Genomic DNA, 57,671 nt, shown 5'->3' on the forward strand with positions numbered 1-57,671 from the left:
CCACGTTGAAGGATGCCGCGGGCAAGAAGCTGACCGCGCATTGGACGAAGCTGCCGACGACGTTCGATGTGGACGGCGACGTGACCATCCCGGACGGTTGGACCGGCGAGGACGGCAAGCTGCCCGTACCGACCAAGCCGGGTTATAAGTTCGATGGCTGGTATGACGAGGACGGCAACCCCGTCACGAACGCGGAGGATGCGGCGGGCAAGACCCTGCACCCCAAGTGGACCCCGGTCGACCAGGCCTTCGACACCAACGGCGGCACGCTGCCCGATGGTTGGACCGGCGAGGATGGCAAGCTGCCCATTCCGTACAAGCCGGATTACAAGTTCGACGGCTGGTATGACGAGGACGGCAACCAGGTCACCAACACGGAAGAGGCCATTGGCAAGGACCTGGTCGCGAAGTGGACCGCTCTGCCTGACGGGTTCGACGCGCAGGGCGGCACCCTGCCTTCCGGTTGGACCGGTCAGGACGGCAAGCTGCCCATCCCCACCAAGCCGAACTACAAGTTCGACGGCTGGTTTGACGAGGACGGCAACCAGGTCACCAGCGTGGAGGACGCGATCGGCAAGAAGCTGACCGCCAAGTGGACCAGTATGAGCGACGGGTTCGACGCGGACGGCGGCAACCTGCCCGATGGTTGGACCGGTGAGGACGGCAAGCTCCCGTTGCCGTACAAGCCCGGCTACAAGTTCGACGGCTGGTACGACGAACAGGGCAACCTCATCACCAGCGTCGAGGATGCGATCGGCAAGAAGCTGCACGCTAAATGGACCAGCATGTCCGACGCGTTCGACGCCAACGGCGGCACCCTCCCGTCCGGCTGGACGGGCGAGGACGGCAAGCTGCCGGTTCCGACGCGTGACGGCTACCAGTTCGATGGCTGGTACGACGACGAGGGCAACCTCATCACCAGCGTGGAGGATGCGATCGGCAAGAAGCTGCACGCCCGCTGGACCAAGGTGAACGCCCTGGCCTCCACCGGCGCCACCGGCCTGACCGCCGCCCTGACGGCCCTCGCCCTGGCCGCAGCCGGCCTGGCCGCCGGTGCCCTGCGCCGTCGCCGCTCCCACTGACCGTGACTTGGCCGGCCGGGCTCAACCCCCCGGCCCGCCGGCTAGGCCGGGCTTGACCGCCCGGTCGCCGGATTGGGTCTGACCCCCGGCTGGCCAGTTGACGGCCCCGAAAGGCGGGGGACCGCGAGGTTCACGCCCCGCGGTTCCCCGCCTTTCCTTGTCATTTCGACCGGAGGCCGCCAGGCCGGAGCGGAGAAATCTTCTGGCCAACGCCATATCCCGGCAAGGCAAGATTTCTCGACTCGGCTACGCCTCGCTCGAAATGACAATAACCAAATAAGGCCGCGGCCAAAACGACACGCGGCCCTTAACCCCCGTGTTTGGGTTCGCGCGCTCGCGACGCTATCGCTGCTCGCTGTTTGCGAACAGTCCACCGGACTGTTCGCCCCGGCAACCGGGGGCCTACGGGCTCTTCGCCAGCGAGCGGCGACAGCATCGCGAGCCTCGCACAAGACAGCGGGGCCCTTCAAAAAGTTTTTCAGTTCCTTACACATCGAGAAAGGCGGCGGATGATGGGTGAGCCGCAGGTGTTTACGTCGGGTCAGCGGGCGTATTTGTCGTCGTTGGCTGCGGTGGACAGTATTGACGCGTCCTCGCGCATCCGCTACGCGGACTGGTTCCGCGTGGAGTGCATGCGCCGCTACAAGGAGGGCGAAAAGCCCGCGGCCCTGTTCCGCGAGGCCGGCCTGGATCCCAAGATCGTGGGCTACAAGCGCATCGAACGCGCCTTCGCCCGGTGGAAGCAGTCTCCCGACCTATCCGCGCCGCAGGGCAAGGCCGTCGACCCGCGCGACCAGCTCATCGCCGCCCAGGCCCTGCGCATCCAGCAACTCGAAGAGGAAGTCCGCACCCTCAAACAGGAATAACCGCGCTACCCTCAAACAGACATAATCGCGTTACCCTCAAACAGATACAGACAGATTTTGGGTCGGTTGTTACCGTGTGAGACGTAAGACTTGGCCTACCGGCCCGGAGGGTGTCGAACACGGTAACAACCGACCCCAGACACGTGCCCTGCTTAATTTAACGTGCTTTCCTGTTGAGCTAGCGCCAGGTTTTGGTTGCCGGTATGCGTCTTGAGAACGGGATAGATGGCCACTGTGACTCGGGAGTGTGCTGGGGACGATGTTGTTGCCTTGGCGCAATGGCACAGAGGCCACGGGAATGGCCTGTTTTCGTTATATGGCGTTGCCCTTTGATGTCGGTACGAACAGTCCACTGGACTGTTCGTCTGGAGGGTGTCGAGCACGGCGACATCCGCTCCCAAGACACGTACATTGCTTAATCTAACGTGCTTTCCCGTTGTCTTGGTTGCCGGTATACATCCCAAGAACGAATTAGTGCAGACCCGCTGATTCGGAACAGGACAAAAAACGGCCATCCCTCGCTTGGGAACGCAAGGGATGGCCGCGTCTCGCTTACAACGGTGGCGAGAAAATCACTCCAGTCCGATGGAGTTGAGGTGGTGGAGCTTGAGATCCTTGACCGTGAGCGTGCCGGATTCGGCGACGAGTTTGATGGCCCGCTGCCCTTCCGAGGCGTATGAATAGGAGCTCATGGCTTGCCGGCCGTCGTTTACATAGACCTCCACGCAGCCGCGATCCACATACACGCGCAGCTTGAGCTCGCTTGAAGCCAGCTCGTCGTCGGAAAGCGGCGCCGCACGATAGCCTCGGTCGCCTTGCGCATTGGCCTGGCGGTCAATGACGACACGGCCGATTTGCGCGTCGAACGCCACGTAGGTGTAGGCACCATCATCGGTGGCGTGCACCTTCAAACCGGCGCGCTCGGCGGTGGACGCAGCTAGGTCGATGGTCATCTCGATTTCAACGGCTTCAGCATCATCGCAAAGCACCTGTTCCGCGCTGACGGGCAACGTGATCTCACCGAAGTCGACGGTGTCGGCACGCAACCCCTCCATTTCGGCCACCGGCGCGGTGTGCAGGTCGCCGTCCGCACCCAGCGTGATCGCGCGCGGCAGCGTCATGTTGCCACACCAGCCATCGTCCTGCATCGGAATCGGCTCGACGAACGGGCTCATCCAGCCATAGACAATCTGACGCTTGCCGTCATTGAACGACTGCGGCGCGTAATAATTGTGTCCCCAATCCCACAAACGGAACTCGGTTTCGGGCTTGAACTCCTCGCCCGGCTCCCAAGTGCCGATCATGTAGCCGGCGTTATTGAGATTGCGGTTCATGAAGCCGGAAGGCTTCGAGCCCTGCGCCGAGAAGCCGATCACCCACTTCTCGGCACCCGAGGCGTCGCGAATCGGGAAGAAATCGGGGCATTCGAGCATATAGACATTCGGGTCGGGGTGCTCGAACAGCACGCGCTCATATTCCCAACGCACCATGTCGCGCGAGGAGAACAGCCACATCTGCCCGCGCTTCTCGGCGGAGGAGACACCGAAGGTCATGTACCATGTGTCGCCGGTTTTCCATACCTTCGGGTCGCGATAATGGTGATCCACCTGTTCGGTGGGGCAGTCGATGATCATGCCGCGCTTGGTGGCACAGGTCAGCTCGTCGTTGCCTGGCTCGGCGAGCATCTGCACCTGCCAATCGCCGCCCGTGTTGTCGTGGCCGTTGGCCCAGCGGTGGCCGGTGTAATAGAACTTCAGCTTGCCGTCGTCGCCGATCACCGCGGATCCGGAGAACACGCCGTCCTTCTCCTGCTCGAGCGAGGGCGCGAATATGATCGGCTCGCGGCGCCAGTGCAGCATGTCGGTGGAGGAGACGTGTCCCCAGTGCATCGGCCCCCACTGGGTGCCGTAGGGGTGCAGCTGGTAGAACACGTGCCAGCGCCCCTTATAGAAGCACAAGCCGTTCGGGTCGTTGATCCAGCCGCCGTTGGAAGCAATGTGGAACTTCGGGTACCAGCGGTTGTTGCGCTTGGCCGCCATGTCTGCGACGCCAGCCTCGGCTTTGGCGAGTTCGGCGGCGTGGTCTTTGACGGGGGTGAGGACAGGTTCGTTCGGGGTGAAACCGCTCATCATTATCGCCTTTCAATTGGGTGTTGCTTATTGCTGGCGTCAGGCTTCAGCGGCCTTCATCGCCTTGAGCTGCTTGTCTGTGTAGAACGGGTCGCCACCGACTTCCTGATCGTCCTTCTTGATGACGAAGAATCCATAAATCAACGCGGCCAGCACGATGCCCGAGATGGTGAAGAAGGTCGGGCGGTTGCCGAGCTTGTCATGCAGGGCGCCCAACGGGGTCGAGAAGATCACCTGACCGACCTGCGAGGCGATCTGGAATCCCACCATATAGAGGGTGGCGGAAAGCTTCGTGTCGAAGTGCAGGGTGAAATAGCGGAACGCCGGCAGACAGAACAGCGGCACCTCGATGGAGTGGAACATCTTGACGATGGACACGCTCACCGGGTCGTGGAACACGCCGCACAGGCCGATGCGGGCGAACATCACGAACGCGCCGAGCAGCAGCGCATTGCGCACGCCGATCTTCTTCATGATGATCGGTACGACGCCCATCATGGCGGATTCGACGAACACCTGAATGGAGTTGAGCGTGCCGTAGGTGGCATTGCCGATTTCGGTGGTGGGGAAGAGGGAGGCGTAGTAGTTCGGGAACATCTGCTGATCGAACACGGTATAGAACGTGTTGGTCAGCAGCATGAACACGATGAGCACCCACAGGGTCGGCATCTTGAGAACGGCGACCATTTCCTTGAAGGAGGGGTTGGTGGGGGCGGCGTTCGGGTCCGCTTCCTTCTTGAGTTCCTCTTTCTGCTCGGCGGGAACCCAGAACGCATAGACGCACAGCATGCCGAGGCCGCAGATGGAGCCGACCCAGAAGTTGAGCATCGGGTTGATGTTGAACAGGAACCCGGCGCACAGTGCCACGATGGCATAGCCGAAGGAGCCCCAGGCACGCGACTGGCCGTATTCAAAGCCGAACTTGCGCGAGTAACGTTCAGTAACGGCCTCAAACAGCGAACAACCCGCCATGAAGCCCGCGGACAGCACGATGGAACCGATGAGCACGCCGATGTAACGGGTGGTGCCGCCGGCGGTCAGCATCGGGGCGTAAACGAATTGCACGAACGGACCGACGCACGCCGCGATGGCCGAGATGACGATGACGAGCTTGCGCTTGATGCCGAGCTGATCCTGGATCGTACCATAAACGAACATGAGCACCAGCGTGGCCAGGGAGTTGATGGAGTAGATCTGCCCTTGTTCGGCGGCGCTCATGCCGAGGCCGTGGGTCGGGTCGGTGATCCATCTGGAGAAGAAGGACCACCAGATGCCCCAGGAGCAGAAGAACATGAAGATGCCGAAAGAGCTCTGCAGGTAGGAGGGATTCCTCCACATTGATTTGCTTGCCATTGTCTTTTCCGTTTCCCTTGTTTTGTGCGCCGCAACTGCGCGGTCGCTTGTGGGGGATTCTCCCTCGTGCCTCTGCGCAGTTAGGATGAATCTTGATTGTTCAGTATAAGGTGTCAATCGTTTTACGTCAAACGATTGATGTAAAGAGATTCCAACTACTGCGCGTTGGTTGCGTCAAACGATTGATTTACTGCTGTTTATCACCACGCGAGACGGTTGATTGGTGATGGGATTCGGCGTGTCGCTTCAGTGGCGCGCGACGGAATTTTTTTCGATGAGGGTGCAGTGAATCTTCGCCGGAATCGGTGCGTCGAGCTGCGGCAGGGGAGCGGTGGTTTCAGGCCATTCAAAGTCGTCGAGCGGGCGCTGCTCGATCAGCGACACCAGTTTGACCGCCGCCCAATATCCCATCTCAAAATGCGGCAATTCCACCGTGGTCAGCTGAGGCTCAAGCGTTTCCGCGAGCACGCGGTGATTGTCGACGCCCACCACGGAAATATCCTTGCCGATAGCGAGCCCGCGCCGCGCCGCGCATTCATACACATACCAGGCGCGCGCGTCGTTGAAACAGAAGAAACCGTCCGGCTGTTCGCGCTCGAAGAGTTCCCCCACTGCCTTGAGGGCCGGCCCGTTGTTGAGCACATTCGCCACGAGACGCTCGTCGTAGGTGCGCCCGGCGTCCTGCAAAGCCGCGCGATAGCCGGCAAGACGCCCATTCTGGGCGACGATGGGCTTGTTTGTTGTGTCGTCCGTCACATCGCATCCTACGTAGGCGATGCGCTGGCACCCCGCGTTGATGAGATATGTCGTTGCGTCGTGGGCGATGGCGAATTCGTCCGGTTCGACGCTTGGCGTGCCTCCGTCCCGGTCGGTGGCGTCGGCCAACACCACAGGGCAATCCCGCAGCTGCTCGGGAACCGTCGTGGCCCGGTTCGACATCTTCGCATACAGGAAGCCGTCGGCGCCATACCGTTTGAGGGCCGCGATTTCCTCGGCTTCATCCATGCCGCCATCGATGCTGACGGTGATGAGCATGTATCCAAGCCGGTTGGCGGCGCTTTGCGCCCCCAGAATCATGCCGCCCGCGTATGGCGTGGTCGCCACTTCCTCGCTGATGAAGCCGATGATGCGCGTGCTGTTGGTTCTTAAGGATTGCGCCATCGGGTTGACTTTGTAACCAAGCTGACTGGCCGCTTGCCTGACACGCTCGGCGATTTCGGGCTTGATCCTGCCCGCGTCGCGATGATTCATCACCAGCGATACCGTCGAAACGGACACACCCGTGCGCTGGGCAATCTCCTTCATCGTCGTCATACGTCAAACGATACACCCGTTGTTGTGCCGACGATAATCAACTTTGCGCCGCCGCCTGCACGAAAGCGGAGAAAATGGCGCGCTGATTGGCATCCGATTGATAAGAGAACTCGGGATGCCACTGCACGGCCCACACGAAGCGCGCCGAAGGCATATAAACAGCCTCGACCAGCCCGTCAGGTGATAGGGCCATGGGGCTGAGCGGCGGTGCAAGCTGCTTGATCGCCTGATGATGGCGGCTGTTCACGCCCAGTACGCGGCAAGCGGGGTGAAAGGCGTCGTCGGCGCGGGACGTGGTGTCCCCATTGGGCCATAGCGCATGGTCGAGCGGCGAATGAGGCATGATCTGCACCTGATGCACCACACGGTCATGAGGCGGGTGGCTGACGTGATGGTCGATATTGCTTGGGTGCTCGGTCGGCAAATCCTGCCACAGTGTGCCGCCGAGAAGTGCGTTGATTACCTGGATGCCGCGGCAGATGCCCAGCACAGCCTTGTTGCGTTTCAGAACGGCCGGCAACAGCAAGGATTCCATGCGATCTCGCGCAGGGCAGGTCTTGGTGAGGGATGTCGGCTGCTGGCCGTACAAGTTCGGGTTGATGTCGTGACCGCCGGCGAACAGGAAACCGTCGCAAGTGTCCGACAGCTGTTCGATATGCTCGGCATCGTCGCTGAGCGGCATCATCACTGGTGTGCCGCCGGCTGCGATGATGCCGTCGAAATAGCCGGACAACATCCACATGCTGTTGAGATGGTCGTCCCACAACGGCGTGACGCCGATAAGTGGCTTGCTCATAATTAACCCGCTCTCACTCGTTTCCGGCTGTTTGTCTCACCATAAGCATTGTCGTGTTACCAACGAGCCGCCGGTATGTTACCTGCGGTATGAACTGGATGTGGTGTTGCGGAAACCAGTGAAAGCGGGTGGGGTGTGGGGTGCTCAGGCCAGACCGGAGAGCTTGTCGATCAGCTCGGGATCTCGCGTGGCACCCTTGTCGGCGGAACGGGCGAAGGCGGCATAGGCCTTGAGAGCCTGGCTCACCTTGCGGTCGCGGTGTGCCACATAACCGTCGTCCGCTTCCAGCTCGGCGCGGCGCTGTGCCAGTTCCTCGTCGCTCAGTTCCACATTCACGCTGCGGTTTGGGATATCGATGGTGATGATGTCACCGTTTTGGATAAGCGCAATCGGGCCCTTGTTCGCCGCTTCGGGGGCGATATGGCCGATGGCCAAGCCGGAGGAGCCGCCGGAATAACGGCCATCCGTCAGCATGGCGACTTGCTTGCCGATGCCCTTGCCCTTGACGAACGAGGTGGGATAGAGCATCTCCTGCATGCCCGGGCCACCCTTCGGCCCCTCGTAGCGAATCACCAGCGCCATGCCCGGCTTCAACGTGTCGTCCAGAATCACTTCGATGGCCTGCTCCTGCGACTCGACCACCAAAGCCGGCCCGCGGAACGTCCAAATCTCCTTCGGCACGCCGGCGGTTTTGACCACACAGCCATCGGGCGCGAGGTTGCCGCGCAACACGGCCAATCCGCCCTCGGTGACGGCCGGATGGTCGACATCGTGGATGGCGCCGTTTTCGCGGTCGCGGTCGAGCGAATCGAACAGCGTGGTGTGCGTGAACGGATCGGGCGAGACGATGTGGCCCGGCGCGGCCAAATGCATCTGCTTGGCTTCCTCGGTGCACGTCTCACGCATGATGTCCCAGTCGGCGAGCTTGGCCTCAAGCGTCTTGTAATCGATGGAATGCACGTCGCGATGCAGCTTGCCGGCGCGGTCGAGTTCGCCCAGAATACCGGTGATGCCGCCGGCGCGATGCACGTCGGAAATCTCCCACTCGCCCGAGGGGGAGGCCTTGCAGATGCACGGCACGGTGTGCGAGATGCGTTCGATGTCGTCCAAGGTGAAATCCACGTCGGCGGACTGCGCCATTGCCAGAATGTGCAGCACGGTGTTGGTCGAGCCGCCCATGGCCACGTCCATCGTCATGGCGTTCTCGAAAGCCTCCTTGGTGGCGATGGAGCGCGGCAGCACGGAATCGTCGTCATTGTCGTAATACTGCTTGGCGATCTTGACCACCTGCTCTGCGGCGCGCTTGAACAAATCCTTGCGATAGGCATGGGAGGCGAGGATGGTGCCGTTGCCGGGCAGCGCCAAGCCAATGGCCTCGGTCAGGCAGTTCATCGAATTGGCGGTGAACATGCCGGCGCACGAGCCGCAGGTGGGGCACACTGTTTTCTCGTAGGCGAGCAGATCCGCCTCGTCCAAGCTGTCGTCGGCGGAGGCGTACATCACATCAATCAAGTCGGTGTTCTTCTTCACGGTGCCGTCAGGCATCACCGTGGTGCCGGCCTCCATCGGGCCGCCGGAGACGAACACGGTGGGGATATTCAGACGCAGCGCGGCCATGAGCATGCCGGGCACCACTTTGTCGCAGTTCGGAATGCAGATCAGCGCGTCGGCGCAGTGCGCGTTCACCTGATATTCCACGGTATCGGCGATGATGTCGCGGCTGGGCAGCGAATAGAGCATGCCGGTGTGGCCCATGGCGATGCCGTCGTCCACGGCCATTGTGTTGAACTCGCGCGGAATGCCGCCCGCCTCCTGAATCGCCTCGGAGACCAAACGTCCCACCTTGTTCAGGTGCACATGACCGGGCAGGAACTCGTCGAAGGAGTTGGCAATGGCGATAATCGGCTTGCCGAAATCCTCGCCTTTCACGCCAGCGGCACGATAGAGGGCACGAGCGCCCGCGAACACACGTCCATTCATCAATTTTGCAGATCGCATTTCCATGAATCCCATTGTGCTGGCTCAGTGGGACAACCTCGGCCGCTCTTTATAACCTAGGCAATGGCAGAAGTGTCGATGCGCGTGAAGTACTCGTTGCTTGACTCATGGTCGACGCGGGCGCCGAGATGACGTTGGACGGCCAGCGAGGCGGGGTTGTCCTTATGCACGGACAGATATACTTCGCTAATGCCAAATTCATCACGCGCCTTGATGAGCAGCAGTCTCAATCCCTCGGTGGCTAACCCGCGTCCGCGCCACTCGGGAGCAATGCCATATCCAATATGCCCTGCACCTCTTTGAAGTGCATCGTTGAGTTCATGACGCAGATTGAAGATGCCAACGTAATCACCCTGATCATTCGCAAGGACGTATTTGGTGGCGGGCACCCAACCGGGTTTGAGGCCAACGCCGGCAGCCTCGTTCCTGAGATTGCGCACATATTCCGCGAAAGCAGCCCTATCCATGCCGGCCGCAGGATTCTCGAACCCATTCTCATCCGCCGGAAACTCGCCAAACAGCGCATACGTCCGTTCCGGCTCTCCCAACCACACTTCAATCAATTGCATGGGAGGAATATAGCATCTGGCGGGCATCAGCCATGTTTTCCGCAACCTACCTCATTATTCCTCTGTTGTGACGTGTAGACGGGGTATGGGATAATTCGCAAGGTGCTTTTGCTTGGACTGGGCATCGAGATGGCGAAGAAATCGACAGGAAACGACATGCAAAGCTGGCCTTTTCGGGCCTAAAAATGGTTGCATCATTTCAGATTGCGTCATTTCGGCTCCCGAGTCCCGCAAAACGTTGAAATTGCAACGAGTAAGACAGGATTGTAGTGTTATATGGCTGAGTTTGTGTATCAGATGATCAAAGCGCGCAAGGCGTTTGGCGACCGCGTGATTCTTGACGATGTGACCTTGAGCTTCCTGCCGGGCGCGAAGATCGGCGTGGTGGGCCCGAACGGCATGGGCAAGTCCACGCTGCTCAAGATCATGGCGGGCTTGGAAACCGTGTCCAACGGCGAGGCCACGCTCACCCCGGGTTTCACCGTCGGCATCCTTCAGCAGGAGCCGCCGTTGGACGACACGAAAACCGTGGGCGAGAACATCAAGATGGCATTCGGCCCGATTGCCGAAAAGGTCGCTCGCTTCAACCAGATCGGCGAGGAGATGGCCAACCCGGACGCCGATTTCGATGCCCTGATGGAAGAGATGGGCAAGCTGCAGACCGAGATCGACGCCGCCAACGGCTGGGATCTCGACTCCCAGCTCGAACAGGCGATGGACGCCCTGCAGTGCCCCGACCCGGACACCCCGGTGAACGTGTGCTCCGGTGGTGAGCGTCGCCGCGTGGCCCTGTGCAAGCTGTTGCTCGAAGCGCCCGACCTGCTGCTGCTCGACGAGCCCACCAATCACCTCGACGCCGAATCGATTCTGTGGCTCGAACAGTTCCTGCACCAATATCAGGGTGCCGTCATTGCCGTCACCCACGACCGCTACTTCATGGACAACGTGGCCGAATGGATTTGCGAGGTCGACCGCGGTCACCTCTATCCGTACAAGGGCAACTACTCCACCTATCTGGAGACCAAGGCCAAGCGTATGGAGATTCAGGGCGCCAAGGACGCCAAGCTCGCCAAGCGCTTGAAGGACGAACTCGACTGGGTGCGTTCCTCGCCGAAGGCTCGTCAGGCCAAGAACAAGGCTCGTCTGGAGCGTTACGACCAGATGGAGCAGGAGGCTCGCAGCAACAAGAAGCTCGACTTCTCCGAGATTCAGATTCCCGCAGGTCCCCGCCTTGGCTCGCAGGTGCTGGAGGCCAGCCACATCCACAAGGCCTTCGGCGACCGCGTGCTCATCGACGACCTGAGCTTCACCCTGCCGCGCAACGGCATCGTCGGCGTGATCGGCCCCAACGGCGTGGGCAAGTCCACGCTGTTCAAGACCATCGTGGGGTTGGAGCCGCTGACGTCCGGCGAGCTCAAGGTGGGCGACACCGTCAAGATCAGTTATGTGGATCAGAACCGCGCCGGTCTCGACCCGAACAAGAACCTGTGGGAGGCCGTTTCGGACGGACTGGACTTCATCGAAGTCGCCGGCGTCGAGGTGCCCACCCGCGCCTACGTGGCCAGCTTCGGTTTCAAAGGCTCCGACCAGCAGAAGCTCACCGGTGTGCTCTCCGGCGGCGAGCGCAACCGCCTGAACCTGGCCCTCACCTTGAAGCAGGGCGGCAACCTCCTCCTGCTTGACGAGCCCACCAATGACCTCGACGTGGAAACCTTGGAATCGCTGGAGAACGCGCTGTTGCAATTCCCCGGCTGCGCCGTGGTGATCTCCCACGACCGCTGGTTCCTCGACCGCGTTGCCACGCACATCCTCGCGTGGGAGGGCGACGACGACAACCCGGCCAAATGGTACTGGTTCGAGGGCAACTTCCAGTCCTATCAGGAAAACAAGGTCGCCCGCCTCGGTGAGGACGCCGCCCGCCCGCACCGCCTCCATAAGAAGCTCGTCCGCAGCTGATTGCCTCCACTTAGCCGACGGCCGGCGATTCCCCGAACAAGAGGAATCACCGGCCGTTCGTATCCATGCGGTTGTGCATGTCCTGACGCGGGTTTCCCGGGGTGACACGCCACAAAGTAAAACGAATTGACAAAGTGGTCCCGAACGCCGTACCATATACCCTGCAAGGGGAGTGGTGCACCCGAAAGTAGCGCCAAAGACAGCAATTATTGCCACACAGCAAAGGAGCAATTATGGGTCTGTGGGACTTCGATAAGATCGAGTACGTCGGCCGTCAGAATGGGCCGAAGGAGGAACTCGGTTTCCACTATTATGATGCCGACAAGGTTGTCGCCGGCAAGAAGATGAAGGATTGGCTGCGCTTCGGCGTTGCTTGGTGGCACACTTTCGACCAGGAACTGGTCGACCCGTTCGGCACCGGCACCTCCCAGCGCCCGTGGTACGGCAAGTATTCCAACGCTCAGGATGAGGCTCTGGCCAAGGTCGATTACGCCTTCGAGTTCTTCTCCAAGCTCGGTGTGGAGTACTTCTGCTTCCATGATCGCGACATTGCCCCCGAAGGCGACACCCTGCGCGAGACCAACAAGAACCTCGACCAGGTGGTCGACAAGATCGAAGAGAACATGAAGTCCACCGGCATCAAGCTGCTGTGGAACACCTCTTCGCTGTTTACCAACCCGCGCTTCGTTTCCGGCGCTTCCACCTCGCCGTTCGCCGACATTTACGCTTACTCCGGCGGCCAGCTGAAGCACTCCCTGGAGATCGCCAAGCGCCTGGGCGCCGAGAACTACGTGTTCTGGGGCGGCCGTGAAGGCTACGAGAACCTGTGGAACACGCAGATGAAGCGTGAGCAGGAGCACATGGCCAAGTTCTTCCACATGTGCCATGAGTACGCCAAGGAAATCGGCCTGGACGCCCAGTTCCTGATCGAGCCGAAGGCCAAGGAACCGACGATGCACCAGTACGACTTCGATGCCGCCACTGCCATCGCCTTCCTGAAGACCTACGACATCGACTTCATGAAGCTGAACCTGGAAGGCAACCACGCCAACCTGGCCGGCCACACCTACCAGCACGAGATCCGCACCGCCCGCGAGGCTGGCGTGCTCGGCTCCCTCGATGCCAACCAGGGTGACAAGCTCATCGGCTGGGATATGGACGAGTTCCCGACCGACCTGTACGAGACCTCCACCGTGATGTGGGAAGTCCTCGCCGAAGGCCAGATTGGCCCTCACGGCGGCCTGAACTTCGACGCCAAGCCGCGCCGTACCTCCTTCTACGCCGAGGATCTGTTCCGTTCCCACATCGCCGGCATGGATTCCTTCGCGGCCGGCCTCCTGGTTGCTGCCAAGATGCACGAGGACAAGTTCATCGAGAACCTGCAGGCCGAGCGTTACAGCTCCTACGAGTCCGGCGTCGGCGCCACCATCGACAACGGCACCGCCACGCTGGCTTCCCTGGAGGAGTACGCTCTGGACATCCCGCAGGCCAAGCTCATCGAGGCCACCAAGTCCGATCACCTCGAGTCCGTCAAGGCCACGATCAACAACTACATCGTTGACGCCCTTGCCGCGGCCTGAGTTTAGGGATTCGGCAGCCTGACCCGGCTGTGACAGGGTCGACAATATAGCGCAAAGCCGGGGCGGCGATTGCCCCGGCCAGCGCCCTTCCTTCCAAGCATGAGGTCGTCCACCGGCAAAATCGCCGGTGGGCGGCTTCGTGTTTTTCAAGCAAATCGAAACTTTCGGCTGTGGCGATGAAGCCACGCATAAGGTGCACCCATGACGAAAACAACCATCATCACTAATCCGATTCTCAGTGGAATGTATCCGGATCCCAGTTGGATTTGGGATGCCTCATACCAGCGGATTGCACTCGTCAACTCCTCGTTTGAACTTGTCCCAGGCCTGCCGATTCACATTTCGACAGATCTGGTGCACTGGGAACATGTCGCGGACGTCATCAATGCCGACATGGCCCGTCGTTTGCTGATTCCGTTTGTCGAGGATTCCGGTGGCGTCTACGCACCCACCTTGCGCAAGATTCGCGGCAAATACGTGATTGCCTGCACCATCGCCCGTATCAACGAGGAAAAGGCACTTGCGGGTGGCTGTTCGCAAGATGAGCTGGCTGCGGCCCGTTGCGCACAGGGCAATTTTATTCTCGTGGCGGATGCAATTGAGGGACCGTGGCGCGGCCCGTTTTGGATTTCGGGTGCCGAAGGCATCGATCCGGATGTTTTCGAGGATAAGGATGGAGTCGTGTACTGGACGCAGACCCGTCCTGCCATCCATCCACAGTGGGAGGGGCAGACGGAAGTCTGGACGCAGCGCATCGACCCGAACAGCTGGACCCTGATTGAAGACGGAAAACCTACCGGAATCGGTAAAACCATTATCTGGCGCGGATACGGCATGGAGGCAGTGTGGGCTGAGGGACCGCATCTGTATCGAATCGGCGACTATGTGTATCTGATGACCGCCGAAGGCGGCACGAGTTTCGAGCATAGCGAGATGGCCATGCGTATTTATGCGCCGGACGGCCTGTGCGAGGCCTATGCCGAGTATGAGCAGGAGGTGTTCCAAGCCGGTGAACGTATCCCATCGGTTCGTGAAAACGAGCGGTGCTATCTGGGTCAGAATGTTCGCGCCTTCCATGCGAACAAAAAGAATCCGATCCTTACGCACCGCCATCTGGGTCTGTCGGAATCGCTGCAATGCGTCGGACATTCCGATCTGCTGCAGCATTCGACGCTGGGATGGTGGTTGGTGTGTCTCGGCGTGCGTGAGACCCGGGGGGAGAACGCGGGCGAGTTGTTGAGCTATCTCGGCAGGGAGAGTTTCGTCGCGCCTGTTTCATGGGAGCATAATCCCGCCGATTGGAAGTTGGATGGTTCCGAAGCGTCGGTGCACACTGGAACCGACCCCGGTTGGCCGGTCATATGCGACGGCTTCGGACGGCTGCCTGATGAGATCGGGGTCGCTGTATCGGACAACGGGCAAGTACTTTATGACCCATTTGCAGGTTCATCGTATGAGGAATCCAGCCCGGTGCTGCTGGAAGTCTCGGGCGACGCTGAGGATGTGATGATTGTCCGTGACGCGTCCGATGTGAAATATCGACGGATTGCAGGATTGCCGTGTCTGATGCCGGTGCCGCATGAGGGGTCGCTGGTGATTCGGCAGAATTCCGCGAACTGCGTGAAGTTCACGATGCGCGACGCGCATGTCGAATGCGAAACCGTCATTGACGGCAATGTGCAGGCACATCCCAAGGCTGAAACGCGCCCGTCGACTCGGGCGGCGGTGCTGTTCGACCAAAACCGTCTGTCGGTTATTGCCGGGCTGGAAAGCGATCTGGTCGATCCGAACGCGTTCGTGGAGAACGGTTACGTCTTGGCTTGCTATGATGCGCGATTCCTGAGCACCGAATGGGCTGGCGGCTTTGTCGGCTGCATGGCAGGTTACGTCGAATAGAAGGATGTTCGGCGTTTCTCTGGTTGGTACCTCAGCGGTGTGCGCGGCTCTTTGCGGTCGCGCACATTATGGGGTGCTTGCCTGTGGTGCGATTGTTATGCGGGGAAGCCTTGGCAGCATTTGCTTCAGCGACGCTGTTTCGCTCGGTTCGCCGCATGTGGCTCGCTGGTGCTGCCTCGCACGATCAGGCTCGTCGGCATGATGACATGCGGTTGCAGCACGTCTCCCTCCTTCATTGCCTCCACGAGCATGCGCACTGCAGTGCGCGCCATGTCCTGCAGCGGTTGCTTAACCGTGGTCAGTGCGGGGCCTAGGAAAGCGGCTGTTTGCACATCATCGAAGCCGACGATCGACAAATCCTCCGGAACGCGAAGATTCAGCTGGCGGGCCGCCTCATATACACCCATGGCTTGCAGGTCGTTGCCGGCGAAGATAGCCGTTGGTCGATTCGGCTGCTGCAGCAGGGATATGGCTTGCGCGTAACCGCCGGGTGTGGTGAAATCCCCTTCGGTGATGAGTTCGGGGTCGGCTTCGATGCCTTGCTCGGCCAGTGCCGACGTATAGCCGTCATGGCGGGCTTTGGAGCACATCATCTCTCCCGGCCCGGTAATGATGCCGATGCGCGTGTGGCCGAGCGCGAGCAGATGTCGGGTGGCGCTCACGCCGCCGGTCCAGTTGTCGGCCTGCACGGACAATGTGGTTGGCTCAGGATCGCCGAAGGGGTCGAAAAGCACGAAAGGAATGCCGCGGGAGCGCAGCTTGTTCTGCTCGATGCGTGTCAGATTGGAGAAGACGAGGATGGCGCCGGCTGTCTGTCTGCGCAGCATGTTGTCGATCCAAGAGGAGTCAGGGTGTTTGCGGCTACCGCCTTCCGTGGTGATGACGCTCAGGGCGTGCAATTTGGCTTCACGGATGGTGCCGCGCATGACTTCCAATGCCCATACGTTGTCGAAATCCTGGAAGACGATTTCAATCAGTTGCTGATTCTTGCCGACCGTTGCCTTGCGTGAATAGCCGTATTTGTTAAGGGCTGCGTTGATGGCTTGGCGGGTGTCTTCGGATACGTCGGCTCTCCCGTTGAGTGCCTTGGATACGGTGGCTAGGGAATATCCCGTTTCCTTGGCGATGTCGGCCAGCCGGATGGAGCTCTTTTTGTTCTGTTTGCGTGTGCTTGTATTCATGGGAAACTCTTTCTGATATTCATTATACGCGAAAAACCTACGAAAGTTTCGATTTAAGATATTCGAAACTTTCGAACGATGATATGAGCTGAAAATCGTTGAAATTGCAATAAAAAGATAGTTGGTTATCTGATTTAACAAAACTTGACTCTGTAGATTTAAGTCGGATATTCTATAGCTACAACGAAAAAGGAACGAGAGTTTCGAAAATGGGAGCCAATGATTGATCACCCATCTGTCATGGAACTTCATGATGTCGCGAAGTCGCGGCTTTCACTATTTCATGCCATAGGATTATTCGTCCCGTCGTTGTCATCATTCGCCGATGATGATTGTTAATAAGGAGGAGATAATGAAGCTCAAGACTATCGCGGCTGCAACGCTTGCCGTGGCCACCATGTTCAGCATGGCTGCCTGCGGCTCCAGCAAAGGCGCGAAGGACGACACTACCATCACGTTCTGGCATAACGCCACCGCTGGTGAAGGCAAGCAGTATTGGGAGGATTTGGCTGCGGCCTTCGAGGAGAAGACTGGCACGAAGGTTGAGATTCAGGCCATCCAGAATGAGGATTTCGAAGGCAAGCTCACCACTGCCATGCAGGATCCGAGTTCCGGTCCGGATGTGTATATGGACCTTGGTGGAGCCAAGACCAAGGACATGATCGATGCCGGTCAGGTCATGGATTTGACCGATAAGATCAGCGATACCGTCAAGAAGCAGATGGCTTTCTCGCTGAAGTCCTTCACCTATGACGACAAGGTCTATGGCGTTCCGGTCACCGTTCAGCCCGGTGGTATTTGGTATTCCAAGGATCTGTTCAAGCAGGCTGGCATCGAGGAGGTTCCCTCCACGTTCTCCGAACTGAAGGCTGACATTCAGAAGCTGCGTGACACAGGCATCGAACCGATCGCCCTCGGCGGCAAGGATGCATGGCCGGCGGGTCACTGGTATTACTGGCTCTCCCTGCGCGAGTGCTCCGTTGAGGCCTATTCCAAGGGCGTCAACGAGAAAGACTTCTCCGACACCTGTTGGACAAAGGCAGCTGACGATCTCAAGGAACTGCTCGATATCAACGCCTTCAACGAGGGCTTCCTGACCACCACCGCGCAGCAGGGCGCAAGCTCTTCCGCGGGTCTGCTCGCCAATCACAAGGCGGCCATGGAGCTCATGGGCACTTGGGAACCGGGTGTGATCAAGGATTTGACCGCCGACAAGGAACCGCTGGCCGATCTTGGTTTCTTCGCCTTCCCGGAAGTCGATGGCGGCAAGGGTGAAAGCGGCGCTCTGATGGGCGCTGCCACCGGTTTCGCCGTCAATCCATCCGCTCCGCAAGCTGCCGTGGACTTCGTCAACTTCATGGCCGAGAAGGACAACCAAGAGAAGTACGCCACCGCGTTCAGCACGATTCCGGCTTCCGCTGAAGCCTACGACGTGGTCACCGATGAGAACCTCAAGGAAATCATTGAGGCCATGAGCAAGTCCGATGATATGCAGCTGTGGATGGATACCGCCCTTGGCGGCAATATCGGCAACGCTCTCAACTCCGGTGTGGTGAACCTCCTGTCCGGGCAGGGCACTTCCGCCGACATCGTCAAGGCGATGAAGGATGCCGCAGCCAAGGGCTGACGACAGAGGCTAGCTAACTGACGAAGGCCGGGCGGAGAACTGTCCGTCCGGCCTTATCATTCAACAGATTTTGGTGGTGTGAGTAATTATGGCGACTAATGACACTGGCGCACTGACGCTGAAGTCCGGGCGCACAAAGCGTGCGTCGAGCGGGAAAGCGCGCCGCAATATTGAGATTTTGATTTTGTCCGCGCCCGCGATTCTTTTATTCGTGTGTTTCGTAATCCTGCCGATCATTCTGGGCGCGTATTACGGTTTCTATCAGTGGAAGGGCTACGGTTCGCCCTCCGTGACTGGTAAATTCGTTGGATTTCAGAACTACATCACGGCGCTTAAGGATCCGTCTTTCCAGGCGGCTATCCTGCATACTTTCGAAGTCGTCATCGGTTCCTTGGTCATTCAGGCCCCGCTGGCCATTCTGTTCGCGCTGTTGTTGAACCAGAAGTTCAAGGGGCGTGGCCTGATTCGTACCCTCATCTTTGTGCCGTATGTTGTGTCCGAAGTCATTGTTGGCACCGGCTGGAGCCTGCTGTTGCAGAAGAAGGGTGCCATCAACGAGATTCTGGGCAATTTCGGCATCAACGGTCCCGACTGGCTGGCTGATCCGAAGATCGCCATGTGGACGTTGCTGTTGTTGATCAGCTGGAAATACATCGGCTTCGCAGTCATCCTGATGCTTGCGGGCATGCAGTCCATTCCTGAAGAGCTCTATGAGGCGGCTCGCGTCGACGGTGCCGGCTTCTGGCAGATGCAGAGGAGCATCACACTGCCGTTGCTCGCCCCGACGTTGCGTATATGGGTGTTCCTGTCGATGATTGGTTCGCTGCAGCTGTTCGACTTGGTGTACATCGTGTGGGGCAAGTATGTGTCCACTACCGCCGGCGTGTCCACCATGGCTACCTACATGGTGCGCGAAGGCCGCGGCGCGGGTAATTACGGCTATGGTTCGGCAGTCGCCTTGATTATCTTTGTGATTTCCCTGGTCATTGCCCTGACCTATCAGCGGTTTGTGCTTAATCGCGATTTGGACGGTGCTGTGACCGAACAGAAAGCCGCCAAAAAGCGCGCTGCAAAACGCGCAAAGCAGAACCGTCAGGCCGTTGCAAGTGAGGTGAAGTAATGACTAGTGCAAACATCGCGAGCCGTAAGGCCACAAACAAATACACCGCGAAAAATGGTTACCGCTTGTCATCCAAGACACCGTGGGGCAACCCGATCGTCTACTTCCTCTCTCTGATCTTGGTAGCCATCTGCGTCACCCCGGTGCTCTACATCATCTTCGGTGGTTTCCGCACCAACTCTCAGATCACCAATCATCCGTCCGGGCTTCCGGATCCTTGGGTTCTCGACAATTACAAGTCCGTGTTCACCAGCGACGTCTTCTGGACGGAACTGGGCAACTCCACTATTGTCGGCATCGCAACCATGGTTGGTGTGGTCGTGCTGGGTATCATGGTGAGCTTTGTCATTGCCCGCTACAAGTTCCGCTATGCGCCGGTCATGTACGCGCTGTTCTCCGCAGGACTGATGTTCCCGATGACCGTCGGCATCACGCCGTTGTATCTGCTTATCCGCAATCTCGGCCTGTCCAATTCGCTGCTTGGCCTGATTCTGCCGCAGATTGCCTTCGGCTTGCCGCAGACCATCATCATCTTGGTGCCGTTCCTTCAGTCCATCCCGGATGAACTTGAAGAGGCATGCCTGCTTGACGGCTGCTCCCGGCTCGGCTTCTTCTGGCGCATGGTCATTCCGCTGGCCATGCCGGGTGTGGCTACTACGGGCATCCTCACCTTCGTGGGAAGCTGGAACGCCTACATGCTGCCTCTGTTCGTGCTGAGCGAAGAAAGCAAATACACCCTGCCTCTCGGCGTGCAGATGTTCAGCTCCGAGCATTCCGTCGATACTGCGCAGGTGTTGGCCTTCACTTCGCTGGCCATGCTTCCGGCTCTGATTTGCTTCACGATTTTCCAGAAGAAGATTGTCGGCGGTCTGACCGGCGCCGTCAAGGGCTGAGCGGAAAGGAACAAGACGATCATGAAGATTTCCAATCCCGTACTCACTGGTTTCCATGCGGATCCCTCGATGATTCGCGTTGAGGACACCTACTATATCGCCAATTCCACCTTCGACTGGTTCCCCGGTGTGAGGTTGCATGAATCCAAGGATCTGGTGCACTGGAACACGTTGCCAAGTCCACTGAGCCGTGTCAGCCAGCTCGACATGCGGGGCAACCCCTCCTCCGGTGGCATTTGGGCGCCCGACCTGAGCTATGCCGACGGCAAGTTCTGGCTCGTCTACACCGATGTGAAAATCACCGAGGGCTCGTTCAAGGACTGCGTCAACTACTTGGTGACGGCCACCGACATCCGCGGGCCGTGGAGCGACCCCATCCGCATCAACGGCGTGGGATTCGACTCCAGTCTGTTCCACGACGATGACGGCCGCAAGTATCTGGTGCAGCAGACTTGGGATTTCCGCGAATACCATCATGCGTTTAACGGCATCACGCTCACCGAGTTCGATACCGCCACCATGCGGCTCAAGCCCGAAACCGCCCGCACCCTCTGGGACGGCACCGCGGTGAAAGTGGTGGAAGGCCCACATATTTACAAGAAGGACGGTTGGTATTACCTGTTCGCCGCAGAAGGCGGCACCATGTACGAGCATCAGGAATCCGTGGCCCGCTCGAAGACCCTTGACGAGCGCTCTTTCGAGGTTATGCCGGGCAATCCGTTCCTTGGCAACTACGACACCCCGGATTTCTACCTGCAAAAGCAGGGGCATGGCGCTCTTGTGGACACGCCTTCGGGTGAGTGGTATTACGCAAGCCTGTGCGCGCGTCCGTGGCATCACGACATCGAGCCCGTGCATGGCGTGCGTGGCTGGTGCACGCTTGGCCGTGAAACGTCCATCCAGAAAGTCGAATGGGATGAAGATGGCTGGCCGCGCGTGGTCGGCGGGCGTGGCGGTCAGCGCTACGTGGAAGCCCCGAAGGATGCCATCGAAACCGTGGCCCCCGAAAGCCGCGACGAGCACGATGAGTTTGAAGCCGATGCGCTCGGTGTCAACTGGAACACCCTGCGCGTCCCGTTTACCGAAGCCATGGGCTCGGTGGGCGGCGGCAAACTCACCTTGCGGGGTCAGGGCTCGCTATGCAATCTGTTCGAATTGTCCCTGGTCGCCAGGCGTTGGCAGGCGTTTAATTTCGACGCTGAGACCAAGGTGGAGTTCGATCCGAACAGCTACATGCAGATGGCGGGTCTGACGAATTACTACAACACTCTGTGCTGGTCGTGGGCGTTTGTCACTTGGGACGAGAAGCGCGAGACACGCGTGATCGAAGTCGCGCAAAACGATTTCGATCAATACACCTCATTCCTCAAGGATGAAGCCATCGTGGTTCCGCCCAGCGCCAAGGCGGTGTGGCTGCGCGTCAAGGTGCGCACCAAGTACTACTCCTACGAGTATTCCTTTGACGGCGAGAATTTCACCGAAATTCCGGTGAAGCTCGACGCGAAGCTCCTCTCCGACGACTATGTGAACCAGCGCTACGGCGGCTTCTTCACCGGTGCGTTCGTGGGGCTGGCATGTGTTGATCTGTCCGGTTATGGCGCAACGGCCGATTTCGACCATTTCGATTATCGGGAGCTCCCCGACGGCGAATAGTCGCGCGGTGAAAAGGGCGGCGGATGGCGCGTTTGGCATCCGCCGCCTTTTGATTGTTGTGCTATGAGTGCGAATAGCGGCCTTGAAAGGCTCGAAGAGAAGGAACCGAAGATGACCTTGAGATTGTCGAAACTGTTGGATGACGGCTGCGTGTTGCAGGCTGGGCATGTTGTGCGCATATGGGGCTGGGCGGATGCGAATGCCCATGTCACGGTGGATTTCGAGGGGCGCAAGGTGAGCGCCGAGGCTGGCTCGGTAGACGGGTCATGGAGCGTTTCGCTGCAGCCGTTGGATGCTGGCGGGCCGTTCACGTTGCGCGTCAAATCTTCGTCCGGGGAACGCTTGGAACGCAGCTGCTACGTGGGTGAGGTGTTCCTGTGCTCCGGGCAATCGAATATGGAACTGCCCATGGGCTGGGTGCGCGCCGACTATCCGCAGGAGTATGAGCGCGCCGCCGATCCGCTGCTTCGCCAGTACAAGGTGATTCCTGACTATGATTTCGCGGTGGCTCGCGCCGATCACGACCGCGCCTCTTGGCATGGTTGCAGCCGGGAAACGCTTGACGATTTCTCCGCGCTCGCCTATTTTTTCGGGCGTAAGATTCGCGAACACTTCGATGTTCCCGTCGGATTGCTGAATGTTTCGCTGGGCGGCTCGCCAATCGAATCTTGGATGGATGCCGACTCGTTGAAGGCATTCCCCGAAGCGCTCGCTGAGCTCACCCCCTATCTGGGTGACGGTGTGGCCGAGCGAAAGGGTGCCGATTCGGTGGCGGCTCGTGACCGCTGGTATCAGGAGCTGCACTACGACGCTGCGGCCGATGCGCACCATGATTGGGTACCGCTCGTTGCCTGGGATTGCCCGAAAGACAAGGAATGCAAGCCGAGTGGGGTTCAGTGGCATTCCATCACGTTGCCGGGCTGGTATGCTGAGCGCGGGCTGACTGGGTTCCGTGGTGAAGTCGAACTCGTCAAAACTGTGTTTCTGCCGTCAGGAGTGGAACAATCGTCGGCTCTGCTGCGCTTGGGAACCATGAACGATGCCGACCACACATGGGTCAACGGCCATCTGGTGGGCGGCCGCAGCAATGTCTACGAGCCGCGTGATTATGCCGTCGAAAAGGGAATCCTGCACGCAGGCGCCAATGAAATTCGCGTGCGCCTTGTCATCGAGCGAATGGGCGGTCGCGTGACGCCCGGCAAACGAATGGCTCTGTATGTGGGAGACAACACCTACGATTTATCCGGCAAATGGCAATATGCCGTGACGGCCGAAGCCAATCGCGACTGTCCGTTCGAGGATTTCGTGCGCTGGAAGCCAACGGGATTGTACAACGCCATGCTCGCCCCATGCTTCCCGTATGTGGTGCGTGCGGCACTGTGGTATCAAGGCGAATCGAACACCGGTGAGCGCGCCGCGCAATACGGTGACGAGCTGAAGGCCATGATCGATTTGTGGCGCGGCAAATGGCAGCAGCCGGACATGCCGTTCCTCATCGTCCAGCTGCCGATTTTCGCCATCGATGCCATTGAGGACGGTGGCTGGCCAATCGTTCGTGAGGAACAGTGGAATGTGGCCGAATCGTTGGACGGCACAGCTTCGGTGGTGACGCTGGATGCCGGCGAATACAACGATCTGCACCCGCATGACAAGCAGCTCATCGCGGCGCGTCTGTATGACGCCGCGCTTGATGTGGTGTACGGCGAGCCGTCGAAGGCACAGCCCTATGTTTCTGAAGTGGAGTGCGCTGGCGAATGGCTGACCATCCATTGCGCGTGGAGAACATATGCTGGCAAGCCTGCCGTAGCCCAGTCGCAACACAACCTTGCCACATTGGACGGTGCCGACCCGGCGGAGCTGACCTTCTTGTGGAAGGACGCCGGAACCATCGAGCGCGCACATGGCATCATCGACGGCGCCGACATCAAAATCCGCATGCCGGCAAGACGTCCCGACGAAGTGCGTTACGCATGGTGCAACAACCCGCAATCCGGCCTCATCTGCGACATGAACGGCACGCTGCTGCCCCCGTTCCGTCTCGCACTGTGGCAAGCCGAAGCCTAACTGATCATGTCAACTGCTAATAAGGAGAACAACAACATGGAATCGCTATTTGAACAGTATGGGTATGACACCAATGAGGTGCAGGAACGTGTGCAGCAGGTCTGGCACGAGATTTTCGAGGGGGACGATAAGTTCTATTGGCAGACCGATGAGGGGCTTGGCTACGTCAAAGACACCGGCAATGACGATGTGCGTACCGAGGGCATGAGCTATGCCATGATGCTTGCGGTGCAATTCGAGCGCAAGGATGTGTTCGACAAGTTGTGGGGCTGGGTCATGCGCTACATGTATATGTCGGAAGGGCATCATGCGCACTATTTCGCATGGTCGGTCGATCCCTCCGGTGTACCGAACGCCGACGGCCCCGCCCCGGACGGCGAGGAATACTTCGCCATGGCTCTGTTTCTCGCTGCGCGGCGCTGGGGCAATGGTGAGGGTATCTATGACTATGCCGCGTGGGGGCGTGAGATTCTGCGATACTGCGTCCACAAGGGGGAACGGTATGAAGGCGAACCCATGTGGAATCCAAGCAACAAGCTCATCAAATTCATTCCCGAAACCGAATGGAGCGACCCCTCCTATCATCTGCCTCACTTCTATGACGTATTCGCCAAGGAAGCGGACGAGGAAGACCGCGATTTCTGGAACCAAGCAGCGCAAGCGAGTCGTCGCTATCTGGCTCTCGCCTGTAACGCCGAAACCGGCATGAACGCCGAATACGCCGATTTTGACGGCAACCCGCATGTGGATGAGCGTGACCACTGGCATTTCTTCTCCGATGCATATCGCACCGCCGCGAACATCGGCCTGGATTCGCTATGGGGCGGAACATCGAAAGAACTATGTTCCAGAGTCAGTGCACTGCAGCGTTTCTTCCTGACGCACGACCGAACCTGCGTATACGCGGTGGATGGCACGCCGGTGGACGAGCGCGTGCTGCATCCGGTGGGCTTCATCGCCACCATGGCGCAGGGATCGCTGGCAGGGCACTTCGCCGAAAGCGCCGATGCCGACGATTGCGCCCGTCGCTGGGTGAGCATGCTGTGGAACACCCCGATGCGCGTTGGCACTCGCCGATACTATGACAATTTCCTCTATGCTTTCGCCATGCTGGCGTTGAGCGGAACATACCGCCATGAGTGGTGAGCGTTTGGTGTCGGAAAAGGTGTGCGGTCATGCTCAGGCAGGTTGAAATACGACAAGGGCGGCTTGCGGGACTGGCCGCCGAGGATCCGGCGGTCACAGTGTTCCGTGCGGTGCCGTTTGCGGCCGCGCCGGTTGGTGAATTGCGCTGGCGTGCGCCGCGCCCTGCGCCTTTGTGGGATGGGGTGCGCGAATCGTTCGATTTCGCGCCGGTCGCGATGCAGCCCATGTCAAGTCCTCAGGATTTCTATGGCAGGGAATGGCAGGTCGACCCGGACACCCCGATGTCAGAGGATTGTCTGTATCTGAACGTTTGGACGCCTTCTTTGCGGGGCAATGGCATCGATGCCCGTATTGAGGGTGGTAATGGCTGCGGTTTGCCTGTGATGGTCTGGATTCATGGCGGCGGGTTCCAAACCGGCACCACGGCGGAGAAGGAATTCAATGGCGAGTATCTCGCAAGGCTTGGCGTGGTGGTGGTTTCGATTGCATACCGCTTGAATGCCTTTGGCTTCCTTGCTCATCCGGATATGGAAAATGAGACTGGCGAGGGTGAACCTTGTGCGAATTTTGGCTTTCTCGATCAGCGTATGGGGATTCAGTGGGTGCGCGATAATATCGCGGCTTTTGGTGGAAATCCTGGCAATATCACGGTGTTTGGGCAGTCCGCCGGCGCGGCAAGCACGCTTGCGCAAAGCTGTTCGCCCATGAACAAGGGTCTGTTTCAGCGTGCCATTATGCAGTCGGGCGGCGGCATCGGTCTATTCAATCGCAATATCTGGTCGTTGGAAGATTCCCGGCGCAACGCAATACGTTTTTTCTCCGAGTTGGGCGTCGGCTCTCTGCGCGAGGCCCGCAGTATTTCGGCGAGCGAATTGTTGCAGGTCGCAATCGAATTGCCGGCATGTGAATGGTCCGGTCAGCACATTGACTGGCCGCCGCTGACCAATTGGTTGCCGTGCGTCGATGGTCGTTTCATTACCGGCCAATATAGGCAGGCCCTGACCTCCGGTCGTCGTGTGCCTCAGGATCTGTTGGTGGGCAATACCACCGGAGAGTTTCTGCAGACTGATTCGAACGGTGTGGTCTATCCGGCGGGGGAATACGGCAATTTGGAGATGATCGACGCTTGGCTGGCCGGCGGCGGAAAACCTGTATATAGGTATCGTTTTGACGTGACAATGCCGGGCGATGATGTCGGCGCGTTCCATTCGTCCGATTTGTGGTTCACTTTCGCCACGTTGCAGTCGTGCTGGAGGCCATTCGAAGGATGGCATTTCGACTTGGCGCGGCTCATGAGCCGTTGCTGGACGAGATTCGCCGCCACTGGGGATCCGAATGGGGCCGATTGTCCGCGATGGGTGCCGTGCATGTCATCCGGCGAAGAAGGCTACATGAATTTCGGCAGAAGCCTTGGCATGCGATAGTTTATTCGGCTGTTGGTCAGGCAACGAGCCGTGCCTTGCGGATGCGGCATTGAACCGCGAAACGGTTTGCAAAGTGTCTTTTTAGTCACGAAAAATGGTTTGCAAAGTGTATCCATAGCCCCATAAACAGGTTTGCAAAGTGTATAAATCCCGCTTTATAATGGCTTGCAAAGTGTATTCTGGCATATGGATCGGAGTGATTCTCGTGTTGCGGCGCAAGGCATATCGCGACTTGGAAGCGTGGAGGCAATACAAAACCAAGCAAGCTCTGCTTGTCGATGGCGCGAGGCAAGTCGGCAAGACCTTCCTCATTCGCGAGTTCGGCTCCGAAAACTACGAACATGTCGTGGAGCTGAATCTGCTTGAGAACGTTGAGGCTCGCGATGCCATCTCCTCGGCCAAGAGCTCCGCGGAGTTGTTTTTGCGCATCAGCGCTTTTGCGCAGGAGCCTTTGGTGCCGGGGAAAACGCTGATTTTCCTCGATGAGGTGCAGGCCTGCTCGAATGTCATCACCATGGTGAAATTCCTATGTGACAGGCAGGAGTACGACTATATCCTTTCCGGTTCCATGCTGGGCGTGGAAATGAAGAACGTCAGGTCGGTGCCGGTTGGCTATCTGATGGCAGTGACCATGCATCCGCTGGATTTCGAGGAATTTACATGGGCCGCTGGAATCGGCGAAGATATCTGGAATGAAGTGCGCCGTGCGTACGCGCAGTGTGGCGCGGTGGACGAATTTGTGCACCGTCGATTGCTGCAGTTGTTCCACGAATACCTGATCTGTGGCGGCATGCCCGATGTTGTGCAGGCGTATTTCGCCGCGAATGACATGCAGCGCACCCGTGCCCTGCAGGGTGGCATTGCGCAGATGTATCGCGAGGACATCTCCAAGTATGCGGGTGATCGTTCTCGAACAATCAAGAGGATCTTCGATCTCATTCCAAGTGAGTTAAACGATCAGAACAAGCGTTTCGTCGTCAAGGACATCGAAGGGCAACCACGTCTGAACCGTTATGACAATGATTTTTTGTGGTTGGCTGACGCGAGTGTGGCACTGCCTGTCTACAACGTGGATGAGCCCCGATATCCATTGATGATGTCGATGAATTCCACCAAGTTCAAACTGTTCCTGGCTGATGTCGGGTTGCTGACATATGAGTGCGGGTTGGATGTCGTGCGCTCAATGTTGTCGGATAGGTTGGATATCAACTATGGCGCCATATACGAGAACGCGGTGGCGCAGGAACTGGCGGCGCATGGGCATGGATTGTTCTTCTTCAAAAACCGCGTGATCGGCGAATTGGATTTTCTGATTGAGCAAGAGGGGCGTGTGGTTCCGCTGGAAGTGAAGTCGGGCAAATCGTATAAGCGGCATAGTGCGTTGAATAATGCCTTGACGACGCCGAATTATGGTATCGACCATGCGGTTGTGCTCAGTGAGGGAAACGTTGAAGTGGAAGGCAAGGTGCGTTACCTTCCTGTCTATATGGCGGGACTGCTTGAGAGCGGCAGACGCACCTTATCCGGCATGGTGTGAGAAGGGCGCTGTGCTTGAGGCGCGCGGCGAAAGCGATTTCATGGGCAAGTCGAACTAGGTTTCCGTCTTCGCGGTGCGATTCGGCGGTGTGGTTGCGGCTGACAAAGTGGGGCGCGCGAGATCACCCGATCTCGCGCGCCCCACTTGAATCTAAAGAGAGTGTGTGCGAACCGTCAGTACTTGTTCGCGCCGGCCCCTTCCCACTTGATGGTGAAGCCACGGTGGTAGTGCAGGAACATGTTCGCGCCATAGCGGTCGACTTCGCGGTGCGTGAACAGCATGCGGATGGCGAACGCGGTCTGCACGTCTTCCGGCAGCGCAAGGAACGCTTGGTGCGCATCCCAGTAGGGGGTGGTGCAGATGGCGGCGTCGGGCACATAGGCGTAGCCGTATCCATCCTCGTTGACATAACCCATGAACGGCAGGCCCCATGCATTGTGCTTGGTCAGTTCCGCCTTGAAGTCCTCGACTTGCGCCAGGGCCTCGTCACTGATGCCAAACTCCTTGGCCACTTTGTTCGCGGCGGCGGTTTTGGCGGCGGCGTCTTTGCCAAACATCTCCAGATCCACGGTAATGGTTTTGTTCTCTGCCATGTCTGTTCCTCCTTGGTGCATAAAACGAACATTGATGATGTTCGCAATCAAGCGAACGCAACATCTGTTTTATGCCGGATGTAGTAATGGTGGACGGACGGCGTTGTGTCATCCGTGACCCAGCATAACACGCAATCGGCTTGTTATAGGCAGTTTGCCGCATTCTTTGATGGATTTGCGCCGATTGCGCGGGATATGGGATGTCTTGTTCGATTATTGACTCTCGTGTTTGTTTTGATGGTAAAACGAACATGGGAAATGTGTGCTACGCACCGCGAAGCGAACATCGACGGCGTGTCGCTTTCAGGGGGATATGGAGCTATGTGTTTGGGTGGTATCGTTCTTCGCTAACCCCATTCCGCGGAGGTCGGATGCTGAACACGCCGCAAAATTCGCGGAACTTCGGGGTAATTCAACCCCATTTCGTAAAACCGATGAACTAAGTGCTATTATTAGTCGTTAACGGTTGGATGGATGAGCATCTGTCCGTTGTAAGGAAAGAGAGAAATCTCAAGATTCAATTTCATCGGCGAAAGGAATCTCATGAATAAGTGGACCAAGGTTGTCGGCGCTGTTGCCGCCGCTGCGATGCTGCTCCCGTTGAGCGCCTGCGGTGGGTCCCGCGACACCAGTTCCGGCGACACGAAGGATGCCTCCGAAGTCAACATCGGCATCTCGATGCCGGAGCAGATGCTGGAGCGTTGGAAGATCGACGGCTCCAACCTGAAGAAGCAGCTGGAAGGCTACGGATATAAGGTCACCCTGCAGTATGCCGACGGCAAGACCGATCTGCAGACATCCCAGATTCAGAATATGGCCAACAACGGCATGGATTACGTTGTCGTCGCCTCCATCGACGGCACCTCCACCGGCGCGGCCTGCGAGCAGGCCCAGCAGAACGGCGCCAAGATTATTGCTTACGATCGCCTGATTATGAACACCGATGCCGTGGACTATTACGCCACCTTCTCGCTCGAAGAGGTCGGCAAGATGCAGGGCGAATATATCGAGAAGGCCCTGGGCCTAAAGGACGGCGCAAAGGGTCCGTTCAACGTTGAGCTGATGGCCGGCTCGCCCACCGACAACAACGCCGGTTACTACTTCAAGGGCGCTTGGTCCGTGCTGGGCAAGTATTACGACTCCGGCGTGCTGCAGGCCAAGAGCGGCAAGGTCCCGAAGTCCGCCGACGACTGGCAGTCCATCGGCATCGACAACTGGGATCGTCAGAAGGCCCAGAACGAGATGGAGAACCGCATCAACTCCTTCTACAACGACGGCACCAAGCTTGACGCCGTGCTCGCCCAGAACGACGCCGAGGCCCTCGGCACCGTGAACGCCGTCGAAGGCGCCGGCTGGGATTACTACCCGGTCATCACCGGTCAGGACGCCGAGAAGGCCAACGTTCAGGCCATCGTCAAGGGCAAGCAGTCCATGACGGTCTACAAGGACACCCGCGAGCTGGCGAAGGCCACCGCGCAGATGATCAAGGACTTGGTTGACGGCAAGACGCCCGAGGCGAAGGACACCTTCAACAATGGCACCAAGGACGTTCCGTCCCAGCTGCTGACCCCGGTCTCCGTGGATAAGGACAACCTGGAGAAGATCCTGGTCGACGGTGGTTACATCACCGCCGAGGATGCCGGTCTGTAAATTCGTCCGGATGCAAGATAAGGCGCCGCGTCATTCGTGGCACGGCGCCTTTGTCATGTCCTAACCGAGCACAAATAAGTACAGGAGGTTGCTGTGGCTAGTAATAATGACGTGATTCTTGAAATGCGTCATATCGTCAAGCGTTTCGGCCCGGTCACCGCGTTGAAGGATGTGAATATCACCGTCAAGCGCGGTCAGGTATTCTCCATCTGCGGCGAGAATGGTGCCGGCAAGTCGACCCTGATGAACGTGCTGTCGGGTGTGTACCCGTACGGCACCTATGAGGGCGACATCGTTTATGACGGTGAGACGTGCAAGTTCAAAACGATTCGCGATTCCGAGAGCAAAGGCATCGTGATCATTCACCAGGAACTGGCGTTGGTGCCCTACATGTCGATTCAGGAAAACATCTTCCTGGGCAATCAGATCAAAAAGGGTATCGCCATTGATGCGGATGCGCAGCGCAAGGAAGCGCTTCGCGTGATGAACATGGTGGGTCTGGATGAGAACCCGGACACGCTGATCGCGAACATCGGCGTGGGCAAGCAGCAGCTGGTGGAGATTGCCAAGGCTCTGACCAAAGATGTGAAGCTGTTGATTCTGGACGAGCCGACGGCCGCCCTTAACGACGAGGATTCGTTCAAGTTGCTCGGTCTGATCGACCAGTTGCGTAAAGAGCACGGTATCACCGCGATTATCATTTCGCACAAGCTCAACGAGATCGCGGCTTCCGCGGACGCGGTGCAGGTGATTCGTGATGGCCAGACCATCAGCCATATCGATATCGACAAGGCACACCCGCTTGATCAGGATGCGTTGATTCGCGACATGGTGGGTCGTCCTCTGACGAACCGTTACCCGGAGCATGATCCGCATATCGGCGAGGAGATGTTCCGCATCGAAAACTGGAAGTGCCATCATCCGCTGGACGAGAATCGTCTGGTCTCCAAGAATGTGTGCCTGAACGTGCGCAAGGGGGAGATCGTCGGCATCGCCGGTTTGGTGGGTGCCGGTCGCACCGAGACGATGATGAGCATGTTCGGCCACCAGTACGGCACCCACGCTTCGGGCAAGCTGTACATGGAAGGCAAGGAAGTCAGTTTCCCGAACGTGCGTTCCGCCATTGATCACGGCGTGGCTTACGCCACCGAAGATCGCAAGGTCTACGGCCTGAACCTGATGGATACGATTCGCGGCAACACTTCGCTGGCCAGCCTTAAGGCTCTGAGCAAGCTTGGCGTGATTGACGAGACTCGCGAGAAGCAGGTCGCCGAGAAATATCGCAAGGAGTTCCGCACCAAGTCGCCGACCATCGAGATGCCATCGGGCAATCTGTCGGGCGGCAACCAGCAGAAGGTCGTGCTGGCCAAGTGGGTGGCCACCGGTCCGAAGGTGCTGATTCTGGACGAACCGACCCGAGGCATCGATGTGGGTGCGAAGTACGACATCTACGAGATCATCGACCAGCTTGCGGACGCGGGCTCGGCGGTAATCGTCGTCAGCTCCGAACTGCCCGAGCTGCTCGGTATTTGCGACCGCATCTACACCATGTGCAACGGCACGATCACCAACTGCGTGAATGCCAAGGAGACTGATCAGGAGGAACTCATGCGTTACATGACCTCCGAAACTCCCATCGATTCGGACAAGGTATACGCCTGAGTCGGCCAAATCGACTTACAGGAACGGATTTTTGAAAGGAACGTTTTCAAATGTCAGATACAACCACCACGGCCGTTAAGAAGAACGGCGATGGGGCCGAAACCCAGTCGCTGAAATCCCTGTTGCTGGGCAACGCTCGATCCTACGGCATCTTCTTCGCGCTGATCGTCGTGATCATCGTGTTCCAGATTCTCACCGGCGGCCGTCTGCTCAACCCGAACAACGTGGTCGCGCTGTTCCAGCAGAACGCCTACGTGCTGATCACCGCCATCGGTATGTTGATGGTCATCATCGCCACGCACATTGATCTGTCCGTCGGCTCTGTCGTCGCATTCATCGGCGGCGTGGGTGCCTTCGCCATGAAGAACTGGGGCATGAACTGGCTGCTGGCCATCCTGCTCATGGTCGTCATCGGCTTGGCCATTGGCGCCTGGCACGGCTTCTGGGTCGCCTACGTCGGCGTGCCCGGCTTCGTGACCACTTTGGGCGGCATGCTTATCTTCCGTGGTTTGGCCACCGTCGTGGCCGGCGAATCCATCCCGGTGTCCGACGCGGCCTTCCGCGCCATCAGCAAGGACTATCTGCCCAATTTCCTCGGGTTCTGGGGAGAATACTCCAGTAATGCCATCATCGTTGGCGTTGTTGCCATCGTGCTGGTCGTCTGGCTTCAGCTGCACAAGCGCGCCAATGCCATCAAGAACGGACTGCCTGTCCAGCCGATGAATTTCATCGTGCTGAAGTGCGTGGTTGCGGTTCTGGCCATCGGCTATGTGACTTACCTGCTGGCTCGCTCCGGCAACTCCACTCAGGGCGGTATCCCGATTGTGCTCCTCATCATCGGCGTGCTGATCGGCATCTACTGGTTCGCCTTGAACCGCACCGTCTACGGCCGCAATGTGTATGCCGTCGGCGGCAACCGTAAGGCTGCGATCCTGTCCGGCATCGATACCAAGGCCACCGACTTCAAGATCTTCCTGAACATGGGCTTCCTGACGTCGATCGCCGCGGTCATCACCCTGTCTCGTCTGGCCTCCGCCACCGCGCAGACCGGCATGGAGTTCGAAATGGACGCCATCGCCGCCTGCTTCATCGGCGGCACCGCCGTCACCGGTGGTATCGGCACCATCCCCGGTGCCATGGTCGGCGCTCTGATCATGGGTGTGCTGAACCAAGGCCTGTCCATCATGGGTGTGGACGCCGCTTGGGTCAAGACCATCAAGGGTCTCGTCGTTATCGCCGCCGTGGCCTACGATCTGCTCTCCAAGCGCAAGAAGGGCTGATCCTTCAGCCTGAACTGAACGGCAAATGGGGCATCGCTTCAACGGCGATGCCCCATTTTCGTATGAATTAGGTTGAAAATTTAACGCTTGTTGCGCTGGTTTTTATTTTTGGGAGCGGCGGGCTTGAAAAAATCCCACTTGTCAACAAAAAAAGAATGAACCGGAGGAATCTTGGCGATGATGAATCCAAAAATCACCCCGCCAAGAATGGTCCACGTGCTCAAATCCTGCTTGAGCAGCATGAACACGATGTAGATGATGGCGATCACGAACCCCACCATCGATGAGATTCTGCCCTGCTTCTCGGTCATTTCGCTGCCGCGGGAGGGCAACGCGCCGAGAAACAGCCCTACGGCCAGGGAGATAACGCCCATCACCACGGCGATGGCGATAACGATGCCTGATGTCTGCATGATGAATCACTGCTCCTTCGTGTGATCGTCGGTGTCAGAGGTGCTGGGCTCTTCGGTTTCTTCGTCCGAACGTTTGCCTTCTTTGAGCCACAGCTGAACGGCACTGAAGCCTGTGTATAGTATCGCAACGCTGATGCAGACGATAAGAATGATGCTCGGTGCGGTGGCTAGAGCGCCATCTTTGATGTCTTGCGAAACGGATTGGACGAGCCATGCGATGCACGCGACACAGGTTAGCGCATACAGTCTCATGCGGAAGCCGTCGTTCATTGTTCACTCGATTCTTAAGTATTGAGACGAAATAGCCGAAGCGCTATCTGTCTATAGGATAGTCGCTTCGGCTATTGTATATGGCTGTAAGCCCTGATTCAGCCGCGAGCCTTGGCGTAGGCCTCGTAGACGGCGGGCGTCGGCTCGCCGCTTTCGGTGCCCTCGATGGTGAGCTGCCATGCCGGCGGTTCGGCCTCGCCCGAAAGCACCCAGGCGGCCTGACGCGCGGCGCCGATGGCCACATATTCATCGGTGGCCGGGCGGGTCACATCCATGCCCAAAATCGAGGGAGCCAACGTGCGGATGGCCACGGACTTCGCTCCGCCGCCGATCAGCAGGATGCGCTTGATGTCCGCACCGAGGGAGCGAATCAGCTCAAGGCAGTCGCGCTGCGAGCACAGCAGGCCCTCCACGAAGGCGCGCGCCAGATTTTCCTTGGTGGTGTTGTGCAAGGTCATGCCCGTCAGCGAGGCCTTGGCATCCGGACGGTTCGGCGTGCGCTCGCCGTCGAAATACGGCACCAGCGTGATGCCGCCGGCACCCGGCTCGGAGGCGAAGGCCAGCTTGGCCAGCTCGTCGTAATCCACACCCAACGCGGCGCGGCCGGCATCGAGAATGCGCGAACCGTTGATGGTGCAGGCCAGCGGCAGATAGTGGCCGGTGCAGTCGGCGAAGCCGGAGACGGCACCCGTCAGATCATAGGTGGGGTTTTCGGAGATGGCCGCGGCCACGCCGGAGGTGCCCAGCGACACGGACACATCGCCCACGCCCATGCCCAGGCCGAGTGAGGCCATGGCGTTGTCTCCGCCGCCGGGCGCCAGAATGCAGCCGCCTTCAACGTCTTTGCCGGCAATGGCCGCACTGGCCTTCACCGAAGCGGCGTCACGCGGCCCCAACACTTCGGGCAGCACGATCGAATCGGCGTGCGCCTTGGCCGCGTCCGCGCCCTCGGCGGCCTCAAGCACCATGGCGATCAGATCGCGGCGGTATTCGTTCGAGGCGGCATCGAAATAGATGGTGCCGGAAGCGTCGGAACGGTCGGTGAACAGAGCGTCGAGGTGCGCGTCCTCGCCTTCGGCGACCGGGCCGTAACCGGCAATGCGCCAGCTCAGCCAGTCGTGCGGCAGGCAGACGGCGGCGATACGCTTGGCGTTGTCCGGCTCGTTCTCGGCCACCCAAGCCACCTTGGTCAGCGTGTAGGAGGCGACGGGGGAGGAGCCTACGGCCTTGACCCAGCGCTCAACGCCGCGGGCCGTCACGTCGTCAGGTTCGCCGGCCTCGGCGGGGGCGGCACCCAGCTTGTCGATCAGTGCGGCGGCTTGCGGGGCGGAGCTGGTGTCATTCCATAGCATGGCGTCGCGGATGACGCGTCCCTGCTTGTCGAGAATCACCATGCCGTGCTGCTGGCCGCCGACGGCCAGTGCAGCCACGTCGTCAAGCCCACCGGCTTGCTCGGCAGCGCTTTGGAACGCCTCCCACCAGTATTCGGGATTGACGCTGGTGCCGTCGGGGTGCTTGGCTTGGCCGAAGCGCACCAGTTCGCCGGTTTCGGCATCGGTGACGCGCACCTTGGTCGACTGGGTGGACGTATCGACGCCTGCCACGAGAATTCGGGTCATGATAGCTCCTTCGCGTTGACGATGACCTGTGCTGCTGGAGACACGCAGCAAAACAGCCAGTAAGTAAAACGGTTAAACTAATAATAGTGCAACCTATAAACTTCAGTATTAACACTGGTGTTTCTTGGAAATAGTGAGGAAGTGACGGCATATGGCGGTGCTACGCAGCATCAATCAGGACGGCTTGCGAAGTCATAACCTGTCCGTCATGCTCGACACCATGTTGCGCGCCCGCAAGCCAATGAGCCGTGCCGACCTCGCCAAGGAGACCGGGCTGACCAAAGCCACCATGTCGCTGTTGGCGTCAATGCTGATCGCAAACGGCATTGCCGAAGAGGGCAAGCCCCAGAGTTCCGCCAATTACGGCCGTCCCTCGACGCCGCTGGTGGTGCGCGGCGGGCGCATTTGCGGGCTCGGACTGCAGATCAACACCGATGGCTATGGTTGCCTGGCGCTCGATATCAGCGGGGACACGCTGGGTCGCGAGTGGATAAGCGCCGACATGACCGGCAGCGACCCGGACGACATCTTCGCCAAGCTCGATGGGATGGTGAAATCGCTTGAGAAGCAGCTCAAGCGGCGCGGCTGCGAAATCGTGGGTTCCGGGCTGGCGTTGCCGGGCGTCGTGACCGAAGGCAAGTGCCTGCTGATGGCCCGCAACCTCGGCTGGGAGAATGTGGATCTTGGCCGCTTCGACGTGGTGAGGCGTCTTGATGCCGCGCCCGGCAACGAAGCGAAAATGGCCGCTCTTGCGCAGATTCCGGGATATGCCACCGTGCGCGCGGATTTCCTCGATGTGGTCGATCGCACCGATTCCTTCATCTATCTGTCCACCGACATCGGCATCGGCGGCGCGGTGGTGCGCGACGGGGAAGTGGTGCCCGGCTCGCACGGGTTCGCCGGCGAGATCGGCCACTTGTCGATTTCGATGAACGGCCCGGTGTGCCGTTGCGGGCGCCGAGGTTGCCTGGAGGCATTCGCGGGTCGGTTGGCGCTGATCGAGGCCGCGGGGATTGCCAGAGGCGATCAGGCCTCGTCCGCCGAGGCGCTTGAACGCTTCCTGCAGGGGTGGCATCACAGGGAGCATGCCGTGGTGGAGTCGGTGGAGCAGGCCACGGCGGCGCTGGCTTCGGCCATTATTTCGGCGGTGAACCTCATCGATGTGGACACCGTGCTGCTGGGCGGAGCCTGGACCAATTTCGGCAACGAGCTGACCGACGAACTCACCAAGAGACTGCGCGCGCATATTCTGGTGCACTCGGCCATGCAGGTGAGCGTATTCTTGCCGCCGGTGTCCGATCACCCCTCGCTGTACGGTGCGGCCGAAATCGGCCTCCGTCGCTTCATCGACGACCCGATGCGCTTCATCACGGCGTAAAATCGCCCGGTACCGACCGGCTGCCCTCAGTCGTGCGCGTTGACGAAGGTCTGTTGTTCGACGGAGCCTTGGGTGCCATAGCGTTTGAAAGCCCACAGCAGCAACAGCGACTTGGCGTATGCCACCCACGCCACGCCGAACAGCAGGGCGAGCACGCGGATGAACGGCACGAACCAGGCTATGGCCAGCGCAATCACATCGATGGCCAGCAGAGCCAATGTCGCAGGCCATGCGCGCCACGGGAACATCGCGGCCAGTTTCCATTGCCGTGGAATAGGGTTTTCAAACCGCGCCTGAATGGGGAAGAGGTATTCGGCGATCAGCGTCACCACCACGGCCGCGATGATCAGCGCAATCAGCGGGCCATACGAGAGATCGGTGTCATAAGTCTTCCAGAAGGCCATTCCGAAGATGATCAACGCCGCGAGCGCCACCAGAATGAGCCCGGAGACAAGTCCCTGTTTGAACTCGCGTTTGAAGCGCTTGCAGTATTCACGCACCAAGGGGATGTCATCATGCTCGTCGTAGGCGAACATGGTCGAATACAGCGCTGCGCGTGCGGGTCCGATGGTGACGATGGGGACCATGCTGAGCAGATACACGATGTTCAGCGCGGTGAAGTGCAGCAATGTATCCATGAAACGCCAGAATGGTGCGTTGATATTGAAATGCATGATCCTCCTGGATTGTCCGTGACGTATCAGTGCATCACGTTCTTCTGGATTGCCTTAAGTGACCTTGGGGGCGAGTTGTTACCAGCTTGCCACGGTGTTACGACACGCCCCGTACGTCGCGTCATTGGCAACATCAAGACCTAATATTTGTTGCAATTCCGCGGATTGTATTCTGCCTCACCATATTTGCCCCCTTTGTCAAGCGAAATGACGATTTGACGAGATAAGCGCTTATTTATAAACTAATAAATAACAGATTCGGAGTTAAGAGAGAACCCCTTTGGGGTGTCCCCTCCTGGCTTCGGCCCGCAGTTACCTGCATCTGCAGTCATCTGCATCTTTCAAAGGAGACAAGATGGAGTCCACAACAACCACATCGGGCGGGAATGCGCTCGCCGACGGTGTTGGCGGAACGACAGAGACCGAACCTGCGCCAAGGACAGCCAAGGATCGTCGTGCCGCCAATAAGGCCAAGAAGATGGCCGGCAATATTGATTACAACAAGAGGCATGGCATTCGGCTGTTCCTGCTGATCGCCCCGCTGCTGATCATGGTGGTGCTGTTCAGCTACCTGCCGCTGTTCGGCTGGCTATATGCCTTCTTCGATTATCAGCCGCCGATTCCGCTGTCAGAAAGCAAGTTCGTCGGCCTGCAGTGGTTCAAGATGATGGTGCAGAATCCGGCCCAGCTGCAAACCATCGGCCAGGTGCTCATCAACACCTTCGCCATGTCCGGCCTGAACATTCTGACGTCGTTCTTCCCGCTGTTCTTCGCCATCGCGCTCAATGAGATTCGCGCCAAGCGCTTCAGGAACCTCATCCAGACGCTGACCACGCTGCCGAACTTCATCTCTTGGGTTCTGGTCTACGCGGTGGCCTTCGCCATGTTCTCCACCACCGGTATGTTCAACGAGCTGCTGCAGAACCTGCATATCATCAGCGAGCCAATCAAGTTCCTCGATTCGAGCGACCACACTTGGCTCAAGATGCTGCTGTGGAGCCTGTGGAAGGGCCTGGGCTGGGGGTCGATCATGTACCTCGCGGGCATCGCCGGCATCGACCAGGAGCTGTATGAAGCCGCTCAGGTGGACGGCGCAAACCGCTTCCAGCAGATCATCCACGTGACGATTCCGCAGCTGCTGCCCACGTACTTCGTGCTGTTGATGCTTTCGATCTCCAACTTCCTGAACAACGGCATGGATCAGTACTTCGTGTTCCAGAACGCCTTCAACCTCAAGTACATCCAGGTGCTTGACCTGTACGTGTACAACGTCGGTATGGGCAACAACTCCCTGTCGTACGCAACCGCAATCTCCATGCTGAAGTCGCTCGTCAGCGTCGGCTTGCTGATTGCCGTGAACTGGCTGTCCAAGCGCACCCGTGGCGTGTCGATCGTCTGATGAGGAAAGAGTAGGGAAGCAATCATGGCAAAGAAAATCAAGCAGGGCGTCTCTCCGGCTATGCGCCGCACCAAGGGCGAGAAAGTCTATAATGTCTTCAACATTATCTTCTTCCTCTTGTTCGCGTTCATCTGTGTTTATCCGTTCTATTACCTGATCGTCAACTCGTTCTCCGACAACAACGCTTCGGCGGCCGGCGAGGTGATGTGGTGGTTCAAGGGCTTCCATCTGGAGAACTACAAGAACGTTCTGGCTTTGGACGGCTTGGCCACCGCCGCGTGGATCTCCGTGGCCCGAACCGTCATCGGCACCGTGCTCACGGTGCTGGCCAGCGCCTATCTCGGCTTCATGTTCACCCAGCAGAAGATGTGGCACCGCGCGTTCTGGTATCGCTTCGTGGTTATCACTATGTACTTCAACGCGGGCCTGATCCCGATGTTCATCACGATGAAGAACCTGCACCTGACCAATAACTTCTGGGTCTATATCCTGCCGGCCGTCGTGCAGCCGTTCAACATCATCCTGGTGAAGACCTTCATCGAATCGATCCCCCCCTCGTTGCAGGAAGCCGCTGAGATGGACGGTGCGGGCACGTTGACGGTGTTCACACGAATCGTGCTGCCGATGTGCACGCCGATTCTGGCCACTGTCGGCATCTTCTCCGCGGTCGGCCAGTGGAACTCCTTCCAGGACACGCTGATCTACATGACGGATTCCAAGCTCTACTCGCTGCAGTACGTGCTGTACACCTACATCAACCAGGCGAACGCGCTGGCTGCTTCGGTGCGAGCCAGCACGGGTAGCGCCGTGAATGTGGCGGCTCTCGCAACACAACAGACCCCCACTTCGATTCGTATGACGGTCTCCGTGATCGTGGTGCTCCCGATTCTGTTCGTCTACCCGTTCTTCCAGCGCTTCTTCGTCAAGGGCATGATGCTTGGCGCGGTCAAGGGCTGAGCCCCGTCGTTTTTTCTCATAACTGAATAACAAAAGAAAGGAATACAAGGAGGTTTCCAATTATGGAATTCAAGACAGCACTCACCCGAGTGTTCGCGGTCGGCGTGGCCGCGACTATGCTCTTCTCGTCGGCCGCTTGCGGTAACAGCAGCGCCAGTGACGAGGATGACAACTCCCTGATGACCGTTGAGGTTTTTGACGGTCTGGCGAACTACCAAGGCGAACAGAAGGGCTGGTTCGCCAAGATCATCAAGGACAAGTTCAACATCAAGCTCAACATCGTGGCGCCGAACGTCGCGGGTGGCGGCAGCACCCTGTTCGATACCCGTGCCGCTGCCGGCAACTTGGGCGACATCGTGATCTACGGTTATGACACCGGCAAAGGCTCCAAGCTCGTCAAGTCCGGCCTGATCGAGGACATGACCCCGTATCTTCAGGACACGGAGTACATCAGCAAGTACAAGGAAGCCACCGATTACGTCAATGAACAGATCGGTCAGGAGTCCGGCGTGTGGGGCATCCCGTCGGCCGTGGTCGAAAACCTGACCCCTGACGAGCCGTCCGAAGGCCTCGAACCGACTTTCGGCCCGTACCTGCGTTGGGATCTGTACAAGGAGGTTGGCTACCCGGAGATCAACACCCTCGAGGATCTCGTCTCGGTGCTCAAGCAGATGCAGGACAAGGCTCGTGAAGAGTCCGGCAGCGACGACATCTACGCTATGTCCCTGTTCAAGGATTGGGATAGCAACATGATGAACAACGCCAAGCAGCCGACCTGCTTCTATGGCTATGACGAAGTCGGCTTCGTGCTGGCCAAGGGCGACGGCTCCGATTTCGAGTCCATCACCGAGGAAGACGGCATCTATGAGCGCACGATTAAGTTCTTCAATGCAGCCTACCGTGCCGGCATCGTCGATCCGGAATCCACCACCCAGAACTACGACACCATGAACTCCAAGTACAAGAACGGCAAGGTGCTCTTCTCCTTCTGGCCGTGGCTTGGACAGGCCGCTTACAACACCAACGAGAATAAGGCCGCGGGCAAGGGCTTCATGCTGGCGCCGCTCAAGGACATGAAGATCTTCTCCTACGGTGCCACTCCCCGTGGCGACAAGACCATGATCGCTTTGGGCTCCAAGGCCAAGAACAAGCAGCGTCTGGTCAAGTTCATCGACTGGCTGTACTCCCCGGAGGGCGTCTATGCCTCCTCCAACCAGACTGGCGGTTCCGCCGGCGTTCAAGGCCTGACTTGGGAAGTCAAGGACGGCAAGCCGGTCCTGACCGACTTCGGCTCCGCGGTGCTTTCCGGCGAATCCAAGAACGTGCCGGATGAGTGGGGTGGCGGTTCGTACTCCGACGGTATCTCCGCTCTGAATTTCACCACCGTGAACGTCAATGATATCGATCCGAACACCGGCTACACCTATAACCCGGTCATGTGGCCGAGCGAAATCGAAAAGGCCAACGAGAATCCGCTGAATAAGGATTGGCAGGAGCATATGGGTGCCTCCACCACCATGGAGTATCTGAAGAACAACAACATGCTGCTTGTCGGCGCCGGCTCCAGTTACGTCCAGCCGGAGGAGGACTCTCAGATCTCCACCCTGCGCGGCTCCATCAAGACCGAAATCGTCAACTCCTCTTGGAAGGCGTCCTTCGCCGATTCCGAGTCCGAGTGCGAGAAGATCTTCAGTGATATGATCAAGACCGTTCAGGGTCTGGACATTGATTCCGTGCTGGAAGTGGATATGAAGAACGCCAAGGACCAGGACCAGTCTCGTAAGGATATCCTGAAGGAGTATCAGAACAAGAAGTCCTCCAGCTCCGAGTCTTCCGAGTCCTCCGAGTGATGAGGTGTCCATCCTCGTCGCACAATCCATATAACTGAAAGCGGTGGGGTGCCAGATGTGACGAACCGGTATCTGGCACCCCACCTTTCTTCGTATAACACCCGCAAATCCTCGCTCATAGGAGCCGAGTACCGCTATAACACCGCATGACGCAAAGGAATCACAGTTGATTTTTGAAAAGCATTCTCGCATTGTTTTCATAGGCGATTCCATCACGGACGCCGACCGCGACCGCACCGCCATCCCCGGAGGCTGGGGCTATGGGCATGGGTATGTCAACACGCTGCATAATCTTCTTACGGCCGTATATCCCGATAAGGCGTTGTGCACCATCAACGAGGGCATTAACGGCAACGATATTGTCGACATGTCCTCACGCTGGCAAAGCGACGTTATCGACATGAATCCCGATTACGTATCCGTCATGATCGGCGTGAACGACGCTTGGCGCTATTTCGACGGCCCGCTGTGGCAGGCCCGCCTCAACACGGTGGAGACGTACGAGCGCATCTACGACGAGCTCATCGAGCGCACGAAGCGTGATGCGCCGAATCTTAAAGGCATCATCATCATGCGTCCGTTCATGTTCGAGCCGAACCCGCAGGACGCCATGCGCGCCAAAGTCGAGGAGTTCGCGGCCGCATCCAAGCGCGTGGCCGAACGTCACGGCGCGATTTTCGTCGACACGCAGGCGGCCGTGGACCATTGGCTCACCCAACTGCACGGATGCCTGGCGAGCCAGGATCGCGTGCATCCGTACGAACGCGGCGCCATGATCATCGCCCGCGCGTGGTGCCAAGCCGTAGGCTTCGATTGGAACAGGAGCACATTCGATGATTGATATGAAGACAATCGAGGCGGTTATCGCCTCCGGCCCCTACACCGACACGTGGGAATCCCTGAGCCAAGCCCCCGTTCCGGCCTGGTTCCCGGACGCGAAGTTCGGCATCTTCACGCATTGGGGGCTGTATACCGTTCCCGAATACCGCAACGAGTGGTATTCGCGCAACATGTACATCGAAGGCTACCCGGAGTTCGAGCATCATGTGAAGACCTACGGCCCGCAGAAGGAGTTCGGTTACAAGGACTTCATCGGCATGTTCACCGCTGCGGGCTTCGATGCGAACGAATGGCTCGACCTGTTCAAGGCGAGCGGCGCGCAATATTACTTCCCGGTCAGCGAGCATCACGACGGCTACCAGATGTACCGCAGCGAACTGTCGCATTGGAACACTTGGGAAACCGGCCCGCACCGCGACATCATCGGTGAACTGCGCGAAGCCACGCTGAAGCACGGCATGCACTTCGCCACCTCGAACCACCGCGCCGAGCACTGGTGGTTCATGGGGCACGGCAAGGAGTTCGATTCCGACGTCAAGGAACCGCTCAAGAAAGGCGATTTCTATTGGCCGTCCACACAGCCCGAGCCGCACGAGTCCGATATCGCCAGCGAGCCCGCGCCGACGGCCGAATACCTTGAGGATTGGCTGTTGCGCGTGTGCGAGATTATCGACAACTACCGCCCCGAGCTGCTGTATTTCGACTGGTGGGTGCAGCACCAGGCATTCAAGCCGTATATGAAGAAGCTCGCCGCCTTCTATTACAACCGCGGCATCGAGTGGGGAACGCCCGTTTCGATTTGCTACAAGCATGATGGACTGGCGTGGGGTGCCGGCATCGTGGACGTGGAGCGCGGCGGCTTCGGGGTGCCCACGCCGTTCGTCTGGCAGACCGACACGGCCATCGCGCGCAATTCGTGGTGTTATACCGATTCGCTGGAATATAAGTCGCTGGCCGAGTTGATTGTCACGCTCGTCGACACGGTGAGCAAGAACGGCAACCTGCTGCTCAACGTGGGGCCTCGCGCGGACGGCTCGATCGCCGAACATGACCGCGAGCTGCTGGCCGGCATCGGCACTTGGATGAAAGCGAACGGCGAAGGCATCTACGGCACCCGTCCCTGGCACATCACCGGGGAAGGCCCCACCAAGCCCGAGGGCGGCATGTTCTCCGAAAAACTCATCGAGTGGACGGCTCAGGATTGGCGGTTCACCACCAAGAATGGCGCAATCTATGCGTTCTGCCTCAATCCGGCAGGCCAAAGCGAGCTGAAGCTCTCCACATTCGCCCGGTATCACGACCGCATCAAACCGCCATTCAACGGGCTCGTGACTTCGGTGGAGCAACTGGGCGCAGGGGAAGTGTCTTACGAGCGCACGGATGATGGGATGACCATTCGTCCCATTGCCCGCGAAGGCGAGCAAAGCGCGCTGCCCATCGGGTTCAAAATCAATGTCGGATAATCAAACAATGCAAGAAAGAGTGATCAGCAATGACCGCCATCACTGAACACAACAAGGCTGTTGCCAGGGAACTGCTGGGCAAGCTCACGCTGGACGAGAAAATCGCCATCGTGCACGCCGCCGGCCTGTTCAAAAGCGGCGACGCGTCTCGCGTGGGCATCCCGTCGTTCAAGATGGACGACGGCCCGATGGGCGTGCGTGCCGAACTTCACAATGACAACTGGGCGCCGCTGTACAACACGCGCGACTACGTGACCTACCTGCCCTCCGGTTCCGCCGTCGCCTCCACATGGAACCCCGACCTTGCCCGCGCCACCGGCGAGGTGCTGGGTGCCGAGGCGCGCGGCCGCGGCAAAGACGTGATCCTGGGGCCGTCCATCAACATCAAGCGCGGCCCCTTATGTGGCCGCAACTTCGAATACATGAGCGAGGACCCGGTGCTGACGGCCGCCCAGGGCGTCGCCTACATCCAAGGCGTGCAGAAGAGCGACGTGGCCGCATGTGCCAAGCACTACGCCGCCAACAGCCAGGAAACCGACCGCTTGGACGTCGACGAAACCATCAGCGAGCGGGCCCTGCGCGAGATCTACCTGCCGGCCTTCGAAGCTGCCGTCAAGGAGGGCGGGGTGCTGTCCATCATGGGTGCCTACAACCTCGTCAACGGCGAGCAGTGCTGCGAATCGAAGAAGCTGCTTGACGACATTCTGCGCGACGAATACGGCTTCGAAGGCTTCGTTGTTTCCGATTGGAGCGCCGTCAAGCGCACCAAGGAAAGCGCCGAAGTCGGCCTCGACGTCGAGATGTCCGTCACGCCGAACTTCGACGAATACTATTTCGCGCAGCCACTGAAGAAGGCCGTCGAAGCCGGGGAAGTCAAGGAAAGCGACATTGACAAGAAAGTACTCAACGTGCTGGCCGTCATGGACGCGCTGCACATGCTGGGCGACGATAGGAAAAGCCGCAAGGCTGGTTCATACGCCACGCTCGACCATGCACGCACGGTGCTTGACATCGCCCGCGAATCCATCGTGCTGCTCAAGAACGACGGCAATCTGCTGCCGCTCGACGAGCATAAGATGAGCAGACTGCTGGTCGTCGGCGCCAACGCCGACCGCATCCATTCCAACGGCGGCGGTTCGGCCGTGATCAAGGCGCTGCACGAGGTTTCGCCGCTGCTGGGACTGAACGGCACGTTGGGCGGCAATGTCGAGATCGAATACGTCGAAGGCTATGAGGCGCAGCAAGTCAACCAGGATGAAAGCTGGCAGGAGGAAAGCCTCGAAAACTCCACGGGCTCGGATGCCAACGACGCCGAGCGCGCGCGTGCGTTGCGCGACGAGGCCGTGGCCAAGGCGCGCGAATACGCGAAGCTTGGTGACCCGGTGCTGTTCATCGGAGGCCTCGACCACGAGCACGACTTGGAAGGGCGCGACCGCACCGACATGCGCCTGCCCTACGGCCAGGACGAGCTGATCGAGGCACTGCTCGACGCTGCGCCGAACACCATTCTCGCCTTCGTGGCCGGCTCGCCAATTGAGATGCCGTGGGCCGCCAAGGCCAAGGCCATCGTGTGGAACTGGTACGCCGGGTGCGAATCGGGCACTGCGCTGGCCGAAGTGCTGCTGGGGCACGTCAATCCAAGCGGGCACCTGCCCGAGACCTTCCCCGTCGCGCTCGCCGACGAACCGGCCCACGCGATTGGCACGTTCGGGCTCAAAGGCCACGTCGATTACCAGGAAGACATCTATGTAGGGTACCGCTATTTCGTCACCAAGCAGGTGCCTGTGCTTTTCCCGTTCGGACATGGCCTGAGCTACACGAGCTTCGAATACTCCGACTTCGCGGTGAAGCGTGAAGGCGACATTATCCGCGTGACCTTCACCGCCGCCAACACCGGCGATCGCGCTGGCAAGACCGTCGCCCAGGTGTATCTCGGGCTTGAAGGAACCGGCGAAGACCGCCCCGCCAAGGAGCTGAAAGGCTTCGCCAAGGTGGAGCTTGCCGCCGGTGAGCGCCGCGAGGTCACCATCGACATGCCCGCCGACAAGGCGCTGCGCTATTGGTCGAACAAGGCCAATGCCTATGCGCTCGCCCCCGAGGCGGAGGTGTTCGTCGGAAAATCCGTCGAAGAAGTCACCCATGCCGGTCGTGTCGCCTGACGCTTATCTATAAACTATTAAATAACCCAAATAAGCAAGCAAACACAAAGGATTGCATATGAAGTTTCTCAATGGCGGTTGGCTCATCAAGGACGGTTTCGACGTCAAATATGCGGCCAACATCTACACCGCGAATGTCGAGCCCAAGAAGCTCACCCTGTTCTGCCCCTTCGGCAGCCCCATCTACAACCCGGGCATGACCCTGGGCGGCGGCATCCTCACCATCGAGGTCACTTCCCCGCGCCCCGACATCATCACCACCAGGCTCATCAACCTGCGCAAGGATCGCAGCAACTGCCCGAAGTTTGCCCTGAACGAAACCGATCCGGACGTTCAAATCAGCGAAGACGACGACAAGTGGACCTTCACCTCCGGCCGCCTCACCCTCGAAATCGCCAAGGGCGAAACCATCGATTTCAAATACCTGTATGACGGCAAGGAAATCGCGCACTCCGGCTGGCGCGCCAAGGGCCTGGTGACCGACCCCGAAGGCCAGTTGCACGTCACCGAGCAGCTCGACCTCGGCGTGGGCGAGAAGATCTACGGCCTGGGCGAACGCTTCACCAACTTCATCAAGAACGGCCAGACGGTCGACATCTGGAACGAGGACGGCGGCACCGGCACCGAGCAGGCATACAAGAACATCCCGTTCTACCTGTCCAACAGGAAGTACGGCCTGTTCGTCGACAACCCGGGCAAGGTGAGTTTCGAGGTCGGCTCCGAGAAGGTTTCGCGTGTGCAGTTCTCCGTGCCGGGCGAGGAGATGAGCTATTCCGTCATCGGCGGCGAGGACTTGAAGTCCATCCTCAACACCTACACCGACCTGACGGGCAAGCCGCCGCTGGTGCCGGATTGGAGCTACGGCCTGTGGCTGTCCACCTCCTTCACCACCGATTACGACGAGAAAACCGTGCTCGACTTCGTCGACGGCATGGCCGAGCGCAACATCCCGCTGAGCGTCTTCCACTTCGACTGCCGTTGGATGAAGGAGCTCGAATGGTGCAACTTCGAGTGGGACGAGTCCAAGTTCCCCGACCCCGAAGGGCTGCTCAAGAAGCTGCACGACCGCGGCTTGAAGATCTGCGTGTGGATCAACCCCTATATCGGCCAGAAGTCCCCGCTGTTCGAGGAAGGCGCCAAGAAGGGCTACTTCATCAAGAACGAGGACGGCTCGGCGTGGCAGTGGGACTTGTGGCAGGCCGGCATGGCCATCGTCGACTTCACCAACCCCGAGGCCACCAAGTGGTATCAGGATCACCTGAAGCGCCTGGTCGCCATGGGCGTCGACTGCTTCAAGACCGACTTCGGCGAGCGCATCCCCACCAAGGGCGTGAAGTATTACGACGGTTCCGACCCGGAGCTGATGCACAACTACTACACCCAGCTGTATAACGAGGCCGTCTATGACGTGCTGGTGGAGACCAAGGGCGCGGATCAGGCCATTCTGTTCGCGCGTTCCGCCACCGTCGGCGGCCAGCAGTTCCCGGTGCACTGGGGCGGCGATTGCTCGTCCAACTATCCGTCGATGGCCGAGTCGCTGCGTGCGGGCCTGAGCTTCGGCATGTCCGGCTTCGGCTATTGGAGCCACGACATTGCCGGCTTCGAAGATCAGGCCACGCCGGATCTGTACAAGCGTTGGACGCAGTTCGGCCTGCTCAGCTCGCATTCGCGCTACCACGGTTCCACCGCCTACAAGGTGCCGTGGCTGTATGGCGACGAAGCGGTGGATGTGTCCCGTGAGTTCACCGACTTGAAGCTCCAGCTCAAGCCGTACTTGGAGAAGATGGCGCAGGAAACCCACGAGACCGGCGTGCCGATGATGCGTGCCATGGTGCTTGAGTTCCCCGACGACCCGACCTGCGAGGACATCGACACCCAGTACATGCTGGGCGACGATGTGCTGGTGGCCCCGGTGTTCCGCGAGGATGGCGTGGCGCGCTTCTACGTGCCGGATGATGGCTCCGGCCAGGCGTGGACGAACATCATCACCAAGAAACCTTACGAGCCGGGCAAGTGGTACACCGAGCAGTACGATTACCACACCCTGCCGGTGCTGGCGCGCCCGGGCAGCGATCCGCTGCACGCGTAAATCCCCATGTGCGCCTTTGGCGCATGTCTGATACCAGGCTCCCGTCGGCCACGGCGCCGGCGGGAGCCTGGTACGCACAGCCGCGATAATATACAACCTTCAACGAAGAAAGTTTTTCATACATGACCCTTTTCAACGTCACCGAGGCCAAGCGCGTCGCGTCAGGCTTCTACCCGGACCCGACCATCTGCGAAACTCCTCAAGGCACGTATTACATGGTCAACAGCTCTTTCGAATTCTTTCCGGGGCTGCCTGTGTTCGAAAGCGCCGATGGCGAGCATTGGCAGCGCGTTGGCGACGCGATGGACAGGGAAATCCAGTTCCCCTATGAATCCATGGATAACAGCCAAGGCATCTACGCGCCGACGTTGCGCTACCATGACGGCCGATACTATCTGATCGTCACCAACGTCAACAAAGGCAATATGATCCTCACCACCGACGATCCGCATAACGGTTGGTCCGACCCGATTTGGGTGGAAGGGTGGCCGGGCATCGACCCCAGTCTGTTTTTTGACGACGACGGCTCGGTCTACATTTGCGGCAACGAGGGCGGCGAGCCCGACGACAACGGCGAACGCGAAGAGCCCGGGATTTACCTGTCGCGCATCGACGTCTCCACCGGAACCGTGCTGACCAAGCGACAGCGCATTTGCGGAGGCATCACCGGCTCGAACCCGGAAGGGCCGCATATGTACAAGCGAGACGGCACATATTACCTCATGTGGGCCGAAGGTGGCACGGAATCCGGCCATATGGAGAACATCGCCCGTGCCTCCAGCCCGACCGGGCCCTATGAGATGTATCCGGGCAATCCGCTGATCACCAATCGCAGCACACACCTGACCCTGCAAGCCGTTGGTCATTGCGATTGCGCCCATTTCGAAGCCGACCGAACCTTGATGGTGTTCCACGGCACGCGCAACAACGACGAATATCCCGCCCAAGGTTGGCTTGGCCGCGAGCCGTATGCCGTGTGGTTCACATGGAAGGATGGTTGGCCCGACTTGGCCGACCAGTCCTATAATTGCCCGCTCAACGGTTGCGGTGATGCCTTGGAGCAGCAGGTCGCATGGATCACGCCGGGCATCGACGAGGCGAGGCGCTTTGCGGTGGATGACGCCGGTTCCCATATCCGCGTGACGGCCGCGCAGCAGGATTTCGGTTTGGCAGCCGGTGCACCACTGATCGGCACGCGGCAGACTGATTTTTGCTGCACGTTCACGGCGACCATATCCGACCCGACGCAACTTGTTTCAGGAACGGCCGGCATCGTGGTCTATGCGAACGCCAATCACTACATGGCTGTCACAATGCATGCCGCCGAAGCCGGCACGGTCATGATCGACGCCACCGTGCACAACGCGGGGCTGGTCTCGCAGGTCGGCGGCACACAGATGCCAGCGGACAAGCCGGTGAGGCTGACAGTCCAAGGCGACGATTACGGCTACACCTTCGCAGTCGGCGATTCCGGCGAGGAAACCCCGCTCGGCAAGGCCGTCGGCAAGGTGCTCAGTTTCACCAACGCCGGAGGATTCACGGGAATACTGCTCGGCGTCTACGCGCATGGCAGCGGCACGGTTGACTTCAGCGGGGTGCGCTACCAGACAGGTTCCGATGCGGCCAGCGAATGATGGCGGATGCGCCAAATAAAGGCCCGCGAAACTTACTTTTAAACTTTTAAAACTGAACGGGCACGGTGCCCAAAGAAGGAGAATACGATGAAGCCGACGTATAACAGCTTCCTGTTCGGTGGCGATTGGAACCCGGAACAATGGCCGGAGGAAACATGGGAGCATGACATCGAGATGCTCGAAGACGCCCATGTCAACGAAGTCACCATCAATGTGTTTTCGTGGGCGCTGCTGCAGCCCGCCGAGGACCGCTACGACTTCACCATGCTCGACAAGATCGTCGCGCTGCTCGTCAAGCATGATTTCAACATCGTGATGGCCACGGGCACCGCGGCACTGCCTGGATGGATGGTGCGTGAGCATCCGGAAGTGATTCGTACCGAACAGAACGGCACCCGCCACGTATTCGGCGGCCGGCACAACTTCTGCCCGACCTCTCCGTATTTCCGCAACGTGTCTCGCGCGCTCGCCGCACATGTAGCCGAACGCTATACCGGCACTCCCGGTCTGGTGAATTGGCATGTGTGCAATGAGTACGGCGGAGGCGGCGGTTTGTGCTACTGCGAGCAGTGCGCGCAATCCTTCCGCGAATGGCTCAAGGCCAAGTACGGTACCGTGGAAGCGCTCAACCAGGCGTGGTGTGCGAACTTCTGGAGCCATACCATCACCGATTGGGCTGATGTGGTGCCGCCCGTCAGCTACGGCGACGGCATCGGCGAGGCCAAATGCGTGGTCTCCGGCCTGCAAATGGACTACCGCCGTTTCCAAAGCCAGGCTCAGCTCGAATGCTACAAAAACGAGCGCGACGCGATTCGCGAATATGATGCCACCACACCCGTCACCACCAACCTGATGGGCACGTTCAAAGACCTCGATTACTTCGAGTGGGCCAAGGAAATGGACGTGGTCAGCTGGGACAACTACCCGGGCATGGATACTCCGCCCAGCTTCACCGCCATGTGCCATGACCTGATGCGTGGCATCGGCGGCAACAAGCCGTTCATGCTTATGGAGCAGACCCCGAACCAGCAGAACTGGTTCCCGTTCTGCAAGGTCAAGCGCCCTGGGGAGGTGCGCAAGCTCAGCTGGCAGGCCGTGGCCCACGGCGCCGACACCGTGCAGTTCTTCCAAATGAAGCAGTCCATCGGCGGTTGCGAACGGTTCCATGGCGCGATCATCGGGCACGACGGCACCGAGAACTCCCGCGTGTTCAAGGAGACGGCGGCCCTGGGCGAGGAACTGGCTCGCGTTGGCAAGCGCATCATGGGCTCGACGCCCAAGGCGCGCGTCGCCATCATGTTCGATTGGCAGAGCTACTGGTCGCTCGAAGGCTGCGTGGGCCCCACCGCCGGCTTCTCATACCCCGACGAGGTACACCGCTTCTACCGTGCGCTGTGGCGGCGCAACGTGCCGGTTGACTTCATCGAAAGCACCGTTCCGCTCGACACGCTCAAGCAATACGACCTGATCATCGCCCCGGCGCTGATTTGTGTGCTGCCCGGCGTGGCCGAGAACCTCGAAGCCTATGTGACGGGCGGCGGCAACTTCGTGACGGGCTATATGGCGGGCATCCACGACGAGAACGACTTGGTGGTGCCCGGCGGCTACCCGGGCAAGCTGCGTCGACTGATGGGCATTTGGGTTGAGGAGATCGACGCGCTTGCGCCCGACGAGACGATTGATGTTCGTGGAGAGGTGGTTGATGGTGTTGATGCCAAGGGTGAAATCGTGGCGAGCATCATTCACTGCGAGGCCGCGAGAGCCTTAAGCACCTATGGCGGCGACGAGTTCTATAGCGGCCATCCAGCGCTCACCGTCAACGATTTCGGCCAAGGCAAGGCCTATTTCGTCGGCACGCCGCTCGACAGAGCCGGCATGGGTGCCTTCATCTCCTCACTGGTCAACACGCTCGGCTTGAACGCCATCGATACGCCGGACGACGTGGGGCTGTCGATTCGCGAGGCCGACGACGGCACGAAGTACGCCTTCCTCATCAACTCGTCCAACACGGCCAAGCAGATGCGCGTGCCGGAGCTGGATGGCGGCAAGGATCTGCTCACCGACGAAGTGATCGATGGGCTGATTGAGATGAAACCGTTCGGCGTGGCCGTGGTGGAGTTGCACTAGCTCCACGGCTGTATTCGAGGCATTGCTCCGCCTTGCCTACAATGGAAGGCGGGGTGATGCCACAATCAAGGTCGGTGAAAGAGGATGGGTGTGATGAAGCGCGTTCTGTCATTTGAAATAGGAACGCTGTTCACGCGATATGCGCTGTTCGTGGACGGCAAGATGGGCATTCCCGGCACCATCGCCACCCCCACGGATGACATCGATTCCTTTTACGATGCGCTCGTCCACGTCGTCGAGCGTCAGGATGGCGGCATCGATGGCATCGACGGCATTGCCATGAGCGTTCCCGGCTTCATCGACACCGAACGGCAACTGGCCATCACGGCGGGGGCCTTGCGCATACTGTACAAGCACGAGATTGGCAAGGAGCTGCAAGAACGGCTCAAACGCAAGGTGCCCATGTGGATGGAAAACGACGCGAACTGCGCGGCCATGGCCGAGAAACTCAACGGCAACGCCGTCACATTCAACGATTTCGCGCTCATCACCATCGACACAGGTGTGGGCGGGGCGCTGTTCCTCGATGGTAAGATTCGACGCGGCAAAGATTGGCGCGCGGGCGAGTTGGGCATGATGGTGCCCAATTACGAGAAGGGCAAGTTTCTCACCCTGCAGAATTATCTATCCACCATCATGCTGGCCGAGCGGTACGCGCAGGTCTTCGATGTGCCGGTGGGCAGTATCGTGCCGGCCTCGCTGTTCAGGCGTCTTGACGAGCCGGGTGTGTTCGCCATCGTGCAGGAGTGGATTGATTACCTCGCCATCGCCGTGTTCAACACGGTCACGGCTCTCGACCCCGAATGCGTGTTGCTGGGCGGCGGCATCTGCCGCGAGCAGGCGGTGCTGCCGATGGTGAATGAGTCGCTGAATCGCATGCCCCCTTGGAACGACTTCCGCACCACGGTCAGAAAGTGCCGTCACACCAGCAATGCCGGGCTTCTCGGTGCCTATTATGCGCTGATGACGGAGGTCTGGGGAATCAACCCCGTGCCGACAAAGTAAGTGGCAGCAAACAGCGCTGATTCGATGGGTCATATTCCGAGGGGTCGGTGAATCCGCGCCACTGGGCTTCGGGGAAGATGATCTCGGAAACGCTGATCCACTGCTCCAGCAGGCTCATCGAATCGTCGCTCAGCCAGCGGTATTGCAATCCGTCCATCGCGCTCATAGCCAGCGTATACAAATCGTAGAACTGATCTTCGTTGATGCCGGGCGGCAGCAGCCAGTTCATCGAGCAAATCATCTCCCATTGGCGCAGGTGACGTCCGATGAAAAAACTGTGCGCAGGGTGAGCTGGGCTGAGCGCTTCCCCGTTGAGCACGGAATACAGTTGCACCAATTCGGGGCGCTGCAGATTGTACAACACGATGTTCAGGCAATAGCGCGGATAGTAGTAGGCTCGATGTCCATCCGCGTCGACAGCCGCGGCGGTGACGGCGTTGTACTCGTCCGCGTCGGGGGTATCATAGCATTCGGAGAGCACCATGTTGATCAAATCATCTTTCGAAGAGATATAGTGGTAGAGCGCCGCCTCGGTGATGCCCAGCTCGTCGGAAACGTCTTGCAGGGACATGCCCCAAAACCCTTTGACGGCAATGACTTTCACCGCCGCCTGTAGAATTTGCCAACGGCGTTCCTCTCGGCTCATGCGCTTGCGCTTGACGAATGTGGTGTCCGCCAAGGTGTCGCGGGCCGTCGTCGTGTGATTGTTGGAATCTTCGGTGCGTGAGGCGACGGGCCAACTGTCCTGTTCCTCTAGGAAGGAATCCCACGCCGCGATGCTCATCGTCGCCCCCCGTCCACCATAATGAAGCGAACCTTATTTACAATTACATAAATAATATACCGAAGGCGCGCTGAGTGGCGTTATTGCGGGACGGGTGAGCTGCACCGTAGTCTTCAGGCGGAAGACGGGCGCGCGATTTAGGGAGTGGTTGGATAGCCAATTCTTCTGTTCAGAAGGGTGCAATCCGCGGGGGCTGTGGCGATGCGCTGTATTTGCATGCGAATCATCTCCATCTCCAGCTCCATGTATTGCATGGTCTTGTTGAAGTCCACGCCATATTGGACGAGCTGCTCCAGCGACCCGGGCAATGCCGCGCGTTCCGCCGTCTCTTCCCACGTGTAATTCGGCATGTTCGACCATCCTTATTGTTTCCTTGATGTTTCTCGGTGATGGAACCGACGATAGCGGCTTTGCGCATGTGCCGCTCACACCCGTATGGAGGTTCCCCGGACGAACAGCCCGGTGGGCTGTTCGTTTCGATATCAACGTGCGGCACCGTTTGGCGGTAATAGTCCGTCCCGTGTCCTCTGTGGACCCATGCCGACGCAGCGAACTCGTTCCTTGCGTGCTTGAGTCGCAGTGTCCATTGGTATTGTTTTCGGTCTGTTTTAAGTCGCAGTGCTATTGCTGTCGTTCTTGGTTTGTTTTGGGTTATAGTGCTCGTTTTCCCGTTCTCAGTGTGCGTTTCGTCAGGTTCTCGTGTTGTTTTGATCGATTCCGGTGTCTGCGGCGGATGTTGCCGTGTTCGACGTGGTTTCCTGTTGGTTGGCGGTATGCCTACTGGGAACGGGATTGGTGGCACCGCAATTCAGAGTGTGCCAAGCACGACGTTGTTACGCCGGCGCAATGGCGCGGAGGCCACGGGATTGTCTGGTTTCGTTATATGGCGTTGTCGCTGATGATCGATACGCACAGCCCACTGGGCTGTGCGTCCCACACGTCAACATCCGCCTAAGCCATTCTGGCGTAGCCGGTTTGTCCCGCCTTGGCGGGCCCCCGCTGGGTGAAGAGCCCAGTGGGCTCTTCGCAGCAGCGAGCAGCGGTAGCGTCGCGAGCGTCGCACAAGACGTCGGGGGCTGTCACGCGGATGCGCGACTGGGGGTGGTCACATTAAGCACGTGTCTGGTGAGACCACCCTCAGTCAGCCTGACGCCTGACAGCTCCCGCCAGCGGGAGCCCTAGGCTGGCTCCTTGTCATTTCGAGCGGAGCGTAGCGGAGTCGAGAAATCTTGCCCCGTAAGGGGCGGTGCGCGTGTTGCCGGTGTGTGCTGCTGCGGGGCTGTATACCCCCCCTTGTTTTGTCGTGGGTGTTGTGTTTTGCGCGGTGTGTTCAGCCCTGCAATTCCGGCTTTTTCGGGAGTCGTATCAGTCTCGGCAAGTCGGCTGGGACTCGTTCTAAGGGGGGATTGTCGGGGGGGGGATTGCATAGAAGCTGATTATTTCGGAAGTTCCCGCGAACGTGGGTTTGCGGGGGGATTTGTGTGTAAGGGAAGCGAGAAAAGACATGCGCGTGAGTGGGATGAGGGCGTTGGCTGGCGTGCGTTGGCTAGCGGCCGCGTTGGCGGCGTTGCTCGTGCTGGCGGTGGCTGTGCCGAGTGCATGGGCGGACGACGACAAGCCGGTGGTGACGCTGAATGAGGATCAGAAAACCCTTGTCAGCATAGGCGACGCGACCACGGGTGCCTCGTACAAGCTGGACAAGGCGACAGTCTCAGGTGTCAGCAGTTCGTATATCGTGGTGCAGGTTGATTCGGGCTATTTCACTCCGAGCTTGAAGGCTCCGGCGGGTGCGACGCCGGTGGACGCGTTGAACGATAGCGGCGCGTATGTGGCCGGTTCGAAGGTGGTTGCCGGTGGGAAGTATTCGTATATCACGTTCAAGTCGTCGGACGGCAATGCGAGCATCACCCCGGCGAATCTGCAGACGTATTTGCAGGGTTTGACGTTCACCACGAGCGGCGACACGAAGCAGAACGTGACCGTCAACGCCGTAGTCGAGACACTGAAGGCGAAGAACTTGGACGGCAGCGACACGAGCTATAACGTGACCTTGTACGACGGTCATGCGTACACGTTCGTCCCGACTGTCGAGGATTGGGATGAGGCGTATGCTGATGCGAAAAGCCTGGCGGTCCTTGGTGCGAAAGGTCATTTGCTGACTATCGAGTCGGCTGAGGAACATAACCTGATTTACAAGTCGTTCAACAACAAGCCTGGTTGGATAGGTGCGACCCGTTTCACGTCTGCGGCTCATGCGGGTGATGATCCCGATGCGTTCGATATCAGCAATAACGGGGATGAGGATTGGGGTATGGCTTGGTATTGGGTGACGGGTTCAAGCAAGGGAACGATGATCTGGGACGGCCGCAACCGGCAGACCGGAAAAGCCACTGCGGCATATAACAACTTTGCCTCTGGTGAACCCTCCGGTCCTGGACTCGTCGTCACGTCTGAAGGTTGTGGTCAGTATGGTTATGGCACTGCTGGTCAGTGGAATGATATTCTGAATACCAATCACAGCGCCTCCTATAATCAGGGTTTTTATGTTGAGTTTGAGGGTTTTGATCTTGAAGAGGCTGGTACCACAGCGTCTGCTGCGGTGCAGCGTGTGAACGTGTCGTATGACTTGGACGACAACAAGGTCACGAGCACTACGACTGACACGAAGGTGTTGGCGAATAATGCCGATTATTCGACGACGTTGGCTGCGGCTGCGGATCGTACGTTGGATGCGTCGTCGGTGAAGGTCACGGTGGGTGGCAATGAGCTTGCCGCCGCGGATTACACGTTTGAGTCGTCCACGGGCCTGTTGAAGATTCCCGCGGATAAGGTGACTGGTGATGTGGTGGTGTCGGCGAAGGTGATGCGCCAGGTGACGTTCGATGTCGGCGATGGCGGCAAGATGAAGGATGCGACCGCTCCTTTGTCTTTGTCGGTGGCGTATGGGGCGAAGGTGTCTTCTGGCAAGAGTTCTTCTGGCGCGAGTTTTGTGCAGCCGGATGTTACGGCGAATGAGGGTAAGCGGTTTACGGGTTGGCTGGCGAGTGTGGATGGCGTGGAGGACCAGATGCGTCAGCCTTCTGGGGTTGGTGATGTGGAGGTGACGTCGGATATGACGTTCACCGCGCAGTATAAGGATTTGGTGACGGTCACCTTCAAGTACGACGGCGGCAAGGACAAGAACGGCAAGGATTCCGTGTCGATGTCCGGCGTGAAGGACGAGGAGTACGACATCCCGCAGGAAGCGGATCTGTCGCGTGACGGTTACACGTTCAAGCAGTGGGATTCCGAGCCGTCGGGCACGTATGGTGATTCGGATGAGACGTTCACGGCCCAGTGGGACGCGAACACTAATACCGCGTATAAGGTTGAGCATTATCTGCAGAACGTGGACGACGACAAGTATCCTGCCACGCCCGATGCCACTGATTCGAAGACTGGTACGACGGATACCAAGACGGCCGCCGAGGCGAAGACGACGTATACGGGTTTCACCGCCAAGTCGTTCGACCAGGAGAATATTGCCGGTGACGGCAAGACTGTCGTGAAGATCTATTACACGCGCGACAAGCACGATGTGACCTTCAACGCGAAGGGTCACGGCACTACGCCTGATAAGCAGGAGTCTGTCAAGTATGGTG

Annotated in this window: 42 protein-coding genes (1 of these 42 running past the window's edge); 28 read left to right on the top strand and 14 right to left on the bottom strand. The window is 58.9% G+C overall.

The window, feature by feature from the left end; translation table 11 throughout:
* Window positions 1-1,082 (top strand): InlB B-repeat-containing protein (locus G1C94_RS03980; protein WP_172144943.1); only part of this gene is annotated, 1,082 nt, incomplete at its 5' end.
* Window positions 1,083-1,591: 509 nt separating this feature from the next.
* Window positions 1,592-1,948 (top strand): hypothetical protein, encoded by a 357-nt coding sequence (locus G1C94_RS03985; protein WP_172144946.1) that lies wholly within the window; start codon window positions 1,592-1,594, stop codon window positions 1,946-1,948.
* Window positions 1,949-2,520: 572 nt separating this feature from the next.
* Here G1C94_RS03985 and G1C94_RS03990 read toward each other — a convergent pair.
* The 6 genes from G1C94_RS03990 to G1C94_RS04015 all read right to left on the bottom strand — a co-directional run bounded on the left by G1C94_RS03990 (window position 2,521) and on the right by G1C94_RS04015 (window position 10,107).
* Window positions 2,521-4,077: a glycoside hydrolase family 32 protein gene (locus G1C94_RS03990; RefSeq protein ID WP_172145140.1), complete on the bottom strand. Its 1,557-nt coding sequence runs from the start codon at window positions 4,075-4,077 to the stop codon at window positions 2,521-2,523.
* Between the two features lie 39 nt (window positions 4,078-4,116).
* On the bottom strand, window positions 4,117-5,430 hold the full coding sequence (locus G1C94_RS03995) for an MFS transporter (protein WP_172144949.1): 1,314 nt from the start codon (window positions 5,428-5,430) through the stop codon (window positions 4,117-4,119).
* 246 nt (window positions 5,431-5,676) lie between these two features.
* Complete coding sequence (locus G1C94_RS04000; RefSeq protein ID WP_172144952.1) at window positions 5,677-6,744, bottom strand: LacI family DNA-binding transcriptional regulator; 1,068 nt, start codon at window positions 6,742-6,744, stop codon at window positions 5,677-5,679.
* 37 nt (window positions 6,745-6,781) lie between these two features.
* The gene (locus G1C94_RS04005; RefSeq protein ID WP_172145143.1) at window positions 6,782-7,543 is read right to left on the bottom strand and encodes a gamma-glutamyl-gamma-aminobutyrate hydrolase family protein; all 762 of its coding nucleotides are present in this window, start codon (window positions 7,541-7,543) and stop codon (window positions 6,782-6,784) included.
* 141 nt (window positions 7,544-7,684) lie between these two features.
* Entirely contained in the window at window positions 7,685-9,544 is a 1,860-nt protein-coding gene (gene ilvD, locus G1C94_RS04010) for a dihydroxy-acid dehydratase (protein ID WP_172144955.1), read from the bottom strand.
* A gap of 50 nt (window positions 9,545-9,594) precedes the next feature.
* Window positions 9,595-10,107, bottom strand: a complete 513-nt coding sequence (locus G1C94_RS04015; RefSeq protein WP_172144958.1) for a GNAT family N-acetyltransferase — start codon at window positions 10,105-10,107, stop codon at window positions 9,595-9,597.
* A gap of 276 nt (window positions 10,108-10,383) precedes the next feature.
* On the opposite strand from G1C94_RS04015, the gene ettA reads away from it, so the two are divergent.
* From ettA to G1C94_RS04030, 3 genes are all read left to right on the top strand, one after another.
* Window positions 10,384-12,063 (top strand): energy-dependent translational throttle protein EttA, encoded by a 1,680-nt coding sequence (gene ettA / locus G1C94_RS04020; protein WP_172144961.1) that lies wholly within the window; start codon window positions 10,384-10,386, stop codon window positions 12,061-12,063.
* 233 nt (window positions 12,064-12,296) lie between these two features.
* Window positions 12,297-13,643, top strand: coding sequence for a xylose isomerase (gene xylA, locus G1C94_RS04025; protein ID WP_172144964.1), 1,347 nt, complete (start codon window positions 12,297-12,299; stop codon window positions 13,641-13,643).
* 201 nt (window positions 13,644-13,844) lie between these two features.
* Entirely contained in the window at window positions 13,845-15,539 is a 1,695-nt protein-coding gene (locus G1C94_RS04030) for a glycoside hydrolase family 43 protein (protein ID WP_172144967.1), read from the top strand.
* Between the two features lie 125 nt (window positions 15,540-15,664).
* On the opposite strand, the gene G1C94_RS04035 is transcribed toward G1C94_RS04030, so the two are convergent.
* Window positions 15,665-16,720 carry a LacI family DNA-binding transcriptional regulator gene (locus G1C94_RS04035; RefSeq protein WP_172144970.1) on the bottom strand — a complete coding sequence of 352 codons (1,056 nt, stop codon included), beginning with the start codon at window positions 16,718-16,720 and terminating at the stop codon, window positions 15,665-15,667.
* Between the two features lie 352 nt (window positions 16,721-17,072).
* On the opposite strand from G1C94_RS04035, the gene G1C94_RS04040 reads away from it, so the two are divergent.
* The 8 genes from G1C94_RS04040 to G1C94_RS04075 all read left to right on the top strand — a co-directional run bounded on the left by G1C94_RS04040 (window position 17,073) and on the right by G1C94_RS04075 (window position 28,184).
* Window positions 17,073-18,347: an ABC transporter substrate-binding protein gene (locus G1C94_RS04040; protein ID WP_172144973.1), complete on the top strand. Its 1,275-nt coding sequence runs from the start codon at window positions 17,073-17,075 to the stop codon at window positions 18,345-18,347.
* Window positions 18,348-18,435: 88 nt separating this feature from the next.
* A complete protein-coding gene (locus G1C94_RS04045) occupies window positions 18,436-19,467 on the top strand; it encodes a carbohydrate ABC transporter permease (RefSeq protein WP_172144976.1) in 1,032 nt (343 codons plus the stop codon).
* Window positions 19,467-20,360: a carbohydrate ABC transporter permease gene (locus tag G1C94_RS04050; RefSeq protein WP_172144979.1), complete on the top strand. Its 894-nt coding sequence runs from the start codon at window positions 19,467-19,469 to the stop codon at window positions 20,358-20,360. The genes G1C94_RS04045 and G1C94_RS04050 overlap by 1 nt, the downstream gene beginning before the upstream one ends.
* 21 nt (window positions 20,361-20,381) lie before the next feature.
* A complete protein-coding gene (locus G1C94_RS04055) occupies window positions 20,382-22,013 on the top strand; it encodes a glycoside hydrolase family 43 protein (RefSeq protein WP_172144982.1) in 1,632 nt (543 codons plus the stop codon).
* A 111-nt stretch (window positions 22,014-22,124) separates the two neighbouring features.
* A complete protein-coding gene (locus G1C94_RS04060) occupies window positions 22,125-24,077 on the top strand; it encodes a sialate O-acetylesterase (protein WP_172144985.1) in 1,953 nt (650 codons plus the stop codon).
* Between the two features lie 36 nt (window positions 24,078-24,113).
* Entirely contained in the window at window positions 24,114-25,223 is a 1,110-nt protein-coding gene (locus tag G1C94_RS04065) for a family 8 glycosyl hydrolase (RefSeq protein ID WP_253902303.1), read from the top strand.
* A gap of 29 nt (window positions 25,224-25,252) precedes the next feature.
* Window positions 25,253-26,647: a carboxylesterase/lipase family protein gene (locus G1C94_RS04070; RefSeq protein WP_172145146.1), complete on the top strand. Its 1,395-nt coding sequence runs from the start codon at window positions 25,253-25,255 to the stop codon at window positions 26,645-26,647.
* A 196-nt stretch (window positions 26,648-26,843) separates the two neighbouring features.
* Window positions 26,844-28,184 carry an ATP-binding protein gene (locus tag G1C94_RS04075; protein ID WP_172144991.1) on the top strand — a complete coding sequence of 447 codons (1,341 nt, stop codon included), beginning with the start codon at window positions 26,844-26,846 and terminating at the stop codon, window positions 28,182-28,184.
* A 173-nt stretch (window positions 28,185-28,357) separates the two neighbouring features.
* Here the strand turns inward: G1C94_RS04075 and G1C94_RS04080 are convergent, their stop codons facing one another.
* The gene (locus tag G1C94_RS04080) at window positions 28,358-28,777 is read right to left on the bottom strand and encodes a glycerophosphodiester phosphodiesterase (RefSeq protein ID WP_172144994.1); all 420 of its coding nucleotides are present in this window, start codon (window positions 28,775-28,777) and stop codon (window positions 28,358-28,360) included.
* Window positions 28,778-29,320: 543 nt separating this feature from the next.
* Here G1C94_RS04080 and G1C94_RS04085 point away from each other — a divergent pair.
* The 3 genes from G1C94_RS04085 to mmsB all read left to right on the top strand — a co-directional run bounded on the left by G1C94_RS04085 (window position 29,321) and on the right by mmsB (window position 33,369).
* Window positions 29,321-30,427, top strand: a complete 1,107-nt coding sequence (locus G1C94_RS04085; RefSeq protein ID WP_172144997.1) for a substrate-binding domain-containing protein — start codon at window positions 29,321-29,323, stop codon at window positions 30,425-30,427.
* A 123-nt stretch (window positions 30,428-30,550) separates the two neighbouring features.
* Window positions 30,551-32,089, top strand: coding sequence for a sugar ABC transporter ATP-binding protein (locus tag G1C94_RS04090; protein ID WP_216656855.1), 1,539 nt, complete (start codon window positions 30,551-30,553; stop codon window positions 32,087-32,089).
* 50 nt (window positions 32,090-32,139) lie between these two features.
* Window positions 32,140-33,369 (top strand): multiple monosaccharide ABC transporter permease, encoded by a 1,230-nt coding sequence (gene mmsB / locus G1C94_RS04095; protein ID WP_172145003.1) that lies wholly within the window; start codon window positions 32,140-32,142, stop codon window positions 33,367-33,369.
* A gap of 80 nt (window positions 33,370-33,449) precedes the next feature.
* Here the strand turns inward: mmsB and G1C94_RS04100 are convergent, their stop codons facing one another.
* The 3 genes from G1C94_RS04100 to G1C94_RS04110 all read right to left on the bottom strand — a co-directional run bounded on the left by G1C94_RS04100 (window position 33,450) and on the right by G1C94_RS04110 (window position 35,671).
* Window positions 33,450-33,782: a hypothetical protein gene (locus tag G1C94_RS04100; RefSeq protein WP_216656846.1), complete on the bottom strand. Its 333-nt coding sequence runs from the start codon at window positions 33,780-33,782 to the stop codon at window positions 33,450-33,452.
* Window positions 33,783-33,788: 6 nt separating this feature from the next.
* Window positions 33,789-34,052: a hypothetical protein gene (locus G1C94_RS04105; protein ID WP_172145006.1), complete on the bottom strand. Its 264-nt coding sequence runs from the start codon at window positions 34,050-34,052 to the stop codon at window positions 33,789-33,791.
* A 98-nt stretch (window positions 34,053-34,150) separates the two neighbouring features.
* The gene (locus G1C94_RS04110) at window positions 34,151-35,671 is read right to left on the bottom strand and encodes a xylulokinase (protein ID WP_172145009.1); all 1,521 of its coding nucleotides are present in this window, start codon (window positions 35,669-35,671) and stop codon (window positions 34,151-34,153) included.
* Window positions 35,672-35,822: 151 nt separating this feature from the next.
* Here G1C94_RS04110 and G1C94_RS04115 point away from each other — a divergent pair, with 151 nt between their 5' ends.
* Window positions 35,823-37,049, top strand: coding sequence for an ROK family protein (locus tag G1C94_RS04115; protein WP_172145012.1), 1,227 nt, complete (start codon window positions 35,823-35,825; stop codon window positions 37,047-37,049).
* Between the two features lie 26 nt (window positions 37,050-37,075).
* On the opposite strand, the gene G1C94_RS04120 is transcribed toward G1C94_RS04115, so the two are convergent.
* Window positions 37,076-37,723 carry a YesL family protein gene (locus G1C94_RS04120; RefSeq protein ID WP_172145015.1) on the bottom strand — a complete coding sequence of 216 codons (648 nt, stop codon included), beginning with the start codon at window positions 37,721-37,723 and terminating at the stop codon, window positions 37,076-37,078.
* 355 nt (window positions 37,724-38,078) lie between these two features.
* On the opposite strand from G1C94_RS04120, the gene G1C94_RS04125 reads away from it, so the two are divergent.
* From G1C94_RS04125 to G1C94_RS04170, 10 genes are all read left to right on the top strand, one after another.
* The gene (locus G1C94_RS04125; protein WP_253902305.1) at window positions 38,079-39,122 is read left to right on the top strand and encodes an ABC transporter permease; all 1,044 of its coding nucleotides are present in this window, start codon (window positions 38,079-38,081) and stop codon (window positions 39,120-39,122) included.
* 24 nt (window positions 39,123-39,146) lie between these two features.
* Window positions 39,147-40,079: a carbohydrate ABC transporter permease gene (locus G1C94_RS04130; protein WP_172145018.1), complete on the top strand. Its 933-nt coding sequence runs from the start codon at window positions 39,147-39,149 to the stop codon at window positions 40,077-40,079.
* Window positions 40,080-40,141: 62 nt separating this feature from the next.
* Window positions 40,142-41,929 carry an extracellular solute-binding protein gene (locus G1C94_RS04135; RefSeq protein WP_172145021.1) on the top strand — a complete coding sequence of 596 codons (1,788 nt, stop codon included), beginning with the start codon at window positions 40,142-40,144 and terminating at the stop codon, window positions 41,927-41,929.
* Between the two features lie 166 nt (window positions 41,930-42,095).
* A complete protein-coding gene (locus G1C94_RS04140) occupies window positions 42,096-42,770 on the top strand; it encodes an SGNH/GDSL hydrolase family protein (protein ID WP_216656848.1) in 675 nt (224 codons plus the stop codon).
* A complete protein-coding gene (locus tag G1C94_RS04145; protein WP_172145024.1) occupies window positions 42,763-44,232 on the top strand; it encodes an alpha-L-fucosidase in 1,470 nt (489 codons plus the stop codon). Before G1C94_RS04140 ends, G1C94_RS04145 begins: the two co-directional genes overlap by 8 nt.
* 29 nt (window positions 44,233-44,261) lie before the next feature.
* Window positions 44,262-46,391, top strand: coding sequence for a beta-glucosidase family protein (locus tag G1C94_RS04150; RefSeq protein ID WP_172145027.1), 2,130 nt, complete (start codon window positions 44,262-44,264; stop codon window positions 46,389-46,391).
* A 58-nt stretch (window positions 46,392-46,449) separates the two neighbouring features.
* Window positions 46,450-48,480, top strand: coding sequence for an alpha-xylosidase (gene yicI / locus G1C94_RS04155; RefSeq protein WP_172145030.1), 2,031 nt, complete (start codon window positions 46,450-46,452; stop codon window positions 48,478-48,480).
* Between the two features lie 122 nt (window positions 48,481-48,602).
* Window positions 48,603-50,114, top strand: coding sequence for a glycoside hydrolase family 43 protein (locus G1C94_RS04160; RefSeq protein WP_172145033.1), 1,512 nt, complete (start codon window positions 48,603-48,605; stop codon window positions 50,112-50,114).
* Between the two features lie 87 nt (window positions 50,115-50,201).
* A complete protein-coding gene (locus tag G1C94_RS04165; RefSeq protein WP_172145036.1) occupies window positions 50,202-52,241 on the top strand; it encodes a beta-galactosidase in 2,040 nt (679 codons plus the stop codon).
* Window positions 52,242-52,334: 93 nt separating this feature from the next.
* Complete coding sequence (locus G1C94_RS04170) at window positions 52,335-53,246, top strand: ROK family protein (protein WP_253902308.1); 912 nt, start codon at window positions 52,335-52,337, stop codon at window positions 53,244-53,246.
* Here G1C94_RS04170 and G1C94_RS04175 read toward each other — a convergent pair.
* Window positions 53,224-54,030 (bottom strand): TetR/AcrR family transcriptional regulator, encoded by an 807-nt coding sequence (locus G1C94_RS04175; RefSeq protein ID WP_172145042.1) that lies wholly within the window; start codon window positions 54,028-54,030, stop codon window positions 53,224-53,226. The genes G1C94_RS04170 and G1C94_RS04175 overlap by 23 nt on opposite strands.
* A 137-nt stretch (window positions 54,031-54,167) precedes the next feature.
* Entirely contained in the window at window positions 54,168-54,380 is a 213-nt protein-coding gene (locus G1C94_RS04180; protein WP_172145045.1) for a hypothetical protein, read from the bottom strand.
* A gap of 1,169 nt (window positions 54,381-55,549) precedes the next feature.
* On the opposite strand from G1C94_RS04180, the gene G1C94_RS07880 reads away from it, so the two are divergent.
* On the top strand, window positions 55,550-57,671 hold the beginning of the coding sequence (locus tag G1C94_RS07880; protein ID WP_301538548.1) for an InlB B-repeat-containing protein. The gene runs 3,749 nt beyond the window's last position; only the first 2,122 of its 5,871 coding nucleotides appear in the window; the start codon lies at window positions 55,550-55,552; the stop codon falls past the right edge of the window.

Source organism: Bifidobacterium panos (assembly GCF_012932445.1).
GTDB classification, from domain to species: domain Bacteria; phylum Actinomycetota; class Actinomycetes; order Actinomycetales; family Bifidobacteriaceae; genus Bifidobacterium; species Bifidobacterium panos.

Excerpts from the sequence above, each read along its gene's own strand:
- G1C94_RS04165 (WP_172145036.1), top strand. The coding sequence starts at position 50,202 with ATGAAGCCGACGTATAACAGCTTCCTGTTCGGTGGCGATTGGAACCCG.
- G1C94_RS04000 (WP_172144952.1), bottom strand. The coding sequence starts at position 6,744 with ATGACGACGATGAAGGAGATTGCCCAGCGCACGGGTGTGTCCGTTTCG.
- G1C94_RS04125 (WP_253902305.1), top strand. The coding sequence starts at position 38,079 with ATGGAGTCCACAACAACCACATCGGGCGGGAATGCGCTCGCCGACGGT.
- G1C94_RS03995 (WP_172144949.1), bottom strand. The coding sequence starts at position 5,430 with ATGGCAAGCAAATCAATGTGGAGGAATCCCTCCTACCTGCAGAGCTCT.
- xylA (WP_172144964.1), top strand. The coding sequence starts at position 12,297 with ATGGGTCTGTGGGACTTCGATAAGATCGAGTACGTCGGCCGTCAGAAT.
- G1C94_RS04065 (WP_253902303.1), top strand. The coding sequence starts at position 24,114 with ATGGAATCGCTATTTGAACAGTATGGGTATGACACCAATGAGGTGCAG.
- G1C94_RS04175 (WP_172145042.1), bottom strand. The coding sequence starts at position 54,030 with ATGAGCATCGCGGCGTGGGATTCCTTCCTAGAGGAACAGGACAGTTGG.
- G1C94_RS04145 (WP_172145024.1), top strand. The coding sequence starts at position 42,763 with ATGATTGATATGAAGACAATCGAGGCGGTTATCGCCTCCGGCCCCTAC.
- G1C94_RS04120 (WP_172145015.1), bottom strand. The coding sequence starts at position 37,723 with ATGCATTTCAATATCAACGCACCATTCTGGCGTTTCATGGATACATTG.
- ilvD (WP_172144955.1), bottom strand. The coding sequence starts at position 9,544 with ATGGAAATGCGATCTGCAAAATTGATGAATGGACGTGTGTTCGCGGGC.
- G1C94_RS04085 (WP_172144997.1), top strand. The coding sequence starts at position 29,321 with ATGAATAAGTGGACCAAGGTTGTCGGCGCTGTTGCCGCCGCTGCGATG.
- yicI (WP_172145030.1), top strand. The coding sequence starts at position 46,450 with ATGAAGTTTCTCAATGGCGGTTGGCTCATCAAGGACGGTTTCGACGTC.
- G1C94_RS03990 (WP_172145140.1), bottom strand. The coding sequence starts at position 4,077 with ATGAGCGGTTTCACCCCGAACGAACCTGTCCTCACCCCCGTCAAAGAC.
- G1C94_RS04110 (WP_172145009.1), bottom strand. The coding sequence starts at position 35,671 with ATGACCCGAATTCTCGTGGCAGGCGTCGATACGTCCACCCAGTCGACC.
- G1C94_RS04180 (WP_172145045.1), bottom strand. The coding sequence starts at position 54,380 with ATGCCGAATTACACGTGGGAAGAGACGGCGGAACGCGCGGCATTGCCC.
- G1C94_RS04100 (WP_216656846.1), bottom strand. The coding sequence starts at position 33,782 with ATGCAGACATCAGGCATCGTTATCGCCATCGCCGTGGTGATGGGCGTT.
- G1C94_RS04060 (WP_172144985.1), top strand. The coding sequence starts at position 22,125 with ATGACCTTGAGATTGTCGAAACTGTTGGATGACGGCTGCGTGTTGCAG.
- G1C94_RS04080 (WP_172144994.1), bottom strand. The coding sequence starts at position 28,777 with ATGGCAGAGAACAAAACCATTACCGTGGATCTGGAGATGTTTGGCAAA.
- G1C94_RS03985 (WP_172144946.1), top strand. The coding sequence starts at position 1,592 with ATGATGGGTGAGCCGCAGGTGTTTACGTCGGGTCAGCGGGCGTATTTG.
- G1C94_RS04070 (WP_172145146.1), top strand. The coding sequence starts at position 25,253 with ATGCTCAGGCAGGTTGAAATACGACAAGGGCGGCTTGCGGGACTGGCC.
- mmsB (WP_172145003.1), top strand. The coding sequence starts at position 32,140 with ATGTCAGATACAACCACCACGGCCGTTAAGAAGAACGGCGATGGGGCC.
- G1C94_RS04055 (WP_172144982.1), top strand. The coding sequence starts at position 20,382 with ATGAAGATTTCCAATCCCGTACTCACTGGTTTCCATGCGGATCCCTCG.
- G1C94_RS04105 (WP_172145006.1), bottom strand. The coding sequence starts at position 34,052 with ATGAACGACGGCTTCCGCATGAGACTGTATGCGCTAACCTGTGTCGCG.
- G1C94_RS04150 (WP_172145027.1), top strand. The coding sequence starts at position 44,262 with ATGACCGCCATCACTGAACACAACAAGGCTGTTGCCAGGGAACTGCTG.
- G1C94_RS04130 (WP_172145018.1), top strand. The coding sequence starts at position 39,147 with ATGGCAAAGAAAATCAAGCAGGGCGTCTCTCCGGCTATGCGCCGCACC.
- G1C94_RS04045 (WP_172144976.1), top strand. The coding sequence starts at position 18,436 with ATGGCGACTAATGACACTGGCGCACTGACGCTGAAGTCCGGGCGCACA.
- G1C94_RS04170 (WP_253902308.1), top strand. The coding sequence starts at position 52,335 with ATGAAGCGCGTTCTGTCATTTGAAATAGGAACGCTGTTCACGCGATAT.
- G1C94_RS04015 (WP_172144958.1), bottom strand. The coding sequence starts at position 10,107 with ATGCAATTGATTGAAGTGTGGTTGGGAGAGCCGGAACGGACGTATGCG.
- G1C94_RS04135 (WP_172145021.1), top strand. The coding sequence starts at position 40,142 with ATGGAATTCAAGACAGCACTCACCCGAGTGTTCGCGGTCGGCGTGGCC.
- G1C94_RS04040 (WP_172144973.1), top strand. The coding sequence starts at position 17,073 with ATGAAGCTCAAGACTATCGCGGCTGCAACGCTTGCCGTGGCCACCATG.
- G1C94_RS04030 (WP_172144967.1), top strand. The coding sequence starts at position 13,845 with ATGACGAAAACAACCATCATCACTAATCCGATTCTCAGTGGAATGTAT.
- G1C94_RS04050 (WP_172144979.1), top strand. The coding sequence starts at position 19,467 with ATGACTAGTGCAAACATCGCGAGCCGTAAGGCCACAAACAAATACACC.
- G1C94_RS04090 (WP_216656855.1), top strand. The coding sequence starts at position 30,551 with ATGCGTCATATCGTCAAGCGTTTCGGCCCGGTCACCGCGTTGAAGGAT.
- G1C94_RS04115 (WP_172145012.1), top strand. The coding sequence starts at position 35,823 with ATGGCGGTGCTACGCAGCATCAATCAGGACGGCTTGCGAAGTCATAAC.
- G1C94_RS04035 (WP_172144970.1), bottom strand. The coding sequence starts at position 16,720 with ATGAATACAAGCACACGCAAACAGAACAAAAAGAGCTCCATCCGGCTG.
- G1C94_RS04160 (WP_172145033.1), top strand. The coding sequence starts at position 48,603 with ATGACCCTTTTCAACGTCACCGAGGCCAAGCGCGTCGCGTCAGGCTTC.
- ettA (WP_172144961.1), top strand. The coding sequence starts at position 10,384 with ATGGCTGAGTTTGTGTATCAGATGATCAAAGCGCGCAAGGCGTTTGGC.